The 57671-nt window shown below is 72.7% G+C and carries 53 protein-coding genes, 1 tRNA gene and 3 pseudogenes (2 of these 57 cut by a window edge); 44 read left to right on the top strand and 13 right to left on the bottom strand.

The window, feature by feature from the left end:
- From SCATT_RS08180 to SCATT_RS08250, 15 genes and pseudogenes are all read left to right on the top strand, one after another.
- Nucleotides 1–112: the end of a mechanosensitive ion channel family protein gene (locus SCATT_RS08180; RefSeq protein ID WP_014142524.1), read on the top strand. 1001 nt of this gene lie to the left of the window's left edge; 112 of the gene's 1113 nt are visible here — the last part of the coding sequence; its start codon lies beyond the left edge, outside the window; its stop codon occupies nt 110–112.
- Between the two features lie 193 nt (nt 113–305).
- Entirely contained in the window at nt 306–1466 is a 1161-nt protein-coding gene (locus tag SCATT_RS08185; RefSeq protein ID WP_014142525.1) for an ROK family transcriptional regulator, read from the top strand.
- A gap of 124 nt (nt 1467–1590) precedes the next feature.
- Nucleotides 1591–2940 (top strand): ABC transporter substrate-binding protein, encoded by a 1350-nt coding sequence (locus tag SCATT_RS08190; RefSeq protein WP_014142526.1) that lies wholly within the window; start codon nt 1591–1593, stop codon nt 2938–2940.
- A 2-nt stretch (nt 2941–2942) separates the two neighbouring features.
- The gene (locus tag SCATT_RS08195) at nt 2943–3914 is read left to right on the top strand and encodes a carbohydrate ABC transporter permease (RefSeq protein ID WP_014142527.1); all 972 of its coding nucleotides are present in this window, start codon (nt 2943–2945) and stop codon (nt 3912–3914) included.
- A 5-nt stretch (nt 3915–3919) separates the two neighbouring features.
- Complete coding sequence (locus tag SCATT_RS08200) at nt 3920–4816, top strand: carbohydrate ABC transporter permease (protein ID WP_014142528.1); 897 nt, start codon at nt 3920–3922, stop codon at nt 4814–4816.
- 23 nt (nt 4817–4839) lie between these two features.
- Complete coding sequence (locus SCATT_RS08205) at nt 4840–6102, top strand: 6-phospho-beta-glucosidase (RefSeq protein WP_041825046.1); 1263 nt, start codon at nt 4840–4842, stop codon at nt 6100–6102.
- The gene (locus tag SCATT_RS08210; protein ID WP_014627700.1) at nt 6093–7145 is read left to right on the top strand and encodes an N-acetylglucosamine kinase; all 1053 of its coding nucleotides are present in this window, start codon (nt 6093–6095) and stop codon (nt 7143–7145) included. Before SCATT_RS08205 ends, SCATT_RS08210 begins: the two co-directional genes overlap by 10 nt.
- 115 nt (nt 7146–7260) lie before the next feature.
- The gene (locus SCATT_RS08215) at nt 7261–8625 is read left to right on the top strand and encodes a hypothetical protein (protein ID WP_014142531.1); all 1365 of its coding nucleotides are present in this window, start codon (nt 7261–7263) and stop codon (nt 8623–8625) included.
- A 32-nt stretch (nt 8626–8657) separates the two neighbouring features.
- Nucleotides 8658–9689 carry a glutamate ABC transporter substrate-binding protein gene (locus tag SCATT_RS08220; RefSeq protein WP_014142532.1) on the top strand — a complete coding sequence of 344 codons (1032 nt, stop codon included), beginning with the start codon at nt 8658–8660 and terminating at the stop codon, nt 9687–9689.
- Between the two features lie 79 nt (nt 9690–9768).
- Complete coding sequence (locus tag SCATT_RS08225) at nt 9769–11076, top strand: hypothetical protein (RefSeq protein ID WP_014142533.1); 1308 nt, start codon at nt 9769–9771, stop codon at nt 11074–11076.
- The gene (locus tag SCATT_RS08230; protein ID WP_014142534.1) at nt 11073–13772 is read left to right on the top strand and encodes a serine/threonine-protein kinase; all 2700 of its coding nucleotides are present in this window, start codon (nt 11073–11075) and stop codon (nt 13770–13772) included. Before SCATT_RS08225 ends, SCATT_RS08230 begins: the two co-directional genes overlap by 4 nt.
- Before the next feature lie 4 nt (nt 13773–13776).
- Nucleotides 13777–15153, top strand: coding sequence for a PP2C family serine/threonine-protein phosphatase (locus SCATT_RS08235; protein WP_014142535.1), 1377 nt, complete (start codon nt 13777–13779; stop codon nt 15151–15153).
- 146 nt (nt 15154–15299) lie between these two features.
- Nucleotides 15300–15602, top strand: a pseudogene (locus tag SCATT_RS39390) (hypothetical protein); the annotation flags it as partial.
- Between the two features lie 234 nt (nt 15603–15836).
- The gene (locus SCATT_RS08245; protein WP_014142538.1) at nt 15837–16652 is read left to right on the top strand and encodes an FHA domain-containing protein; all 816 of its coding nucleotides are present in this window, start codon (nt 15837–15839) and stop codon (nt 16650–16652) included.
- Between the two features lie 103 nt (nt 16653–16755).
- Entirely contained in the window at nt 16756–17160 is a 405-nt protein-coding gene (locus tag SCATT_RS08250; protein ID WP_014142539.1) for a globin, read from the top strand.
- 62 nt (nt 17161–17222) lie between these two features.
- Here the strand turns inward: SCATT_RS08250 and SCATT_RS08255 are convergent, their stop codons facing one another.
- The 4 genes from SCATT_RS08255 to SCATT_RS08270 all read right to left on the bottom strand — a co-directional run bounded on the left by SCATT_RS08255 (nt 17223) and on the right by SCATT_RS08270 (nt 21126).
- On the bottom strand, nt 17223–17948 hold the full coding sequence (locus SCATT_RS08255; RefSeq protein ID WP_014142540.1) for a hypothetical protein: 726 nt from the start codon (nt 17946–17948) through the stop codon (nt 17223–17225).
- Nucleotides 17945–18376 (bottom strand): acyl-CoA thioesterase, encoded by a 432-nt coding sequence (locus SCATT_RS08260; protein ID WP_014142541.1) that lies wholly within the window; start codon nt 18374–18376, stop codon nt 17945–17947. Before SCATT_RS08260 ends, SCATT_RS08255 begins: the two co-directional genes overlap by 4 nt.
- A gap of 56 nt (nt 18377–18432) precedes the next feature.
- Entirely contained in the window at nt 18433–20097 is a 1665-nt protein-coding gene (gene ettA, locus SCATT_RS08265; RefSeq protein WP_014627702.1) for an energy-dependent translational throttle protein EttA, read from the bottom strand.
- A gap of 492 nt (nt 20098–20589) precedes the next feature.
- Nucleotides 20590–21126: a cupin domain-containing protein gene (locus tag SCATT_RS08270; RefSeq protein WP_014142543.1), complete on the bottom strand. Its 537-nt coding sequence runs from the start codon at nt 21124–21126 to the stop codon at nt 20590–20592.
- A gap of 170 nt (nt 21127–21296) precedes the next feature.
- On the opposite strand from SCATT_RS08270, the gene SCATT_RS08275 reads away from it, so the two are divergent.
- Nucleotides 21297–21983: a TetR/AcrR family transcriptional regulator gene (locus SCATT_RS08275; protein ID WP_014142544.1), complete on the top strand. Its 687-nt coding sequence runs from the start codon at nt 21297–21299 to the stop codon at nt 21981–21983.
- A gap of 466 nt (nt 21984–22449) precedes the next feature.
- On the opposite strand, the gene SCATT_RS08280 is transcribed toward SCATT_RS08275, so the two are convergent.
- The 4 genes from SCATT_RS08280 to SCATT_RS08295 form a co-directional block, all read right to left on the bottom strand.
- Nucleotides 22450–23877, bottom strand: a complete 1428-nt coding sequence (locus SCATT_RS08280) for an LAETG motif-containing sortase-dependent surface protein (protein WP_014627703.1) — start codon at nt 23875–23877, stop codon at nt 22450–22452.
- Nucleotides 23878–24271: 394 nt separating this feature from the next.
- The gene (locus tag SCATT_RS08285; protein ID WP_014142547.1) at nt 24272–24793 is read right to left on the bottom strand and encodes a single-stranded DNA-binding protein; all 522 of its coding nucleotides are present in this window, start codon (nt 24791–24793) and stop codon (nt 24272–24274) included.
- 276 nt (nt 24794–25069) lie between these two features.
- On the bottom strand, nt 25070–26950 hold the full coding sequence (locus SCATT_RS08290; RefSeq protein ID WP_231905054.1) for a GTPase: 1881 nt from the start codon (nt 26948–26950) through the stop codon (nt 25070–25072).
- Nucleotides 26951–26955: 5 nt separating this feature from the next.
- Complete coding sequence (locus SCATT_RS08295) at nt 26956–28641, bottom strand: dynamin family protein (protein WP_041825048.1); 1686 nt, start codon at nt 28639–28641, stop codon at nt 26956–26958.
- Nucleotides 28642–29034: 393 nt separating this feature from the next.
- Between SCATT_RS08295 and SCATT_RS08300 the strand changes: the two genes are divergently transcribed.
- Together SCATT_RS08300 and SCATT_RS39395 are read left to right on the top strand one after the other, a co-directional pair.
- Nucleotides 29035–29107, top strand: a tRNA-Arg gene (locus SCATT_RS08300).
- Between the two features lie 89 nt (nt 29108–29196).
- Complete coding sequence (locus SCATT_RS39395; RefSeq protein ID WP_042507558.1) at nt 29197–29874, top strand: hypothetical protein; 678 nt, start codon at nt 29197–29199, stop codon at nt 29872–29874.
- Nucleotides 29875–29977: 103 nt separating this feature from the next.
- Here the strand turns inward: SCATT_RS39395 and SCATT_RS40580 are convergent.
- Nucleotides 29978–30913 (bottom strand): annotated as a pseudogene (locus tag SCATT_RS40580) (recombinase family protein); the annotation flags it as partial.
- Here SCATT_RS40580 and SCATT_RS08320 point away from each other — a divergent pair.
- Together SCATT_RS08320 and SCATT_RS08325 are read left to right on the top strand one after the other, a co-directional pair.
- Nucleotides 30816–31229 carry a DUF6603 domain-containing protein gene (locus tag SCATT_RS08320; RefSeq protein WP_014142552.1) on the top strand — a complete coding sequence of 138 codons (414 nt, stop codon included), beginning with the start codon at nt 30816–30818 and terminating at the stop codon, nt 31227–31229. The pseudogene SCATT_RS40580 and the gene SCATT_RS08320 overlap by 98 nt on opposite strands.
- A gap of 51 nt (nt 31230–31280) precedes the next feature.
- Nucleotides 31281–31703, top strand: coding sequence for a hypothetical protein (locus SCATT_RS08325; protein WP_014142553.1), 423 nt, complete (start codon nt 31281–31283; stop codon nt 31701–31703).
- Nucleotides 31704–31868: 165 nt separating this feature from the next.
- Here the strand turns inward: SCATT_RS08325 and SCATT_RS08330 are convergent, their stop codons facing one another.
- Nucleotides 31869–32228, bottom strand: coding sequence for a hypothetical protein (locus tag SCATT_RS08330; RefSeq protein ID WP_041824553.1), 360 nt, complete (start codon nt 32226–32228; stop codon nt 31869–31871).
- A 317-nt stretch (nt 32229–32545) separates the two neighbouring features.
- Between SCATT_RS08330 and SCATT_RS08340 the strand changes: the two genes are divergently transcribed.
- The 10 genes from SCATT_RS08340 (at nt 32546) to SCATT_RS08385 (ending at nt 42294) form a co-directional block, all read left to right on the top strand.
- Complete coding sequence (locus SCATT_RS08340; RefSeq protein WP_014142554.1) at nt 32546–34024, top strand: hypothetical protein; 1479 nt, start codon at nt 32546–32548, stop codon at nt 34022–34024.
- 68 nt (nt 34025–34092) lie between these two features.
- Nucleotides 34093–34872, top strand: a complete 780-nt coding sequence (locus SCATT_RS08345; protein ID WP_014142555.1) for a hypothetical protein — start codon at nt 34093–34095, stop codon at nt 34870–34872.
- A 267-nt stretch (nt 34873–35139) separates the two neighbouring features.
- Nucleotides 35140–35319 carry a hypothetical protein gene (locus SCATT_RS08350; protein WP_014142557.1) on the top strand — a complete coding sequence of 60 codons (180 nt, stop codon included), beginning with the start codon at nt 35140–35142 and terminating at the stop codon, nt 35317–35319.
- Nucleotides 35320–35498: 179 nt separating this feature from the next.
- Nucleotides 35499–36701, top strand: a complete 1203-nt coding sequence (locus SCATT_RS08355; RefSeq protein WP_106433109.1) for an IS110 family RNA-guided transposase — start codon at nt 35499–35501, stop codon at nt 36699–36701.
- On the top strand, nt 36698–36940 hold the full coding sequence (locus SCATT_RS40280) for a hypothetical protein (RefSeq protein ID WP_014142559.1): 243 nt from the start codon (nt 36698–36700) through the stop codon (nt 36938–36940). The genes SCATT_RS08355 and SCATT_RS40280 overlap by 4 nt, the downstream gene beginning before the upstream one ends.
- Before the next feature lie 57 nt (nt 36941–36997).
- Nucleotides 36998–37801: a hypothetical protein gene (locus SCATT_RS08365; RefSeq protein WP_014142560.1), complete on the top strand. Its 804-nt coding sequence runs from the start codon at nt 36998–37000 to the stop codon at nt 37799–37801.
- A 929-nt stretch (nt 37802–38730) separates the two neighbouring features.
- Nucleotides 38731–40266, top strand: coding sequence for a hypothetical protein (locus SCATT_RS08370; RefSeq protein ID WP_014142562.1), 1536 nt, complete (start codon nt 38731–38733; stop codon nt 40264–40266).
- A gap of 236 nt (nt 40267–40502) precedes the next feature.
- Entirely contained in the window at nt 40503–41084 is a 582-nt protein-coding gene (locus SCATT_RS08375) for a DUF4328 domain-containing protein (protein ID WP_231905218.1), read from the top strand.
- A gap of 114 nt (nt 41085–41198) precedes the next feature.
- Complete coding sequence (locus SCATT_RS08380; RefSeq protein WP_014142564.1) at nt 41199–41711, top strand: RipA family octameric membrane protein; 513 nt, start codon at nt 41199–41201, stop codon at nt 41709–41711.
- 91 nt (nt 41712–41802) lie between these two features.
- The gene (locus SCATT_RS08385) at nt 41803–42294 is read left to right on the top strand and encodes a hypothetical protein (RefSeq protein WP_014142565.1); all 492 of its coding nucleotides are present in this window, start codon (nt 41803–41805) and stop codon (nt 42292–42294) included.
- 90 nt (nt 42295–42384) lie between these two features.
- On the opposite strand, the pseudogene SCATT_RS38935 reads toward SCATT_RS08385, so the two are convergent.
- A pseudogene (locus SCATT_RS38935) lies at nt 42385–42981 on the bottom strand (DUF4158 domain-containing protein); the annotation flags it as partial.
- An 814-nt stretch (nt 42982–43795) separates the two neighbouring features.
- Nucleotides 43796–44383: a TetR/AcrR family transcriptional regulator gene (locus SCATT_RS08400; RefSeq protein WP_014142568.1), complete on the bottom strand. Its 588-nt coding sequence runs from the start codon at nt 44381–44383 to the stop codon at nt 43796–43798.
- 148 nt (nt 44384–44531) lie between these two features.
- Between SCATT_RS08400 and SCATT_RS08405 the strand changes: the two genes are divergently transcribed.
- Entirely contained in the window at nt 44532–45581 is a 1050-nt protein-coding gene (locus tag SCATT_RS08405) for an aldo/keto reductase (protein ID WP_014142569.1), read from the top strand.
- Nucleotides 45582–45596: 15 nt separating this feature from the next.
- Here the strand turns inward: SCATT_RS08405 and SCATT_RS08410 are convergent, their stop codons facing one another.
- On the bottom strand, nt 45597–46040 hold the full coding sequence (locus SCATT_RS08410; protein WP_014142570.1) for a MarR family winged helix-turn-helix transcriptional regulator: 444 nt from the start codon (nt 46038–46040) through the stop codon (nt 45597–45599).
- 108 nt (nt 46041–46148) lie between these two features.
- On the opposite strand from SCATT_RS08410, the gene SCATT_RS08415 reads away from it, so the two are divergent.
- From SCATT_RS08415 to SCATT_RS08475, 13 genes are all read left to right on the top strand, one after another.
- Nucleotides 46149–46685, top strand: coding sequence for a phenolic acid decarboxylase (locus SCATT_RS08415; protein ID WP_014142571.1), 537 nt, complete (start codon nt 46149–46151; stop codon nt 46683–46685).
- 163 nt (nt 46686–46848) lie between these two features.
- Nucleotides 46849–47157: a hypothetical protein gene (locus SCATT_RS08420; protein ID WP_014142572.1), complete on the top strand. Its 309-nt coding sequence runs from the start codon at nt 46849–46851 to the stop codon at nt 47155–47157.
- Between the two features lie 5 nt (nt 47158–47162).
- Complete coding sequence (locus tag SCATT_RS08425; RefSeq protein WP_014142573.1) at nt 47163–48569, top strand: HNH/ENDO VII family nuclease; 1407 nt, start codon at nt 47163–47165, stop codon at nt 48567–48569.
- A 237-nt stretch (nt 48570–48806) separates the two neighbouring features.
- Complete coding sequence (locus tag SCATT_RS08430) at nt 48807–49373, top strand: suppressor of fused domain protein (RefSeq protein ID WP_014142574.1); 567 nt, start codon at nt 48807–48809, stop codon at nt 49371–49373.
- Nucleotides 49374–49714: 341 nt separating this feature from the next.
- Nucleotides 49715–50365, top strand: coding sequence for an ATP-binding protein (locus tag SCATT_RS08435; RefSeq protein WP_014142575.1), 651 nt, complete (start codon nt 49715–49717; stop codon nt 50363–50365).
- The gene (locus SCATT_RS08440; RefSeq protein WP_014142576.1) at nt 50362–52104 is read left to right on the top strand and encodes a GH3 family domain-containing protein; all 1743 of its coding nucleotides are present in this window, start codon (nt 50362–50364) and stop codon (nt 52102–52104) included. Before SCATT_RS08435 ends, SCATT_RS08440 begins: the two co-directional genes overlap by 4 nt.
- Nucleotides 52105–52141: 37 nt before the next feature.
- Complete coding sequence (locus SCATT_RS08445; RefSeq protein WP_014627710.1) at nt 52142–52999, top strand: class I SAM-dependent methyltransferase; 858 nt, start codon at nt 52142–52144, stop codon at nt 52997–52999.
- The gene (locus SCATT_RS08450; RefSeq protein ID WP_014142578.1) at nt 52996–53883 is read left to right on the top strand and encodes an NAD(P)/FAD-dependent oxidoreductase; all 888 of its coding nucleotides are present in this window, start codon (nt 52996–52998) and stop codon (nt 53881–53883) included. The genes SCATT_RS08445 and SCATT_RS08450 overlap by 4 nt, the downstream gene beginning before the upstream one ends.
- A gap of 9 nt (nt 53884–53892) precedes the next feature.
- On the top strand, nt 53893–54483 hold the full coding sequence (locus SCATT_RS08455; RefSeq protein ID WP_014142579.1) for a hypothetical protein: 591 nt from the start codon (nt 53893–53895) through the stop codon (nt 54481–54483).
- Nucleotides 54484–54486: 3 nt separating this feature from the next.
- Nucleotides 54487–55614, top strand: a complete 1128-nt coding sequence (locus SCATT_RS08460; protein WP_014142580.1) for a hypothetical protein — start codon at nt 54487–54489, stop codon at nt 55612–55614.
- Complete coding sequence (locus SCATT_RS08465) at nt 55611–56372, top strand: DUF6182 family protein (RefSeq protein WP_014142581.1); 762 nt, start codon at nt 55611–55613, stop codon at nt 56370–56372. The genes SCATT_RS08460 and SCATT_RS08465 overlap by 4 nt, the downstream gene beginning before the upstream one ends.
- Nucleotides 56369–57043 carry a LysR substrate-binding domain-containing protein gene (locus tag SCATT_RS08470; RefSeq protein WP_014142582.1) on the top strand — a complete coding sequence of 225 codons (675 nt, stop codon included), beginning with the start codon at nt 56369–56371 and terminating at the stop codon, nt 57041–57043. The genes SCATT_RS08465 and SCATT_RS08470 overlap by 4 nt, the downstream gene beginning before the upstream one ends.
- Nucleotides 57040–57671: the 5' portion of an alpha/beta fold hydrolase gene (locus SCATT_RS08475; protein WP_014142583.1), read on the top strand. Its footprint extends 166 nt past the window's final position; only the first 632 of its 798 coding nucleotides appear in the window; the start codon lies at nt 57040–57042; its stop codon lies beyond the right edge, outside the window. The genes SCATT_RS08470 and SCATT_RS08475 overlap by 4 nt, the downstream gene beginning before the upstream one ends.

Here is a 57671-nt window from a genome sequence, read left to right on the forward strand (position 1 = left end):
CCCGGAGTCGCCGCAGGCCAAGGCGACGGCACCGATAGCGCAGGAGGCCGCCGAGCAGCCGTCCGGCGGGGCCTCCCACACCCATGGCGCGCGGCTGGGCAAGGACGACTGACCCTGCCCCGCGCCAACGGCCCCCGGTGAACCGCCGGGGGCCGTTGCCGTCCGGCCTCTTGACGGGGAAATGGCCCGGCCCTAACTTTCCAGTCACCGATAGGAAACTTTCCTAATAGAGGGCGGGTCTCGGTCGCCCCGGGAGGGAGCGGGCGGTGGCCGGAACACCTGGTACGCCCCGTGTGCTGCGGGCCATGAACGACCGGGCCGCGCTCGATCTGCTGCTGGCGCACGGGCCGCTCTCCCGGACCCGGATCGGTGAGCTGACCGGGTTGTCCAAGCCGACCGCCTCGCAGCTGCTGGCCCGGCTGGAGGCGGCCGGCCTGGTGGTGGCCACCGGCACCACCGCGGGGCGCCCGGGGCCCAGCGCGCAGCTGTACCGGGTCAACCCGGACGCCGGTTACGTGGCCGCGCTCGACGTGGCCCCCGACCGGATCACCGCGGCCGTCGCCGACATCGGCGGCGCGGTGCGCGGCGAGCACGTCCTGGTCACCCGGGGACGCTCCGCCGCGCGCACCCCGGCCCGTACCGTCGCCCAGGTCACCTCGGTGATCGAGACCGCGGCCGAGCGGGCCGGGATCGACCGCTCCCGGCTCAACCGGGTGGTGATCGGCATCCCGGGCGCGCTCGACCCGGTCACCGGCGTGCTGCGGTACGCGGCCCATCTGCCCGGCTGGCACTCGCCGTCCCTGCTGGAGGAGTTGGGCTCCGCGCTCGGGGTGCCGCTGGCGGTGGAGAACGACGTCAACCTGGCGGCGGTGGCCGAGCAGAGCGCCGGCGCCGCGGCGGGGTGCGAGGACTTCGTGCTCTTCTGGGCCGACGAAGGCATCGGCGCCGCGATCGTGCTGGGCGGCCGGCTGCACCGCGGGGCCACCGGCGGCGCGGGCGAGGTGGGCTACATCCCGCTGCCCGGGGCGCCGGTGCTGCACAACGTCAGCCGGGCCAACACCGGCGGCTTCCAGGAGCTGGCGGGCGGCGAGGCGGTGCTGAAGCTGGCCCGGCAGGGCGGGCTGACCGCGCGCACCCCGCGCGAGGCGGTCGCCAAGGCGGTGGCCGGGAGCCCGCACGACCCGGACGCGGCGGCGGTCCTGAAGGAGCTGGCGGTGCGCTTCGCCACCGGGCTCGCCGCGATCGTCGGGGTGCTCGACCCGCAGCGGGTGGTCCTCTCCGGCGGCGTGATCACCGCCGGCGGCGAGGAGCTGCGCGCGCGCATCGCCGAGGAGCTGTACCAACTGGCCATCCCCCGGCCGCCGTTGCTGCTCGGCACGGTGGAGGGGTCACCGGTGCTGGCCGGCGCCGTGCAGCGCGCGCTGACCGCCGCCCGCGACGAGCTGTTCGACACCCTGGCCCCCTGACCCGGCCGCCCGTTCCGTACCCCCTCCGGCCCCGGCCGCGTACCGGGCCGCACCCCCGCACACCCTTTTCCGCCCGGAATGCCCTGCTTTCACCCACCCCATGTGCACCCCGAGGAGATCCAGCATGCTCCGCCCGACGAGAGCCCGACTCACCCGAGCGTGTGCCGCCGTGACGGCCGCCGCGTCCATCGCCCTGCTGGCCGGGGCCTGCACCGGCCAGGGCGGCACCCGGGCCGACGACGACCCGAACAAGCCGGTGACCATCAACTTCTGGCACGGCTGGAGCGCCCCGTCCGAGGTCAAGGCGGTGAACGCCGCCATCGCCGGGTTCGAGAAGGCCCACCCCGCCATCCATGTGCACGCGGTCGCCAACGTCAACGACGACAAGGTCAACCAGGCGCTGCGCACCTCGGGTCCGGACGCCCCGGACGTGATCTCCTCGTTCAGCACCGACAACGTCGGCGGCTTCTGCCACTCCGGGGCGCTCACCGACCTCACCCCGTTCCTGAAGAAGTCCGGCATCGACCCGCGGCGCACCTTCCCCAAGCCGATGCTGGACTACACCGCCTACCAGGGCGTCCGCTGCACCCTGCCGCTGCTCGGCGACGCCTACGGGCTCTACTACAACAAGGACGCCTTCAAGGCCGCCGGGATCCAGGAACCGCCGAAGACGTGGTCGCAGTTCAAGGCCGACGCGGTCAAGCTCACCAAGACGTCCGGCGATAAGTACTCCCAGCTCGGCTTCATGCCCGACTTCCACGGCTACGAGACCCGTCCCTCGCACTACGTCGCCCAGTGGAACCCGGTCTACTTCGACGCCCAGGGCAAGGCGCAGCTGGCCAAGGACCCCTCCTTCGGCAAGATGTTCACCTTCCAGAAGGACCTGGTGGACTCGCTCGGCGGCTACGCCAAGCTGGAGAAGTACCGCAACACCTTCGGCGACGAGTACGGCTCCAAGAACCCGTTCCACACCGGCCAGGTGGCCATGTCGCTGGACGGCGAGTGGCGGCTGGGCATGGCCGAGGCGGCCGGGGTGAAGTTCCCGATCGGGGTGGCGCCGCTGCCGGTGCCGGACGACCAGGCGAGCACCTACGGCAAGGGCTACATCACCGGCACGATCATCGGCGTCGCGGCGCACAGCGCCAAGCAGAACGCCGCCTGGGAGTTCGTGAAGTACCTGACCACCGACACCGACGCGGTGGTGAACTTCGCCAACGGCATCCACAACGTGCCCTCCACGCTGGCCGCCCTGGACTCCCCCAAGCTGGTGGCCGACCCCGGCTTCCGCACGTTCCTGGACATCGCCCGCAACCCGCGCAGCAGCACCACCCCGGCGTCCCCCAACGGCGGCCAGTACATCACCTCCATGGAGGACTTCGCCTACTCCTACGAGTCCGGCCGCACCACCGACCTGGCCGGCGGGCTGGCCAGGCTGGACGCCCAGATCGACCGCGACACCGCCCAGGCGAAGTAGCCGTGGCCGCCGCCCTCGCGGCCGGCCCCGGCCGCCCCGCCCCCGCGCTGAAGGCCAGGCGCCGCCGCCAGGCGCTGGTGACGCTGGCCTTCCTGGCGCCCTGGCTGATCGGCTTCGCCGTCTTCTTCGCCTACCCGCTGCTGTCCACCGTCTACTTCTCCTTCATGAAGTACGACGGCTTCCGCCCGCCGGTCTTCACCGGCGCCGCCAACTGGCGTTACGTCTTCGCCCACTACCCGCTGTTCTGGCCGGCGCTGCGCAACACGCTGTGGCTGGTGGCGGTGATGGTCAGCGCCCGGGTGGTCTTCGGGCTCGGCGTCGGGCTGCTGATCACGAAGATCAAGACCGGCGCCGGTTTCTTCCGCACCGCCTTCTACCTGCCCTACCTGGCCCCGCCGGTGGCCGCCACCATGGCCTTCGCCTTCCTGCTCAACCCCGGCACCGGCCCGGTGAACCACCTGCTGGGCGACCTCGGGCTGCCGCAGCCGGGCTGGTTCAACGATCCGTCGTGGTCCAAGCCGGCGCTGACCATGCTCGCCCTGTGGGGCATCGGCGACCTGATGGTGATCTTCATGGCCGCCCTGCTCGACGTGCCCAAGGAGCAGTACGAGGCGGCCGAGCTGGACGGCGCCGGGCCCTGGCAGCGCTTCCGGTACGTGACCTTGCCGGTGATCTCCCCCATCGTGCTGTTCGCGGTGGTCACCGGGGTCATCCAGACGATGCAGTACTACACGCAGCCGATCGTCGCCGGAAAGGTGGCCAGCGGCATCATCGGCAATTCCGGCCAGGCGTTCGAGCCGGGTTATCCGGACCATTCCACCCTGACCTTGCCGCAACTCGTCTACAACCTCGGCTTCCAGCGGTTCGACACCGGTTCCGCCTGCGTCATCGCGCTGGTGCTCTTCGCCATCGCCATGGCGTTCACCGCGCTGCTGATGCGCCGCCGGGGCGGCCTGTTCCAGGCCGGGGAGTGATCCACATGACCGACGTCCTCACCTCCCCCTCGTCCACCTGTGCGGCGCCCGCCGCGAAGACCCCGCCGGCGGTGCGCCGGAAAGCGGTGCTGCACTGGACAGCGGTGCACGCGCTCGGCGTGGCGGCGGCGCTCTTCTTCGTGCTGCCGTTCGTCTTCGTGCTGCTGACCTCGTTGATGAGCGACAACCAGGCGCTCACCCGCAGCCTGTGGCCGCACCCGTTCGTCTGGCACAACTACGTCAGCGTCTTTTCCACCCCGGGGTTCCTCACCTGGTGGCGCAACAGCCTGGTGTACGCGGTGTGCGGCACGCTGCTCACCGTGGTCTCCAGCATTCCGGTGGCGTACGCGCTGGCGAAATTCCGGTTCCGCGGCCGGCATCTGTCGCTGATGCTGGTGGTGGCCACCATGATGCTGCCGCCGCAGGTGGTCGTGGTGCCGATGTACCTGTTCTGGGCGAATCAGCTCCACCTGTCCGGGACGCTGTGGCCGCTGATCATCCCGATGGCGTTCGGCGACGCGTTCACCATCTTCCTGCTGCGGCAGTTCCTGGTCACCATTCCGGACGAATACACCGACGCCGCCCGGGTGGACGGCTGCGGGGAACTGCGCACGCTGCTGCGGGTCGTGCTGCCGATGGCGAAACCGGCGGTGGCGGCGGTGGCCCTGTTCCAGTTCTTCTACTGCTGGAACGACTATTTCGGTCCGCAGATCTACGCCAGTGAGAACCCGGCCGCCTGGACGCTCAGTTACGGCCTGGAATCCTTCAAGGGGGCCCACCAGACGAGCTGGAACCTGACCATGGCGGCCACGATGCTGGTCATGGCACCGGTGATCATTGTGTTCTTCTTCGCCCAGAAGGCGTTCGTCGAAGGCGTGACGCTGACAGGAGTCAAAGGCTGATGGTGAATTCCCTGAGCCGCCCGGTGAAGCTGGCGGTGGTCGGCGGGGCGTCGACCTACACCCCCGAACTGATCGACGGTTTCGCCCGGTTGCGGGAGGTGCTGCCGCTGGCCGAGCTGGTGCTGGTCGACCCGGCGGCCGAACGCCTGGAGGTGATCGGCGCGCTGGCCCGCCGCATCTTCGCCCGGCAGGGCCACCCGGCCACCGTGACCTGCACCTCCGACCTGGAGGCGGGCGCGGCCGACGCCGACGCGGTCCTGCTCCAACTGCGCGTCGGCGGCCAGGCGGCCCGGCAGCGGGACGAGACGTGGCCGCTGGAGTGCGGCTGCGTCGGCCAGGAGACCACCGGCGCGGGCGGCCTGGCCAAGGCGCTGCGCACCGTCCCGGTGGTGCTCGACATCGCCGAGCGGGTCCGCCGGGTGGCGCCGCGGGCGTGGATCGTGGACTTCACCAACCCGGTCGGCATCGTCACCCGCGCCCTGCTCCAGGCCGGCCACCGGGCGGTCGGGCTGTGCAACGTGGCCATCGGCTTCCAGCGCAAGTTCGCCGCGCTGCTCGACGTCGACCCGGGCCGCCTCCACCTGGAACACGTCGGCCTCAACCACCTCACCTGGGAGCGGGCGGTACGGCTGGACGACCCCGAAGGCACCGACCTGCTCCCCGCTCTGCTGGCCGAGCACGGCGCGGCCGTCGCCGAGGACGTCCGCCTCCCGCGTGACCTGCTCGACCGGCTCGGCACGGTCCCCTCGTACTACCTGCGCTACTACTACGCCCACGACGAGGTGGTGCGGGAGCTGCGCACCAAGCCGTCGCGGGCCGCCGAAGTGGCCGCCCTGGAGGCCGAGTTGCTGCGGCTGTACGCCGATCCGGCGCTGGACGAGAAGCCCGAGCAGCTCGCCGGGCGCGGCGGCGCCTTCTACTCCGAGGCGGCCGTGGCGCTCGTCTCCGCGCTGCTCGGCGACACCGGTGAAGTGCAGGTGGTCAACGCCCGCAACGACGGCACGCTGCCCTTCCTGCCCGACGACGCGGTGATCGAGGTGCCGGCCAGGGTGACCGCCTCCGGGGTGGCCCCGCTGCCGGTGGCCCCGCTGGAGCCGCTGTACGCCGGGCTGGTGGCGGCGGTCACCGGGTACGAGCACCTGGCGTTGGAGGCGGCGCTGCGCGGCGGCCGGGACCGGGTGTTCGCGGCGCTGCTGGCGCATCCGCTGGTGGGCCAGTACGAACACGCCGAGCAGCTCACCGACCGGCTGGTCGCGCACAACCGGGAGCACCTGGCGTGGGCCTGACCTCTGCGGCGTCCGTGCCCGGTGGCGTGCTCGCCATCGACGCGGGCAACAGCAAGACCGACGTGGCGGTGGTCGCCGCCGACGGGACCGTCCTGGGGACGGCCCGCGGCGGGGGCTTCCAGCCGCCCGTCGTCGGCACCGAGGAGGCCGTGGCGGGGCTGGTGCCGCTGGTCGCCGAGGCCGCCCGGCAGGCCGGCGCGGCCCCCGGCGCCGCCCCGCTGGCCTCGTACGTCTCCGCCTGCCTGGCCAACGCGGATTTCCCCGTGGAGGAGGAACGGCTCCAGGCCGCGCTGCACGCCCACGGCTGGGGGGAGCGCACGCACGTGGCCAACGACACCTTCGCGATCCTGCGCGCCGGGGTGGACGAGCCGCGCGGGGTGGCGGTGGTCTGCGGCGCCGGGATCAACTGCGCCGGGCTGCTGCCGGACGGGCGCACCGCGCGTTTCCCGGCGATAGGGCGGATCTCCGGCGACTGGGGCGGCGGCGGCTTCCTCGCCGAGGAGGCGCTGTGGCACGCGGCCCGGGCCGAGGACGGCCGGGGTGAGCCCAGCGCCCTGGCGACCGCGCTCCCGGCGCACTTCGGCCTCGGTTCGATGGCCGAGCTGATCGAGGCGCTGCACCTGGGCCCGGTGCCCGCGGACCGCAAGCACGAACTGGCCCCGGTGCTCTTCCGGGTGGCCGCCGCCGGGGACGCGGTGGCCACCCGGATCGTGGAGCGCCAGGCGGCCGAGGTCGCGGTGATGGCCGAGGTGACGCTGGACCGGCTCGGGCTGCTCGACGAGGAGGCGGTGGTCGTCCTCGGCGGCGGTGTGCTCGCCGCCCGCCACCCCCAGCTGATGGACGCCCTCCACCGCCGTCTGTCGGTCACCGCCCCCAAGGCCGTCACCCGTGTCGTCACCGCCCCGCCCGTCCTGGGCGCCGCCCTGCTCGGCCTGGACCAGCTGGCCGCCCCGCCCGCCGCCCACGCCCGCGTACGGGCCCACTACGCGGCGGACGCCCCGGCCCGGACGGAAGGGGGCCCGTCGAGGGCACCGGCGTCCTGACCGCGGGACCGCCGCCGCGCACCCCGGTCGCCGGGGCGCTAGGTGGTCGGGCGCCCGGGTGGCCATACTGCTGGCCGGGACGTGTGGTGGTCAGGGCGGGCGCGGAGGGGGCGGGGTGGCGGTCACGTCGGCTGGGGGCGCGGAGGGCGTGGCGGCGCGGCCTCCGGCGGTCGTCGAGGGGGTGCGGCGGCTGCGCGGCGCGGCGGCCACCGAGCCGGGCCGGCTGCGGCTGGCCGGGCTGGTGCTGACGGCGCTGCTGATCGCGTTCGGTTCGGTGACCGCCTGGCAGGTGACCGGACGCGCCGCGGCGGCCGACGACGTGGCCAGGTGCAGCCAGCCGCTGAGCGCCGCCGCCGCGGAGATCTACCGTTCGCTGGCCGACGCCAACACCACGGCGGCGGCCGGATTCCTGGTCACCGGGCAGGAACCGGCGGTGGTGCGCCGTCGTTACCAGGAAGACATCCGTACCGCCGGCCGTCTGATCGCCAACGCGGCCGAGAGCAGCGGCGGTTCGCCCGACGCCCGTGCCCAGGTGGAGCTGCTCGCCACCCAACTGCCCGGCTACACCGGCCTGGTGGAGACCGCCCGTGCCGACAACCGTCAGGGGCTGCCGCTCGGCGGGGCCTATCTGCGGTACGCGGACGCCCTGATGACCGGCACCCTGCTGCCCGCCGCCCGCAAGCTGTACGAGGCCGAGAACGCCCGGCTCGGCCAGGACTACGCGGCGGCGCGGGCGCTGCCGTGGGCCGCGTGGACGCTGGGCGCCGTCTCGCTCGCCGCCCTGGGCTGGTTCCAGCGGCGCACGTACCTGCGGACCAACCGGGTGTTCAACCCCGGTCTGCTGGCCGCCACCACGGCCGCCGCCGTCACGCTGCTGTGGCTGGCCGCCGGGCACACCGTGGCCCGCGACGGGCTGGCCGACGCCTGGCGGCACGGCGCCCGAACGGCACGCATCCTCGGCCAGGCCCGGATCGCCTCGCTGACCGCCCGCGGCGACGAGAACCTGGCGCTGGTCGCCCGGGGCACCGGCACCGGCTACGAGGACGCCTACCGGGCCGGCATCACCACGCTGGGCGGCACCGGTGACGGCCTGCTCGCCCGCGCCCTGGCCGCCGCCGACGGGGCGGAGGACCGGGCGCCGGTACGCGCCGCCGCCGAGGCCGCCGCCCGCTGGCGGACCCGGCACGCCCAGGCGCACGCCGCCGACGTCGACGGCGACTACGACACCGCGCTGGCGCTGGTGATCGGCGGCAAGGACGCCACCGGGCACCTCGTCCCGGAGACCACCGGCACCTGGTTCGACCAGGTCGACCGTGACCTCCGACTGGCCGTCGACCGCGGCAACGACCGGTTCCGGCAGGCCGCCGGGGACGCCCGCGGCGCGCTGGACGCCCTCCCGGCGGGCGCGGTCCTGCTGACGGTGCTGGGCGCGGCGGGCACGGTCACCGGCGTCGGGCGACGGCTGGCGGAGTACCGGTGACGGCCCGGGGAACGGACGAGGGGAGCACGCCGATGGACGGTCCGGACGCCACCACGACGACCGGCCGCCCCGTGGCGCCGGGACGCCGTACGGGCCGGCTGCGCGGCTGGGGCGGAGTCGGGTCGATGGCGGCGGCGTGCGCGCTGGCGCTGGCCGTCACCGTGTCGGTGCTGCTGTGCCCGGGGCGGGACGCCGGCCACCGCGCGGGCACCTCCGGCACCGGGGTCGCCCACGCCCGCCAGGCGGTGGCCACCAGGTCGTGCCGGGGCCCGGAGGCGAGCCTGCGCCCGTCCGCCGCGGCCGGCCCCGCCGTACGGCGCATCCAGGCCCGCGGCTACCTGGTCGTCGGCGTGGACCAGAGCAGCTACCTGTGGGGGTACCGCGATCCGGCCACCGGACGGATCACCGGCTTCGACATCGACCTGGTGCGGGCGATCGCCCGTGACCTGCTCGGCCCCGACCCGCGGATCGTCTACAAGACCGTCCCGACCGACGAGCGCATCCCCGCGATAAGGTCCCGCCAGGTGGACATGGTGGTACGCACCATGACCGTCAACTGCGACCGGATCCGCCAGGTCGCCTTCTCGACCGCCTACTTCGTGGCCGGACAGCAGCTGCTGGTGCCCAGGGCCGGCAGCGAGGTGACCGGTTTCGACACCAGCCTGAAGGGCAAGAACGTGTGCACGGCCTCCGGTTCCACCGGTCAGGCGCTGCTCGACGAGGGGGCGCACGGTGCGCGGGTGGTGCTCGTCCCCAACCAGCTCGACTGCCTGGTGCGGCTCCAACTCGGCCAGGTGGACGCGGTGCTGACCGACAACGCCCTCGCCGCGGGCCAGGCCGCGCAGGACCCCGCGGTCCACCTGATCGGCGCCCCGCTCACCCGGGAGCCGTACGCGGTGGCGATGAATCCGGCCGACACCGACCTGGTCCGCCGGGTCGACAAAGTGCTGGACGACTACCGCGGCGGCGGGGCGTCGGGCCCGTGGATGCGCGCCTACACCAAGTGGCTCGCCCGCGACCTGCCCGGCGTCACCGGACCGCCGGCGCCGCGGTACCGGGATTGACGACGGGCCCCCGGCCGCGCGGGGCCGGCCGGGGAACGAGGGACGAAGGACGAAGGGACCGAGCCGGGAAGGGAGTTCGATGGCCGTAGCGGGACCTGCGGGACCGGTGATGAGCCGGGAGGAGGTGGACCGCGCCCTGGCGCGCCTGGGCGCGGAGTACGAGGCGATCGCCGGTTCGCTGCTCGTCCTCCAGGACCACGCGGCCCGCGAGCGGCTGGCGGCGACCGTGCTGACCGGGGTCACCCGGCGGCGGTGGTCCGCCGTCGCCCCGGCGCTGCCCTGCCTGCGGGCGCAATTGGCGGTGTACGAGGAGGCGTTGCGCACCGCCCGCGCGCTGCGGGGCCGGCGCCGCTGGCCCGCCTCGGCCGATCTGGCGGAGCTGACCGGCCTGCTGCGCGGCACCGGCGTCACGGTGACCTGCGCCCCGGTGCCGGACGCCGCGGAGCAGCCGTGGCCCGCCACGCCCCCGACCGAGCGGACCAGCCTGGAGGACCTGGCCGAGCGGATGAACGGCTGGTACGAGCGCGTCTTGGAGGTGGTGCGGGGCGCCGAGGCGGTCTGGGCGGTGCTGCCGGCCCGGATCGACCTGCTGATCGCCGAGGCCGGCCGGGTCGGCGCGCTGGCCCGTTCGGTCGGGGTGACCCCGGGCGAGCACCCGGCCGGTGACGAACTGGAACGGCTCGACGCCGAACTGGCCGCGTTCCGCGCCGAGGTGCTCGCCGATCCGCTCGCCTTCTGGCTGCCCGCCCGGGGCCGCGGCGGCGCCCCGGGCCGTCCCGACGCCACCCGCTACGAGCGGGCCGAGCACCAACTGGAGGACATCCGGCGCGAGGTGGAGGCGGTGCTCCACGTCCGCGAGGACGCCGACCACCGGCTGCTGCGGGTACGCGACGTGCTCTCCCGCGCCGACCGCACGCTGACCGAGGCCCGGGCGGCGCGCGGCGAGGTGCTCGCCAAGATCGCCGCCTCCGAGGTGCCCGCGGTCCAAGGCCCCTCCACCGACCTGCACGAACAGCTCGCCACCGCCGAGGCGTACCGCCGGGCCGGCCACTGGCACCGCCTCTCCCCGCTGCTGGACCGCGTCGAGGAACGCGCCGACGAGGAACTCGCCCGCGCCCGCGACTCGTTGACCGCGGTCACCACACCGCTCGCGGTACGGGCCGAACTGCGCGGCCGGCTCGACGCCTACAAGGCGAAGGCGGCCCGGCACGCGGTGGCCGACGACCCGCTGCTCGCCGAACGGTACGACCAGGCCCGCCGCCTGCTGTGGAGCGCGCCGTGCGACCTGCGCGCCGCCGAGCACGCCGTGCTGCGCTACCAGCGCGCGGTGGCCGAGGCGCTGGCGCCGGACGCCCCGAACCCGGACGCGGGGGGTGACCGCCGGTGAACTGCGGCCGGCCGGGCTGCCCCGGCGCCCTGGAGGACGTCGGCGACGGCGCCGTCTACTGCGACACCTGCGGGCTGGCACCCCGCGCCGCGTCGTCCCCGGCCGACGCCGGTCCGCCGGGGACGACGAGGACGAGGGGGACGACGGGCGGGCCGCCGACCGCGCGGCTGGTGCCGGTCCGCGGCTCGGGCCGTACCGGGTCGGGGGCGAGCGGCGGTACGGGACGGGGCCGGCTGGGCGCGGGGGTGCTGTCGGTGCCGCCGGTCCCCCGGCCGGATCCGCGCGCCGCGGTGCCGGCCGATCCGCGGGTGCCGGAGGGGAAGCGTTACTGCGGACGCTGCGACGCCCCGGTGGGCCGTTCCCTGGGCGACCGGCCGGGACGCACCGAGGGCCGGTGCACCGCCTGCGGCACCCCCTACTCGTTCGCCCCCAAGCTGCGCCCCGGGGACGTGGTGCACGGCCAGTACGAGGTGGCCGGATGCCTGGCCCACGGCGGGCTGGGGTGGATATACCTGGCCGTGGACCGCGCGGTCAGCGACCGCTGGGTGGTCCTCAAGGGGCTGCTGGACACCGGTGACCCGGACGCGCTGGCCGCGGCGGTCGCCGAACGCCGCTTCCTCGCCGAGATCGAACACCCCAACATCGTGCGGATCTACAACTTCGTCGAGCACCGCGATCCGCGCTCGGGCACCCTCGACGGCTACATCGTGATGGAGTACGTCGGCGGCAAGTCGCTGCGGCAGATAGCCAACGAGCGGTACACGCCGGACGGCCGGCGCGATCCGCTCCCGGTCGGACAGGCCGTCGCCTACGGCATCGAGGCGCTGGAGGCGCTGGCCCATCTGCACAGCCGCGGGCTGCTGTACTGCGACTTCAAGGTGGACAACGCCATCCAGCAGGAGGACCGCCTCAAGCTCATCGACCTGGGCGCGGTGCGCCGGGTCGACGACCTGACGAGCCCCATCTTCGGCACCCCCGGGTGCCAGGCCCCCGAGGTGACCACCGCCGGCCCCTCGGTCGCCTCCGACCTGTACACGGTGGCCCGCACGCTGGCCGTGCTCACCTTCGACTTCCAGGGGTACACCACCGTCTTCGCGCACTCCCTGCCCGACCCCGCCCACATCGAGGTCTTCCGCCGCCACGAGTCGTTCCACCGTCTGCTGCTCCGGGCCACCGACCCGGACCCGGCACGCCGCTTCGGCTCCGCCGAGGAAATGGCCGACCAACTCACCGGCGTCCTGCGCGAAGTGGTCGCCCTCACCACCAACACCCCCCGCCCCGCCCTGTCCACCCTCTTCGGCCCCGAACCCCGCGTCCCCGACCCCGAGGTCGTCGCCCCCCGAGCGCCCTCCCCCACCCCCCGCCCACCCCGCGAAGGCCGCCTACGGCGAGTCCGGCTGCCGGGACGCGGACGACACCCGGAGCGCGCGTCACGGTGGCCGTCGGGACCGGACGTACCGGCCCCGCACGCGCCCGAAGGCGCACAGCTCCCGGAGCCCGCGCTGCGAGCGGAACGCGTACGGCAGCCAGGACGTGGCGAACCGAAGACGCCGGGCCCGGGCCGACCGAACACACACGCCCCAGCCGGGCCGTACGCGCCGGACCCCGACGGGCCTCCCACCCCGCGGGCGGAACACCGACAGCGACCGGGACTCGGCACACCAAATGCGCCGGGCCCGGGCCGACCGAACACACACGCCCCGGCCGGGCCCCACACGCAGCGGCCACACCTCCCTCACCCCACCGAGTCGTCCGTCCATGTGCGTCCGCTGGACGGCGCCGTCGCGGGGCTCGTTCTGCCGGTGCCGCACGTGGATCCGGGTGACCCCGCCGCCGCGTTCCTCGCCGGGCTGGCCGGCGCGCCGCCGGGGCAGGTGTTGGCGGCGCTGGCGGGGGCGCCGGCCTCGGGGTCGGTGGAGCGGTGGCTGCGGGAGTTGCGGGCCCGGCTGGAGCTGGGGCAGCGGGAAGCGGTGGCCGAGGTGCTGGCGGCGCTGGAGCGGCGGCACCCGGAGGACTGGCGGGTGGTCTGGTACCGCGGGGTGGCCGCGCTGACGGACGGCGACCACGCCGCCGCGGCGGTGGCCTTCGACGCCGTCTACGACGCGTTCCCCGGCGAGCCGGCGCCCAAGCTGGCGCTGGCGGTCTGCGCGGAGGCCCTGGGGCGGCCGGAGGAGGCGGCCGGGTACTACCGGCTGGTGTGGACCACGGACCACGCCTACGTCTCGGCCGCGTTCGGCCTGGCCCGGGTGCTGCTGGCGCGGGGCGAGCGGGCCGAGGCGGTGGCGGTGCTGGAGTCGGTGCCGGAGTCGTCGGCGTACTGCGCCGCCGCCCGGGTCGCCGCGGTGCGCGCCCGGCTGCGGGGCCGTTCGCCGGACGAGCCGTTGCTGCCCGAGTTGCTCGCCGCGGCCCGGCAGATCGAGCTGTTGACGGCGGCCGGCATCGACCCCGTCCGAAGAGAGACACTGGTCACGGAGGTGCTGGGCACCGCCCTCGACTGGGTACTGGCAGGACGGCAGGGCGCCGCGCCCGGTACCGTGCCGCAGACCGCCTTGCTGGGCGACGGGGTGACCGAACGCGAACTGCGTCTCGGTCTGGAGCGCTCCTACCGGGTGCTGGCCCGGCTCGCGCAGCGGGGCGAGGAAAGGATCGAACTGGTGGAACGTGCCAACCGCGTCCGCCCCCGGACCTGGGTGTGACCACATGCCGCAACTGACCGTATGCCCGTCCTGTGCCGAACGGCTGGACCCCGAGGACAAGTTCTGCGGCAACTGCGGCACCGACCTGGCGGCGCCGTCGTCCGCCGGTCCCGCCGCATCCGCCGAACGCCGCCGCCCGTGGCAGCCCCCCGTGGACGCCACCGCGCCGGCCGTGCCGGCCCCGCCCGCGCCCCGCGCCCCGGAGCCGCCCGCGCCGCAGGCCCCCGAGCCCGGCACCGATACGTCCGCGTCCGACGAGGACGCCGCGCCCACCGCCGTGGAGCACCTGCCCGAGCCCGCGGACTACGGGCTCGCCCCGCCCGTCCCCGCCCCCGCCGCGGGCGGCCCGGCGGCACCCGGCGGCGACGCCCGTCCCGCGCCGACCCCGCGCCCCGGCGTGGCCGACCCGCGTGAGGAACTGCTGGCCGGAGCCACCGCCGTACCGTGCGCGGTCTGCGGCGCGACCGGATCCGACGCCGACGGCAACTGCCGCGGCTGCGGCCGGGCCCGGCCACGCGGACGCGACCACGTCGAGCGCGAGACCGCCGGTACCGCCGCGGTCACCGACCGGGGCCTGCGCCACCACCGCAACGAGGACGCCTTCGCCCTCTCCGGCACCCGGCTCCCCGACGGCACCCCCGCGACGATCGCCGTGGTCTGCGACGGCGTCTCCTCCGCCTCCCGCCCCGACGAGGCGTCCGCCGCCGCGGCGTCCGCCGCCGACGAGCGGCTGGCCGAACGGCTCGCCGCCGGCACCGAGCCGCGTACCGCCATGCGCGAGGCGCTGCTGACCGCCGCCGAGGCCGTCAACTCCCTTGCCGCGCAGGGGGGTCAGGACACGGACACCCCGCCCGACCCGTACGCCAACGCGCCCGCCTGCACCTGCGTGAGCGCGGTGGTCACCGGCGGCCTGCTCACCGTCGGCTGGGTCGGCGACAGCCGCGCCTACTGGGTCCCCGACGACCGCGCGGCGCAGCGTCCGGCCCGGCTCACCGAGGACGACTCCTGGGCGGCCCGGATGGTGGAGGCCGGGCTGATGTCGCAGGAGGAGGCGTACTCGGACGCCCGGGCGCACGCCATCACCGGCTGGCTCGGCGCGGACGCCGAGGAGGTGGACCCGCACACCGCGTGCTTCGAGCCGGACGCGCCGGGCGTGGTGGTGGTCTGCACCGACGGGTTGTGGAACTACGCCGAGTCGGCCGAGCAGCTGGCCGCCGTGGTCCCCGCCGACGCCCGGCTGCGTCCGCTGGCCTGCGCCCGCGCGCTGGTGCGGGTCGCGCTGGCGGGCGGCGGCCACGACAACGTCACGGTGGCGGTGCTGCCGTTCCCCGGGCCGGGCACGGCACCGCGGGGCGGCCGGGCGGACGCGGACGAGGGGTGAGGATGACGGCGTCGGGAGGGGCGTCGCCGCGGCGCTTCGCGGTGGAGGTCTACCAGAACGAGTACCTGCCCCAGGGCGGTGACCAGGTCGACGCGATCGTCACGGTCACCGCGCACGGCGGCCCCCCGGCGCCGGACGACGGGCCGGTCGCGCTGCGGGTGTGGACGCCGCGCCACGCGGAGGTCGTCTTCGTCAAGCAGGTGGCGCCCGGGCTGCGGGATCTGACCGGTGAGCGGCGTGCGGCGGGCGAGCGGTGCGGGGAGTACCCCACCGGCGCCTGGGACGAGGGGTCGCGCGACTACCACCTGTGCGTCCGGGTCCGCCCGGCCGGCGTCGGCGAGGAGATGCTCGCGGCGCGGGTGTCGCTGGTGGCGCGGGGACCGGCGGCGCCGGTGCTCGGGCAGGGGCTGGTACGTGCTGTGTGGACGGCGGAACCGCCCGCTCCGACCCTGCCGGGCCTGCGCATACCCGTCGGCCCCGAGGATCCGTGGGCCGCCGGCCCGGAGGTGGACGCGGACGAGGTGGCGACCGGTACTGTGCGGCTGGAGCCACCGGCCGCCGGCCCCGCCGGGACGGCGCCGGAGCCCGGTGCGGACGACCCGGCACGGCCGGGCCGCCCCATACGCACCGTACGCGTCGAGAAGTAGCGGCCGGGCCGCCGCCGCGGGAGGGGATGGAGCACGATGCCGACCTGTCCGAACGGTCACCGGTCGGAGGGCGGGGACCGGTGCGCGGTGTGCGGGGCACCGCTGTCACCCGCGACGGGGCCTGGGCCGACGACGGCCGCGGAGGCGTGTCCGCGGTGCGGTACGCCGCGCGAGGGGCGGGCCGCGTTCTGCGAGGAGTGCCGCCACGACTTCCCGGGCGGCGACCCGCTGCCGGTCGGGTACGGGCGGACCACCTCACGGGGTGACCGCCCAGCGGAAACGTTCCCTCCGGACGCGACGGTCGGCGGCGGCCCGACCCCGCGGGCGCGGGCCGCCGACGACGACGGGGACTTCCTGCTGCCACCGCCCGCGCCGCCCGCCACCGCCTCCACCGGGCCGTACGGCTGGCCCGAGCCCCACGAGGAGTCGCCGGAGCCCGGCCCCGAGGCGTGGACGGCGGTGGTCGGCGCCGACCAGGCGTACTACACCGCGATGATGGCCCGCAGCGGCCCGGAGGCGTCGGGGCTGTCCTTCCCCTCCGCCTCGCCGGAACAGTACGTTCCGCTCACCGGCGAGGAGTTCACCATAGGGCGCCGCAGACACAGCGGCGGCGGCCACGTGCCCGACATCGACCTGTCCCGGGCGCCGGAGGACCCCGGGGTCTCGCACCGCCACGCGCTGCTGGTCCGCCGCCCCGACGGCGGCTGGTCGGTGGTCGACCAGGACTCCACCAACGGCACCACGGTCAACCTCGGCGCGGAGCCGATCACGCCGTTCCAGCCGGTGGAACTGGCCGACGGCGACCAGGTGCACGTCGGCGCCTGGACGACGATCACGCTGCGGCGGGGGTGACCCCGGCGGCGGGCGGCCGGGGCGGACGTAGGACCGGAGTCGTCCGCCGGGTGATCTGCGACCATGGAGTGCGAACCCGAGCGAGATTGCGAGGCATCCCACCGTGACCGAGATCCCGCACGGCACGTTGCGGCAGCAGACGTTCTTCGACGCGGTGGGCGGCGAACCGACCTTCCGCCGCCTGGTGCGCCGGTTCTACGAAGGCGTCGCCGAAGACCCGCTGCTGCGGCCGATGTACCCGGAGCAGGACCTCGGTCCGGCCGAGGACCGGCTCACGCTCTTCCTCATGCAGTACTGGGGCGGCCCGCGCACCTACAGCGAGACGCGCGGCCACCCCCGGCTGCGGATGCGCCACGTCCCGTTCCGCGTCGACCGCGCGGCGCACGACGCCTGGCTCGGCCACATGCGTACGGCCCTGGACGAGCTGGCGCTCGACCCGGAGTACGAGCGGGAGCTGTGGGACTACCTGGTCTACGCCGCCAACTCGCTGATCAACACGGCGGAGTGAGGCCGCCGGCCACGGCCGCCTCCATGAGGTCCACCACGATGAGGCCCATCACGTGAAGTGTGTCACACGGGGCTGACAGCGAGCCCCGGCCGCCGTCCGCCGCGCACCGCCACCGAACCGTAGGGCGTACCCAGCCGCAGCCACGGACCCGAGGCGAGCAGCGCCACCGTCCGTGCCTCGTCCGCGGGTTCCGGCGGCAACGGCGCCGCGCCGCCGCCCGGCCCCGCGGTGCCGGCGGTCGCCCGCAGCGGACGCAGGAAGCCCAGCGCGTGCGCGGCGTGCACCGCGCGCAGCGGCAGCCCGGTGCCCGGCAGCTCCCGGGACCAGATCTCCTCGGCCAGCGCGTCGAGCTCGGCACGGGTACGGTCCTGCGGCGCCAACGCCTCGGTGCGGGACCGGAATTCGGCCACCACGCCGGCCGCCGCCGCCCGCACCGCCGTCACCCGCAGTTCGGCGGTGCGCCGCCAGCCACCGCGCGGCGGCAGCAGCCCGGCCCACGCCGGACCGGTCACCTGCGGCGGCACGGTGACCGGGGCCGCCGTGCCGCCCGCGTCGAGCGCGTCCAGCAACTGCCCGGCCGAGACGGTGGCGTCCACCTCGACCGGTTCGGCGAGCCGGCAGGTGCGTACCGACAGCACCTCGCCGAACGGGGGCCGGCCGAAGACGGCGAGCGCCTGGCCGGCGCCCTGGACGCGGACCACGGCGGCCTTGTCCCAGTGGATGAGCCGGGCGAGGTAGGCGGTGAGCGCCGCCGCCTCCGCGCTGTCGGCCGGGTGCACGGCCGTCATGCGGCGACGGCCTCCCCCGCGGGCTCGTCGCGGTAGCCCTCCAGGAACTCGCGCTCCTCGGGGCTGAGCCGCCGCGGCCTGCCCTCGGCGAGGTTGTACGGCACGATGACGGTGACCGCGCGGGCGTAGAGCTGGTCCTCGTCCTTGACCTCGTACTGAAGCGTGGCGGAGGCCGCGCCGATCTTGGTCACCCAGGTCTCGACGGTTACCGGCTCGTGCCGGTGCACCAGCGGACGCAGGTAGTCGATCTCGTGGCGGGCCACCACCGTGCCGCTGGACAGCGACTGGCCGCCCGCCTCCGGCGCCCGCCGGAACATGAAGTCCACCCGTGCCTCCTCCAGGTAGCGGAGGAAGACGGTGTTGTTCACGTGGCCGAACGCATCCATGTCCGACCAGCGCAGCGGGCACCGGTAGATGTGACGTGCCATTGTCGTCGAGCCCCGTCCTCGTCGCGTTCTCGTCGCGTTCTTGCCGTCGCCCGGGGTCAGCCCCGGGTCAGCTTCTTGTAGGTGGTGCGGTGCGGACGCGCCGCCTCCGGGCCGAGGCGCTCGATCTTGTTCTTCTCGTACGCCTCGAAGTTGCCCTCGAACCAGAACCACTTCGAGTCGCCCTCGTAGGCGAGGATGTGGGTGGCGACCCGGTCGAGGAACCAGCGGTCGTGGGAGACGACCACGGCGCAGCCGGGGAAGTCCAGCAGCGCGTTCTCCAGCGAGGAGAGCGTCTCGACGTCGAGGTCGTTGGTGGGCTCGTCGAGGAGCAGCAGGTTGCCACCCTGCTTGAGGGTGAGCGCGAGGTTGAGCCGGTTGCGCTCACCGCCGGAGAGCACCCCGGCCGGCTTCTGCTGGTCCGGGCCCTTGAACCCGAACGCGCTGACGTAGGCCCGGGACGGCATCTCGACCTGGCCGACGTTGATGTAGTCCAGGCCGTCGGAGACGACCTCCCACAGCGTCTTCTTGGCGTCGATGTTGGCGCGGGACTGGTCGACGTAGGAGATCTTGACCGTCTCGCCGACCTTGATGCTGCCCGAGTCCGGGGTCTCCAGGCCCTGGATCATCTTGAACAGCGTGGTCTTGCCGGCGCCGTTGGGGCCGATCACGCCGACGATGCCGTTGCGCGGCAGGGTGAAGGACAGGTCGTCGACGAGGACCTTCTCACCGAACGCCTTGGAGAGGTTCGCCACCTCGACGACCACGTTGCCAAGACGCGGACCCGGCGGGATCTGGATCTCCTCGAAGTCCAGCTTGCGGGTCTTCTCCGCCTCGGCCGCCATCTCCTCGTAGCGGGCCAGACGCGCCTTGGACTTGGCCTGCCGCCCCTTGGCGTTGGAGCGGACCCACTCCAGCTCGTCCTTGAGGCGCTTCTGGCGCTTGGCGTCCTTCTGCCCCTCGACCTTGAGCCGGGCGGCCTTGGTCTCCAGGTACTTGGAGTAGTTGCCCTCGTAGCCGTGGGCCCGGCCGCGGTCGAGCTCCAGGATCCACTGGGCCACGTTGTCCAGGAAGTAGCGGTCGTGGGTGATGGCGACCACGGTGCCCTGGTACTGGGCCAGGTGCTGCTCCAGCCACTGCACGGACTCGGCGTCCAGGTGGTTGGTGGGCTCGTCGAGCAGCAGCAGGTCGGGGGCCTCCAGCAGCAGCTTGCACAGCGCGACGCGGCGCTTCTCGCCACCGGAGAGGTTGGTCACCGCCCAGTCGCCGGGCGGGCAGCCCAGCGCGTCCATCGCCTGCTCCAGCTGGGCGTCGAGGTCCCAGGCGTTGGCGTGGTCCAGCTCCTCCTGGAGCTTGCCCATCTCCTCCAGCAGCTCGTCGGAGTAGTCGGTCGCCATCTGCTCGGCGATCTCGTTGAACCGGTCGAGCTTGCCCTTGACCGCCGCCACGCCCTCCTGGACGTTCTCCAGCACGGTCTTGGACTCGTCCAGCGGCGGCTCCTGGAGCAGGATGCCGACGGTGTACCCGGGAGTCAGGAACGCATCGCCGTTCGACGGCTGCTCAAGACCGGCCATGATCTTCAGCACCGTCGACTTACCGGCGCCGTTCGGTCCCACGACACCGATCTTCGCGCCCGGCAGGAAGCTCAACGACACGTCATCGAGGATGACCTTGTCGCCGTGCGCCTTGCGCGTCTTGCGCATCGTGTAGATGTACTCAGCCAAGAGAAACCGTCCGGCAGATCGATCCGAGGGTGGGCATACGCATCCCATCTTGCCGTACGAAGCCGAAGCGGAGGAAACGCGGTGGTGACCGGGACCGCCGCAGGGCTCCCCCGGGGGTGGCGCCCCGGGGACCGTGCGGGTTCCCCGGAGCCTTGGGGGCGGGGCGGAGGTTTTCGGGGGGCGTCCGGACGGGCCCGGGGCGAGGTGGTGGCGATCCCGGGGTGGTGGCGGCCCGGGGCCGGGGACGGACGTGTGCGGCGGGGTGGTTCGGGTGCGGGACCCCCGGGCCGCTCCCGTGGCGGGGCCCCGGGGCCGGGTGCCCGCGCATGCGGCGGCGTGCCGGGGCCGACGTCGGGGTTGATGGACGCGGGCGGGGTCCGGGTGGCCCCGGCGGTGCCGAGCGCCCCTGGCCAGCCCTACGCGCCGGGCCGTGCACCGGGGCCGGGACGGCGGACGCCCCAGGGGTGGCCGACGGCGGCGGGCCGAGCGGGGTCAGCCCTCACGGGACGGCGCTCGGCCGAGATCCATCGTGCCCCCCGTGTACCGCATCCCGTACTTCTCCCCGATCCCGTTCACCTTCGCCAGATCCATCGCCCCCTCCGGCGTCCGTACGTCCGACCCCGCCGCGAACAGGTCCTCCATGAAGCGGTCCCACCCGCCCGGCGTGGAGACCTGCAACGCCCGTGCCGGCGGCTGGGACGCGTTCCTCATCGCGTGCGGCACACCGTGCGGGAGCAACGCGCACATGCCCTGGGTCAGCCGGTACGTCTCCCCCTCGAAGTCGACCTCCATCTCCCCGTCCAGCACGTACACGAACTCGTCCATCACCTCGTGCACATGCATCGGGATGTCCACGTCCAGCCGGTTCTCCAGAACCGCCAGACGCCCCTCGCTGTCCCCGGTGGCCACCTTGACCCCGAAACCGGGCGGCAACGGCACCCGGGTCGGCCGGTTCTCACCCGCCCCCAGCACGACGAACCGGTCGGCGGCGGCGTCGGACGGCTGCTGGAGGCTCACATCGGCGGACATGGCAGGGCCCCTCCTCGTCGGTCACCCATGACGGAACGCATGGACGCGGAACGCTCGGAATCCGCAGTGCTCACCTCATCACCATAACCTCGAACCGGAGATTTTTCTCCGCTTATTTTTCGATACCCCGAGACGCTCACCCCCTCACGCCGTCTGTCTACGATCGCCCCATGTCCCCCGAGCCACCCCTGCGCGCCGACGCCCGGCGCAACCGCGAGAAGATCCTCGCCGCCGCATGCGAACTCTTCCGCGAACACGGCACCGCGGTGGCCCTGGACGACATCGCCCGCCGTGCCGGCGTCGGCATCGGCACCCTCTACCGCCGCTTCCCCGACCGCGACGCCCTGATCCGGCAAGTCGTGCTCGACGGCTTCGAGATCTGCCGCGCGGCCGTAGAGACCGCCCGCCGCGAACTGGCCGCCCCCGCCGCCGACCCTCTCCAAGCCCTGGAACGGCTCTTCCACCGCGTACTCGGAGAACGCGACCGCCTCGTCCTGCCCCTCATCGGCGGACCACTCGTCCGCGATCCCCAGGTCAGGGAACTCCAGCACGCGGTCCGCGACGCCGTCGAAGACATCCTGGCCGCCGGGCGGGCCGCCTGTGCCCTGCGCGACGACGTCACGTCCGAAGACCTCATCGCTGCAGCCGCGATGGCCTGCCGCCCCATGCCTCACCTCCCCGGCGAACTCGGCCACGCCCTCGCCGCCCGCCACCTGGCCGTCTACCTCCACGGCCTGCGCCCCGAAGGCGCCCGTCCCCTCCCCGCAGCACCCGCGAGCCACAAGGCCTTCGGCCAACGCCTCGCCATGGACAGCGCCCCCGCATCGCAACCCGACGCCCCCGAACCGACCCCCTGACCCACGCCCCGCCGCTCACCACCCCCGCCGGTCCCGCTCCGCCCCCTGCACGACGTCACCATCGCCCGCCCGGCCCCCGGCCGACGCCGCCCCGATCCCCCGGCGGCAACCACTCAACTCCCTTGTTCCGACGTCCGGAACGGACAACTGGTGCCCCGGACGCCCCATCGGCACCGCCTCCCAACCGGAGGTCACACCCGCCTCGGGATCGGACACACCACCGGCGGCACCGCCTGAGCCGCCACCTCCCCCAGCACCGCTCGTGCCGCCGGAACCGTGGACCCCCGCGGCCCCCACGCGCCGCCCGCACCCACCTCCGGCCCCGGCGGGCGAACCACACCGAGCCCCCGGCCCGGCCATCGCACCCGCGCCCGGCGGATCTCCTGGACCGCCCCCGGCCCTGGGCGGAAAACGACGCGGGCCCCGGCGCGGTATGTCGCGCCGGGGCCCGGTCAGTGCTGGAGCGTTACTGACCCGCGCCGGCCGACTTCCGCTTGCGGAAGAAGAACACCGTGCCGCCGCCGACGACCACGAGGGCCACCGCGACACCGGCTATGACCGGGGTGGCGCTGCTGCTACCGGTCTCGGCCAGGTTGGAGCCCCCGGTGGTGGAACCGCCGGTGGCCGAACCGCCCGCCGAGGCCGAGCTGGGCGCCGGAGACGGGCTGGCGCTGCTGCCGCCCGTGCTACCGCCGTTGCTGCCCGCCGTCTTGCAGTTCAGGATGCCGTTGAAGGTCTTCTCGAACCCCTTGGGGCCGGAGATCTTGATCGCGTAGTGCTGGCCCTCCTTCACCGGAACCGTGACGGTTTCGGACTTGCCCGGCGCGACGGTGTACTGCTTGCCGGCCAGGGTGAAGGTGAAGGCTTCGTCACCCTTGTTCGTGGTGACGACGTCCACGCCGTTCTTGGCGCAGTCGACCATCGCCGAGACCGCGGGTATCGGGCCCTGCTTGGCCCAGGTGGCGGTCGCCTGCGCGGAGACGCTGCTGTCGCTGGAGCCGGCCAGGATCTGGGTCTGGCTGTGCGAGTCCGAGGTGGCGTCGGCGCTGGCGTCGGTGAACACCCGGCCCACCGGGAGCGAGGTGGTGGCGTGGACGTTCAGCGTGGCCGAACCGTCCGGGGTGCCGGCCGGGACGTCGAAGTAGAGCTTGGAGCCGTCCACCGCCGAGGTCACCGGCTTGCCGTTGGCGTCGACCACCTTCACACCGGACTGACCGGGCTGGGTGACCTGGGCCGACTTCGCGTTGGTGTGTACGGTGACCGGGCCGATGCGGCTGCCGGACTTGCCGGACACCGCGGGCAGGGTCAGCGACAGGGACGCCCCCGGCTCGCTGCTGGTGTCGGCGTGCTGGTAGAGGTAGTCGGCCAGCTTCTCGGCGTTCTCGTTGTCCGCCGTGACCTTGGCGTGGTCCGAGTAGCGCCAGATGGCGACCTGCGTACCGGCCGCGGCCTGGCCGGCAGTCAGGCTGGAAACGCCGATCTCCTTGGCCAGCGCATCGCTGTCGACGCTCGGGAACGAGTGGGTCAGGATCCACTTGATCTTGCCCGCGTCGGGGTTGCTGCCCAGCGAGGAAGCGCTCCAGGCCACCTCGTGGTAACGGGCCCTCTCCTGCGTCGGGTTGTGGATGTCGATGCAGTAGGTCTTGATGTTGCCGCCGTTGTCGACGCTCATCTCGAACAGGCCGGCGCGCACGTGCTCGGGACCACGCGGCCCCTCGATGGTGGCGTTGTCGGCGATCGTCAGGCCACCCAGTACGGCGGTAGCACCGCCGGCCGCCGGGGTCTCGTCAGCCACAGCTGACCCGGTGCCGACCACCGCGCCCGCCGCGACCAGGCCCGACGCCAGGACTACGGCGGCAAGGCGGGAAGTGGCCCGCCTTCCTCCTCTGAACATGGATTTCCCCTCCGGGCGAGACAGGTCTGAGGTGCGTCTCGCCAGCAAAGATCCGATCCCCCGTGCTACGTCCACGGATCCTAGGAACCGACCGTGTGACGACCATCCGGTTTCCCGGCCGCTAACGCTTTCGAATCTGAATCGTTATCAAAGTCGAGTGTAATCAGGGAATTATCGATAAATCCCTGAGCCGACTCCCATGAACCACGGTCTCAGACCGCTCCCCTCCTCCGGTCACGTCCGTCCCCGCTCGGCCGGAAGGCGCCTCCCGCCCCCGGCTCCACCGGCCCCGGCCGCCCTGCCCCGGCCGCCCGGGCCCGCCTGTGCGAACCGCCTCGGCCCGCCGCGCGTCCGACCGTGCGAGCCGCCTCCCACGGCTCGCCGGCCACCCGCCCTACGAGACGAGTTCCGGTGCGCGAACGGCCTCGGAAGCAACCTCGTCCCGTTCTTGGTCGGCCGCAGCCTGTGCCTTCTTCGCGCGGCCCGGCGGTTTCGGAGGCGTTGTCCGCTGCGGCGGGGCGAGTTCCGCCGGCGGATCGGCCAGTTCCATACGGAGCCGTGCGGTGCGCCGGAAGGCGGAGGTGCCCCGGTTCATGTCGTGGCCGATCGCCGCGGCGTCGATCGCCACGACCGTGTACGTCTGCCCCTTGTCCTCGCGCTCGACGATGCGCAACTTCCCGTGCACCACCACGGGTTCACCCACTCCGACGGAGGCCGCGACGTTCTCGGCGAGCGCGCGCCAGGCCCATACCGTGTAGAAGTTGGTGTGTCCGTCGGCCCAGCGGTCGGTCGCGCGGTCGTAGCGGCGCTCCGTGGCGGCCAGTCGGAACCGGGTGTACGGCACCCCGGTCACCGATTGCTTCATCTCCGGCGCCGTGGCCACGTTTCCCGCGACGGTCACGAATGTCTCGCTCATGGTTGGCTCCTCCCCGGCGCCGTACTCCGGCGCCCGTCTTCGACAGAGGCTTGCTGCTTTCCGGGTCGCCCGGCGCCTTGATGCCAGGGCTTCCCCGCCTGAATGAACCCGCCTGCCGGACGAGGCCCGCATACGCGACGGCCTGCCTTCAAGGCGATGGATTCCGGCGATGTGGTCAGCATGCACGAGCCATCGGCAACGTGGTGAAGACGCCCAAAATCTGTGGAACGAGGGCTAGTTGTGGATAACTCGGCCACCCCTCAGAGGGACTTCCCTTTACCGCCCCGCGGCTACGCCGTACTGTTCTCGTACCTCCCGATATCGCAGCAGCTCGGCCGCGATGGGTTCGAGGACGCGGGCCCGGCCGCAGTCGGCGGCGGCGTCCCGCAGGCGGCGTTCGGTGCTCTGCCCGTACCGACGCGCCGGTCCCCGACTCCCCGCGCGGCAGGCCCAGGCCAGCACCGGGCCACCAAGCACTCCCACACCGGCAAGCACCGCCGGCAACCAGACCGGCAGACCAACCCATCCACCTACTACAACACCCACCCCGGCCAGGCCGGCCACGGTCAGCACCGCCAGCAACCACTGTGCCGCCCGGGCCACCGACCACCACCTCGGCCGTTCCATCTCCGTGGCCTCCGCCTTGGCCGCGGCGACGTCCAAAGCCTCGGGCAGCCCACGGGCCCCGCGCCGGGCCGCCTCCCGTACCGCCCGGGCCCACGGCGTAGGCAGTCCCTCGGCGGCGGCGTCGGCGACCGTGCGCACGGCTTCGTCCACCACCGGGCGGGCCGCGGCGGGAGCGGTGGCTCGGCGTGCTGTCGTCGACGGCGGGGGCACGGCACGGCGGCGCAGCAACCGGACGCGTCGGCGACCGTGCGGGGCCAGGCGTGACCGCCACGTCCCGCAGGCCCGGGCGGCCTCTGCCGACCAGGCGCGTTGTGCGGTCTGGCCGGCCGCGGCGGCGCCGATCGCGTCGGCGAGCCGGGCCACGAACTCCTCGCGGGCCGCGTCGGTGAGTCCTGCCGTGCCGGTGCCGATGTACGTGGGCCGGAGGCGTTCGGTCTCGCGGTCCAGGTCGGCGGCGAGCCGGCGGCCTGCCGCGGACCGTTCGGCGACCACTTGGGCGATGACGTCCGTCAGTTCGTCCAGGCCCTCGCCGGTCAGGGCCGAGACCGCGAGCACGGCGGCGCCCGCCTCGCCGTGCTCACCGACCGCGAGGCCGTCCTCGTCGAGCAGGCGCCGCAGATCGTCCAGGACCTGCTCGGCGGCCTCGGTGGGCAGCCGGTCGACCTGGTTGAGGACGACGAGCATGACGTCGGCGTGCTTGGCCAGCGGGCGCAGGTAGCGCTCGTGCAGTACAGCGTCGGCGTACTTCTCCGGGTCCAGTACCCAGACGACGACGTCGACGAGGTCCAGTAGCCGGTCCACCTGTTCTCGGTGCCCACGGGCGGCCGAGTCGTGATCAGGGAGGTCGATGAGGATGAGTCCGTCGAGTTCGACGGCGGCGCCCGGTTCCGGCCGGAGGTCGCGTTGGGTGTCGGGGGTGTGCTGCGCGGCCGTCCGGAGCGGCCGGGGATGGTTCGCGGGAGCCGACCGGCCTGCGGCGGTCTCGGCCGTCCCCCGCCGTGCGGTCCTGGTGTGCCGTACGAAGCGGGCGTGCGGGGGGATGGCGAGCCGGTCCATCAGGGCGGTCGCACCGTGCGCGTCCCAGGCACAGGCCACCGGGGAAGAGGTGGTGGGGCGGCGTACCCCGACCTTGGAGAGCTCGGTGCCGGTCAAGGCGTTGAACAGCGACGACTTGCCGCTGCCGGTGGCTCCGGCCAGGGCGACCACCGTGTGGTCGAGGGAGAGCCTGCGGCGCTCTGCGACGCGTTCGACCAGGGTGCCGGCGTGGGCCAGCACGTCGCCGTCGACCCGGGTGCGGGAGAGGCCGACGAGTTCGGCGAGGGCGTCGACGCGTTGCCGGAGCCCGTCGGTGCGCTGCGGGGCGAGTCGGGCGCCGCCCGCCGGACCGCCTCCGGAGCCCGGGCCGACGCCGTACCACGCGGTGTGGTCACCTGGCTGCCGCGGATCGCGGTCGACATCGTACGGATCCGGGTGTGAATGCCGGTCGTGGGGGCCTACGGAGCGGGGCGGTTGTCCGGACGTGGTGGTCACCGCGGTCACCTCACCTTCTCCAGCAGCGAGTAGCCGGCGATGAGCGATGCCTGCTGCTGCGATGCCACGTCGAGTGTGTCGAGAGGAATGAGCCGGCGGTCGCGTTCGCCGGAGAGGAGGTCGTCCACCAGGGTGTCGAGTTCGTCGCGGGCCCGGTCCCGCATGCGGAGTGCGGCGTGTGCGCCGAGCATGTCGGCGAGGTGCTCGCCGGCGCCGCTGCCTCGTCGGCCACCGAGTGCGGCGGTGCTGAGCAGGGCGGCGACCTCTTCGGGGTCGGCGGGCGGGCGTTCGCCGTCGCGGGCGAAGCGCACCTCTTCGTAGGCGAGGTCGGTGACGACGGTGCGCCAGCGCTGGACCGTGGAAGTGATCCGGGCGGTGACCCCGTCAGCGCCGCCCGGGCCGGGGCCGCCCGGCCTCGGCACCCAGTCCATGGCGGGCAACCGGGGGCGGCCGGCCAGGAGCGCGCTGCCGGCCGGGTCGCGGCGCCAGCGGTCCGCCGCCTGTTCGTCCGCGTCCTCGATCACTGTGCGCAGCAGGGCGGCGAGGCCGTCGGTGAGGGAGGTGTGCAGCGCGTCCGGTCCGCAGGCCGGGTAGCCGCGCCAGCGGGCGAGAGCCTGGCCGGCGAGGGTGTCACCGTCGCGTACCGCGGTGGCGACCCGCTCGGCGGCGGCACCGTAGGCGTCGGTGACGTACCCGGTGAGGCGCACCACGGCCGCGTGCTGGGCGGCCACCGCGCCGGCCAGCGCGGGCACGCGGGTACGCAGCGAGTTGAGCACCCCGTCGAGCGTGCGGCGGGCGGCGACGTGCCGGGCCGCCGGGTCCTGCGTGCAGTGGTGCAGCCAGTCGCGCAGCTCCGCCACGGCGGTCTGCGGCAGGAGTCCGCCGCCGTCCGCCGATTCCGGCAGCTCGGGGACGGTGAACCGGGGCACGTCCCCGAGCCCCGCCTTCGTCAGCAGCATGGCGTAGTGGCGGGAGACCTCGTCGGCGACCGGGTGCGGTACGCGGTCGAGCACGGTGCCGAGCGTGACGTCGTACTCCTTGGCCGAGCGCAGCAGGTGCCAGGGGAGAGCGTCGGCGTACCGGGCGGCCGTGGTGACCAGGATCCAGATGTCGGCGGCGCAGATCAGTTGGGCGGCGAGGTCGCGGTTGGCCGTGACGAGGGAGTCGATGTCGGGGGCGTCCAGCAGGGCCAGGCCGGGGGGCAGGAGTTCGGAGACGGTCAGTCGCAGCCGGGGTTCGGCGGTGCGGCCGTCCGGGCCGCCGACCTCGGCGTCGCGGCCTCGCCCGTGGCGGTGGTCCGGATCACGGCGACGCCGCGGCGGCAGGTCACCCTCGCGGGTGAGCCGGGGCAGTACACGGCGGTCGGCGAACCATTCGTGGTCCTGCGGATGGCACACCAGGACGGGCGTACGGGTGGTCGGCCGCAGCACCCCGGCCTCGCTGACCCGGCGCCCGACGAGCGAGTTGACCAAGGTCGACTTGCCGGCCCCGGTGGAGCCGCCGACCACCGCGAGCAGCGGCGCGCCCGGGGAGCGCAACCGGGGCATGAGGTAGTCGTCCAACTGCGCGAGCATCTCCTGCCGGGTCCGACGGGCCCGTGGCGCGCCCGGCAACGGCAGCGGAAAACGTGCGGCATCGACGCGGTCGCGCAACACCGACAGCGCGTCGAGCAACTCGGGCCGTACGTCCAGGATCACCACATGCGAAGAATGCCCAACTTAGGGCGTTTTTTGAAGCGCATCCGGCACCCGTTCGACACCTTCTACCCACCCGGCTGATCCCGTTTGGTCCTATTTGTTAACAATGAGGCAAGAGAGGGGTGCGTGACGACGGCATAACGACTGCACAACACCCGCCGCTCAAGGCGCCAAAAGCGATGCGCGATTCGCACCTACCTGCGATTATCAGACCGCTTCACCGAACCTCCACATCGTGTCACGGAGGTGAAGCAACCGGTATGAGGTCCGCAGAGCTCTATCCTTGACCCCGGCAAGGTCACGGAACCACCGCGCCCGCCAGTACCACGGCCCGCTCGGTCGGAACCGCAGGCACCGGGTCCGGAGAGCCCCCGCGGCCCCAGCCCGGCCCCCGTAGCTCAGCGGATAGAGCAGGTGCCTTCTAAGCACTTGGCCGCAGGTTCGAGTCCTGCCGGGGGCACCCAGAACATGGGAAGCCGCTGGTCCGGCGGCTTCACGTACCGTGTCGGCACGGTACGCTTCCGTTGCCGCCCGGGCTTCCTCCGAGCCGTGGGCCAAGTGCTTCGTGCGGCCCGCGAGGGTCTCGGCGGTATCGGCGTTGATCGTTACTCGCAGCAGCGCCTCTCCCCGTTCGCGGTTGTAGCGGACTTCGAGCTGGAAGGCGTCGTACAGCTCGCGCTGGGCTTCGGCGGTCAGCGAGCCGAGTCCCCTGCCGAGTTCGGGCAGGAAGTCGAGAAGCGCGGCGTCGGTGTCGGCGGCAGGCCACTGGGTGGCTTCCTGGCCGGCGAGTTGCTTCTGGAGTCTGGTCTTGTCGCGTTCCAGGGTGGCGAAGCGTTCCCGGATGGCCTTCCGGTAGGCCGCGGTGGTCTCTGGGTTCTCGTCGCCGGTGTCGGCCAGCTCGTCCATGAGGCGTGTCTGCTTTGCCGTCAGTTGGGCGATCTGCTTGCGCAGCGCCTGGGTCTGTCCGGCGGTGACGGGCTCGGGGTCCGGCGTGCTCTTCGCCAGTTGGGCGGCGAGGAGTTCTCGTCTTCGTGGTCCGAAGATGCGGGTGGCGAAGAAGTCGTGGACGGCGCCGATGAGGGCTTTCTCGCCGATCCAGACACTCTTGGGGTGGGTGGGGTACCAGGGTGCGTGGCGGTGGTGGCGAGGTTGGGGCTGGCAGGCGTAGAAGGACAGCCCTTTGCGGCTTTTGCCCGAACATGCGTCGTCCGCACAGGGCGCAGATGACGTAGGAGCGCAGGAGGTAGGTCCGCTTGGTCTGTGGGTGACGGTTGGGCTGCGCCCCGGGCCGGGATCCCTGGCGGAGCTTGGCGATGGGTGACGCGGCGGCGAACATCTCGCGGGTGACCAGGGGTTCGTGCGTGGGCTGCGGGGACCAGACCCAGTCGCTCATCGGGTTGGCGCGGTTGCCCTTCTTGCGGGCCCTGCGGTTCCAGACCTGGTACCCGGTGTATTTGGGGTTTTCCAGGATGCCGCGGACGGCGGATTCGGTCCACTGGCCGACGGCGGCATCCCGTCTGGTCGGCTCGGGTGGCGGGTAGCGGTGGGGGTCGAGGCTGAGGCGTTCGGTGATGGCCCGGTAGCTGAGCTTGGCCAGGGCTCGCAGGCAGAAGATCTCGGTGACGACCGGGCCCCGGACGGGGTCGGCGACCAGGCGGTGCTTGGTGCGTCCCTCGGCCCGGCGGGCGGGGACCGGGTGGGGGACCTTGTCGGCCACGTAGCCGTAGGGCGGCTTGCCGATGTTCCAGCCCTGCTTGGTGTGCTCGACGAAGCCGTCCCAGGACAGCTCCAGCATCTGCAGGACGTACCACTCGGAGACCGCCTGTTTGACCCGACGGGTCAGCGTCGGGGTGGCGCGTTTGGCCTTCGGGTTGGTCAGGATGGGCTCGTCGGCGGCGCACAGGGCGACCCCGGAGCTCTCCAGTTCATACTCGATCTTGGTGCCGAAGTACGTGCGCCGCGCGACGCGTTCGATGGACTCGCAGATGACGGCGGCGAACCGGCGGTCGGGAGCCTTGGCTTCCCGCAGCAGGTCGGCGATTCCGCCGTCGCGGGGAATGGGGACGTTGAAGCGCTCGTGTGCCGTTCCGTGGCCACGTTGGTCGAGGTCTTTGCGTCCGGATTCGACGTCGTAGAAGTGCGCAACGATCACCCATCCGGGCGGAAGAGTGCGGATCTCCATCGAGATCGGGGTGAGCCTGCGTCTGTGGGGCCCGCCGGTCGGCGGCGAGGCCACCGTGCACCTGTGGTTCATCGAGTTCACCATCGGCTTCGGCCCCGACCGCCGCAGCGGGGCCCCCGCCCTGGACTGGGGCGGCTTCCAGGGCATGCTCCCGCCCCCGAAGAACCGTGTCCGCACCATCGCTGGCGCCGGCTACACCGGCGAGGGCGCCCCGCCCACCCGCACAGCGGCCAAGCCGTGGCTGGTCGACAACGGCGGGTTCACCTTCACCGCCGACTCCCAGGTGCCGGTCAGCCAGCTGTTCCTCGACCAAGGCACCAGCACGCCGGTGGCCACCGACGAGGGCGTCGACATCCTGCCCATGCGCAAGACCGGCCAGGTCAGCGAGATGCGTGTGTAGGTCATCTACGGCGACGATCACGAAGAACCGCTGCGCGAGTGGAGCCACACCGTGATCCGCGGCAGCGTCCCCAACGGCATGTGGGGCACCGATGCCAACGCACCCGGCGACGGGCTCCTGCCCGACCGCATCCTCGGGGTGCGCCTGACCTCCCCACCGATCGCGTACGGCACCGACACCGGATTCATCGACGAGAAGGCCATCTCCTTCGACCCGCTTCCCCTCGACGGGGGAAACCCCCTGGATCCCGCAGAGGAGCCCACAGGACCGCTCCCGCAGCGGCCCGGCGGCGTCATCGGCAAGATCAGCGACGGCATCGACGCGGAAAGTGCCCGCCCCGCCCGCACGGAACTCGCACGAGCCCTCGATTCCCTCGGCGTCATCTCCGCTCAGATCGACCAAGACCTGAGCACCTACGCCGACGCCGCGGGCACCGCGTTCACCGCCGAGCCGATGCTCGTCCCCGTCGGCTGACCCCTGCCCAGCGAACCGCGATACCACGCGGCCCGCCCCCGTTCCGGACCCCCGCTCCGCGCACCACCGCGCTGTGCCACCTCGTTGCCGTGCCGCCAGCACGCCCCAGACCCAGCACCGCACCAGGTTCTACGACCACCGCGTCCCATCGCTGTACGCAGGCCGCTACCAGATCCACAACCAGCAGATCCTCAGGAACGTCGACGGATCCGACCGCGTCCTCAGCAGCGAGGAGCCGCAGCCGTTCGATGTCGTCCAGCCCCGGTTCGCCATCGCCCCGGCCTCGATCAACGCCCGCTTCCCGTCCCCGGCGCCGTCGGCACCTACAGGCAGATCCTGCCGCACATCAACCTCGACGTACCCGGTCTGCCGTGGAACCGCCCCCTGGCCTACGGTCGACCAGACGGCATCCCGTGGATGGCGCTGCTCGTCTTCCGCGCCGGCGAACTGCCCGAAGACCAGCACGCCGAGGGCCAGGTGGTCACCGGCACCGTCCGCGCTCTCCAGGCAGCTGGGCCCCGGCACACCCCCAGTCCTGCCCGAGGAGAACATCCGCCCGGACGAATACGACGAGCACTGCGCCACCGTCCTCGTCCCCGCCGAACTGTTCGACCGCGTCAAGCCGCTCCCGGAAGAGATGGCCTACCTCGCGCACGCGCGGGAAGGCGGCCGTCCTGACGCCACCCGAGCCAACAGCACACCACCGCCGATGGACGAACAGCTCAACGGCGTGGTCATCGCCAACCGCTTCCCCTCCGCGGTCGGTGGGCAGCATGTCGTGCACCTGGTCTCCCTGGAGGGCTTCGACCAGTATCTGGCCCCCTACACCCCAGCCCCCGCCGATGGGGGTACGACTGGTCTCCCTGACCTGCTGGGCCTTCACCACGGAGCCGGACTCCGGGATCGGGTTCGGCGACCTGTGCCAGAACCTCGCCACCCTCGACGAGGACACCACGCGCCCGGCCGACCAGCTCCGGCTGCGCCTGCCCGTCGTCACCCCGACCGACCCCACCCCGGCCCAGCAGGCCATCCTGGACAGGATCGCCACCGGCGCGGTGGCCGTGCCACAGCGCCTGGAGACCGGGGAGGCCACCGTCGCCTTCCACCGCGGAGCGCTGAGCGCCAACCCCGCCCACCGGCTGCCCGCACCGGCCGCGCCCCGACTGGACTCCGCCGGCGAAGCCCTCATCTACACCGAGGCCCACGGGGTCTTCGACACCTCCTACGCCGCCGCGTTCACCGCCGGACGCCTGGCAGCGCTGGCGGACGCCGACTTTCGCACCGCGCTGATGGAATTCCGCGCCGGCGCCCGCGCCGCGGTACGCCGCCTGGCCGCCCACCCCCGCCTGGCCGGCCGCGCGGCCACGACCACCGCCCGGCAGCTGACCGCCCCGCTGGCGCTGGAAGCCTTCGACCGGATGCTCCTGGAGGACAACGGCGCCCAAGTGGCGCGCGCCCTCGACCAAGCCGCCTCGCGGCTGCGCGCCGGCCGACGCCGCACCGTCCCCGCCCGGACCCGCACCGCCGCTCCCGCCCAACCACGCGCCCTGCTGCGCCAGCCCGGGGTGGCCGACCTGCTCACCCAGGCCGCGGGAGAGACCTTCGAGAAAGTCACCGCCTGGCTGAACCGGCTGCGCCGCCTGGAGCTGATCGGTACCGAGCACCTGGTCCCCGACCCGCGCATGCTGCCCGCCGAGAGCATCCGCTTCGCCTACGTCGACCCCGGCTGGATCCGCGCCGCGGTCGACGGAGCACTGAGCATCGGGGTGGGCCACACCCTGGACGCGGACCTCAACTCCCTGGCCACCGGCGGCGAAGCACCTCCCGCCTGCGCAGTGCTGCTGCGCTCGTCCCTGGTCCATGACTGGCCGAACACGATCTCCACCGCCCGCACCCGCGACGGCGCCGTCACCGAACCCGTAAGCCAGGACATATACAGCACCGACACCCTCCTGATGCTCTACCCCCAGCTGATCGACAGCCTGGAACTGGCCGAGCCGCCACGCGACCTGTGCTTCGGCATCGGCGACGTCGGCACCATCGAGCTGCGCCACATCAGCGGCGACGTCATCGGCGCCCCGATGGGCGACTTCCCGCGCGCGGACGACCTGGACCAGACCGATCAGTTCGGCCGGTTCCGCCGCTTCCTGCGCCCCGGCGACGCGGACGTCCTCAACCTGCTCGGCGAAGGCGACGCCCTGGTCCCCGCCCTGTCCGCGGAACTCCACGAGGAACTCCCCGACGGCGCCCCGGAGATCCCCACAGCCCACTTCGCCCTGCAGATGATCAACGCCCCCCAAGTGAAGACCTTCCGGCTCTGACCCACCGGCCCCGTCCCCTCAACACTCCGCTCACGCCGTTCCGCCCCGAGGAAAGGACTCCGCCGACCATGTCCGCGGACACCACCCTGATCGTGCCCGTCGAGGTGGCCGCCCTGGCCGTCAACCGGGCCACCCGCGACACCGCCGCCCCGCACGTCTTCCACCGCTGGATCACCAACTTCAAGGGCATCAAGCAGAGCGTGCCACCGGAGCCGGACCCGTTCACCAGCGCCGAGGAATGGACCGGCCGCGAAGACCGCCTCGGGGTCTATCTGCAGTGGCAGCTGCCGATCGCGCTCACCCGCGGGCGCCACGACGACACCGAAGGCGTCGGCGACTTCCCCCTGGTCCCCAACCGCTGGCTGGTCGTCCGCCACCAGCACAGCACCCAGGCCCTGAAAGCCTGGGTCGTCCAGAGCGACTACCTCGACCCGATGGACGGCACCGTCTCCTTCCAGGACCCCGACAGCACCGAACCACGCGCCACCCTCATCGGCAAGGCCCACGAACTGACCGGCCCCTGGCGCGAACCCGGCAACCGCCACGCCCCGTTCCTGACCGCGATCGGCCCGGGCCTGCTGACCTTCTCGGTCTTCCAGCCCTACAACACCAACGTCTTCTCCCTCCACGACCGCCTCCAGGACGTGCCCGGCACCGAACGGCTCAGCTATCTGGTCGCCGGCTGGTACGCCCAACCCGAGACCGACATCCTCGCGGCACCCGACATCACCCAATCCCTCACCAAGCTCCTGGAGCGCCTGGACTGGACCATGCCACCCGGCTCCGGCAGCGGCATCCCCGCACCTCCGTGTACAGCGGCACCGTGCTGCACCTGGACTGGAACCTGACCGGCCCGGTCCCCGACTCCACCTGCCCCACCCCCGCCGAGGTCACCGCCATCGTGGCCACTGTTCGTCTCGGCGAAGCCGACCAGAGCGACGACGGCCTGTCGGCTACGTCCTCAACGACGACTACGTCCACTTCGACACCGTCGTCCCGCCCTCCCCCGGCGGTGAGGACTACCTGCGGCCATCGGTGACGACCCCGCCCTGCGCCTCAACTTCGGCGACCAGTCCACCGCCGCGGCCACCCTTCTGCTGGACCCGCGCGCGGCCGTGCACGCCACCACCGGTCTGCTCGCCACCAAACGCGTCCACGTCCCCACGGAATTCACCGACCAGGCCATCACCCGGATGACCGCGTACTTCCGCACCGGCCCGCTCCTGGCCGCCGCCCCCCCCATTACCTTCTTGGTGGCCCCGCAATGGGGCGCCCGGCCTCCGGAGTTGGCATGACTGTCTCCCCCTGTCGAACGCATGGCCTGGGGGGTGGTGTCACCGGCTCCGGAGGCATCGACAGACCGCTGATTAGGGGCATGACCACCGGCTTCTTCGCAGGCTGGGAGGCTCTTCGTAATGTGGATGTGGCGATCGGTGCCGTGGGGCGGCCGGGCGAGGACGACCGAAGGAAGCACGTGATCGACGTCAGCGACATCGGCGCCTTCCTCGGCCTGGACGTCGGCAAGGGCGAACACCACGCCACCGCCGTCACACCGGCCGGGAAGAAGGCCTTCGACAAGCGCCTGCCCAACAGCGAGCCGAAGCTCCGCGAGGTCTTCGCCAGGCTCAAGACCAAGCACGGCACCGTGCTCGTGATCGTTGACCAGCCCGCCTCGATCGGTGCTCTGCCGCTCGCAGTGGCCCGCGACATGGGCTGCGAAGTCGCCTATCTGCCGGGCCTGACCTTGCGACGGATCGCTGACCTCTATCCGGGCGAGGCCAAGACCGATGCCCGCGACGCGTTCGTCATCGCCGACGCGGCCCGCTCGATGCCGCACACTCTGCGGACGATCGATCCCGCCGACGAGACGGTCGCCGAGCTGGAGATGATCGTGGGCTTCGACGACGACCTCGCCGGCGAAGCCACCAGGGTCTCCAACCGCTTGCGGGGACTGCTGACCCAGATCCACCCGCACCTGGAACGAGTGATCGGCCCGCGCGTCCAGCACCCGGCGGTCCTGGCCCTGCTGGAACGCTTCGGGTCCCCGGCCCAGATCCGCACCGCCGGCCGCCGCCGGCTGGTGAACCTGCTCCGGCCAAAGGCACCCAGGATGGCCGAACGGCTGGTCGAGGACATCTTCACCGCCCTGGACGAACAGACCGTGGTCGTTCCCGGCACGGACGCGGCCGCGCTGACCGTCCCCAGCCTGGCCGGCTCGCTGACCGCTGTCCTTGACCAGCGGGAACTCCTCGCAGCACGGATCGAAGAACTGCTGGAGGCCCACCCTCTTTCCAAGGTCCTGACGTCCATGCCGGGGATCGGCGTCAGGACCGGAGCCAGGATCCTCATCGACGTCGGCGACGCCAGCAGCTTCCCCTCCGCCGCCCACCTCGCCGCCTACGCGGGCCTCGCCCCGGCAACCAGAAGTTCCGGGTCCCCGATCCGCGGCGAACAACCCTCCCGGAGAGGAAACAAGCAGCTCAAACGGGCCTTCTTCCTCTCCGCGTTCGCAGCCCTGGCCGACCCGGTCTCCCGGGCCTACTACGACAAGAAGATCGCTCAGGGAAAGCACCACACCCAAGCACTCCTCTGCCTCGCCAGACGACGAGCCGACGTGCTCTTCGCCATGCTCCGCGACGGCACCTTCTACGACCCCCGACCCGCCCCTACGGGTTGACGAAACCCATAGGGGCACCCCCGCACGACCCCGAGGGCCACGCGCAGGAAACCGCCCTCATCCCCACCCCCGCCACCACCACCGGCACTTGGACCTGGACCGAACAGCGCGCCGACACCACCACCCGCCTGCCCATCCTCACCCCCGACCCCCACGACCTGCCCACCGCGACCCCCGAGATCCGCTCCGGCTTCCTCACCCTCGAAGGCGCCACCGCCTACACCCGCGCCACCGACTGACCACCACCGCCACCGACCGGCAGACCACCGACCGGCACCAATCCGAAAGGCACCGTCATGGCTGTTGTCACCAACTGCGACGCCGCGGCGACCGAGAACCCGGAACCACTCCTCTCCTACACCCTCACCACCGACCCGGACCCCCTCAAAGCCTCCCCGGAGCACGCGGAGGAACCGGTCACTGGCCAACTCCTCATCGCAGGATCACGCGCCGCCCGCCCGCCGATGGACGTGGAATGGATCAAGGTCAAGGTCCCAGCCGGCGAGATGGCGCCCGACCTGGCCAAAGCGGAGAACCCACGCACCACCCTCGACGGCTGGACCGGCCGCCTGAACGCCGCCACCAAGGAGTTCGAGTTCACCCCCACCGGCGCTTACGGCACCATCGGCCCCGACACCGGCTTCACCATCCAGCTCTCCCGCCTTCCGATCAACCACAAGGTCGGAACCGCCCCGATCACCATCCCCGAACGCTCCCGCACCGGCGACGACCCGTTCGCCAACCGGTCCACGACGTTCAACGGCGGCGAAGTCACCCTCACCTGGGAACGCTCCGACATCGGCGAATTCGAACTCCTCTACGGTCAGACCAGTGAGAGGGTCACCGACACCACCCGAACCATCACCGGCATCACCGCAGACACCGCCTTCTACCTCCGCGGCACCGCCGGCGACCCCTCCAACCCCGTGATCCGCACGCTCACCGCACACGTCACTGTCAACAAACCCCACCTCACCACGGGAAACCTCGAAGTCCAGGGAGCCGCCAACCTCATCGGCAGACCCACCGAACTGCTGACGGTCTGGCCGAACGACCCGAAGACTTCAGAATCATCCCTGTCGACCAAGGCAGTCGATTGAGTTTGTCGATCCTCCATGAACAAGTCGAAGACAACTCCGGCGGCCCGCTTTTTGAACTGGCTTGGGTCCCGCTCGGGCTGGAAGCACCGGCACCCACCAAGTGGCCGTGACCTTGAATACCGCCCCGACGGAAGAACCGACCCTGAACTACCGAAAAGTGCTGTTCCAAGGACACTCGTGTACGGGCGAGCCGTTTGCAGCAGCGGGTGGCTGGCGACAGACCCGGACCGCCTCGCGATTTCGGGCACGAGGCCACCAACTCCGCCCTCATGATCCAAGAACTGGCCGAATTCCGGCTCGAGCACGGTATGAAATGCGGTGGTTCGGGCTCGGCGGTGTTCACGTCAACGCCGTAGCCCCAGGCGGCAGCTTCTAGGCCGATTCGGCCGGCACCCGCAATGACGAGATGCCCGTCGTCGCGGCCCAGGCAGGAGAGATCGTCACGCAGTTGCTCGGCTTTGGCCAGGCCGCGCAGGTGACCAACGCCGACCAGGCCGGTGCCGGGAATGTCGAGGCGGCGTGGTTCGGCGCCGATGGTTACGACGCGGCCAGGGCTACACCCCGCGCCTCGCCGCCGCTTCCGCCGTGCACCGCGGGCTCTCCGCAGCATCCTGGGCACCCCGGCCATCCGCGCCCAGCGCAACGCCCGCCGCGAACACGAGAGCCGGGGCAATGCCGTCCCGGCTCCAACCCGGCCGTGATCAATCTCGACGGTACTTCCTGCACCGCAATTACTCAGCCCATGTTACGAAGATTGACAGCTCGGGAGCGCGCTCCACGTTCTTGCCTCTCTTCCTCGCACAAACGGTCATTTTTGAGAATCACCCAGCGTCACAGAAGTCGGGGCTGACAGTCCGTGGGGCGAGGTGGTAGTACGGGACGCGGTCCGTGCCAAGCGGCGGTGCCGGCGAGACGGGGGGTGGGCCGAGGTGTCCTCGCGCTTCCGGGCGTTGGCCCGGCTGATCACGGCGGTCGCGATCGTCACGAGCTATGTCGCGCTGCACCTGGCGGTCACCGCAGGCATGGACTTGCGGGCATGTGGCAGGTTCCGCGACGCTCCGGCACGGGCTGCCGCGTTCACCGCCGCGCTGAACCGGTATGCCGCCGGGGACACGTCCGCGCGCGCCGAGAGCCGTGCTGGCGACACGTGGTTCAAGGAGAACGCCCCGTCGGGAGCGAGCCGCTCCGCGGTCTCCTCCGCCGTCGGTGACGTCGAGAAGGGCCGGGTTTCCCTCGCCCGCGAGCGGGTCGCCGGGCTGGCGGCGGATGTCGAACGGGACCGGGCGCAGCTCAACCGGAAACTGGGCTCGTCGCGCGCGACCGCGCTGTACTGGGCGGTGCCCGCCGCGCTGCTGCTCGGGGTGGCGCTGTGGCTGCGGCGGCGGCGCCGGTCGGGCGCCGCGGAGATCGTCAGGGTGGTCAGCTGGTTCGCCCCGCGTCAGCCGTGGTGGTGGCGTCCGGTGTTCCTGCTGGCCAGTGGCGGCGGATACGTACTGTTCGCGGCGGGGATCACCGCCGTGGGCACGGCGCAGCGGCGGGGCTACACCGTGCCACCGATGACCATGGCGGGGTGGCTGGTCGGCGGCCTGGCCGCCATGGGTGCCGGGGTCCTGAGCCTGCGCTACACCCGCCCGCGCTCGGCGCGCGGCGCGGCCCAGGCCCTGCTGGCTGACGGCCGCCAACCCGTGCTCTATCTGCGCAGCTTCACTGACGACGAGACCGCAGCCCAGGTCGACGACTCGTCGGCGTTCGTCAGGATCCACTCGCGGGAGGAGCAACTCACGGGGGCGTTGGGTGCCGTCGGCCCCGTGATCACGGTGGGCAAACCCGGGGAGCCTCTGCCGCGGCTGGGAGCAGCACGGTTCTACCTGCCCCTCGACGACTGGCAGCCGACGGTGCTGCGGCTGATGGAACTGTCCCAGCTCATCGTGCTGCGGTTGGGGTTGGGCGATGGGCTGTGGTGGGAGGTCCAGCAGGCTCGCGCCACCCAGCCCGCGTCCAAGCTTGTCCTGCTGACGCCGGGCGGACTGTCGCGGCAGGCCGAACGGCTGGAACTGGCCGAACGGTTGGACGAACACCTGCCGACTCCGTCCCGGCTGGCCGAGGTGGCGGGGGGAGACCCCTGGACCGGCGCCGTCATCACCTTCGCCCCCGAGTGGACGCCCCGTGTGCACCCGGTGGGGCCCGTGCCCCGTGCCAAGCTCCCGCGGGGCGCGCTCGTGCGCCGCGGTGCCCGCGCCGTGAAGGCCGGCTTCGTGTCGATGACCATCGTCACGCCCACGCACCACCTGGCTCGCGTCATCATGGACGCCCTGGCGGCCGTGGGGGTGCGCAGACGGACGATGGCCTGGCGGGCCACCTTCGCCACGCAGACGTCGTTATGGAAAGGGTTCGCGTTGGTCACGGTCCTGGCCCTGCTGCTCTGGCTCGCGGGCCGGGCGCTGCAACTCTTCGGCCTCGGTTAGTGCCGTTTCGTTACGACCGTCCCGCATAACATCCGGTGAAACCGGGGACACAACAGGGCAGCGGCCCATAGCCTGCTGACCCCACGTCCTGCGCGGCGGTCGACGATCTTCGGGGGAGGATCATGGACGGTTCCCAGCAAGGCATGCCGACGAACGCGAATCCGGTCGCTGCGGAGCGGCCCAGGACGGTGGCCGGCGCGGCCACGACCGCGACGATACTGATCTCCTTGGCGCTCGTGCATGAGGCGCTGCTCACGGTGGCCAACTGGCGCCTGTACTTCCTCGCCCACGACTACCTGGCCGGGAAGGCGACCGCCGCGGACCTGGAGGCCGCCGACAACGATGCCCTCGCGACGCTGGGGTCATTATGGCCGTCCATGCTGATATGGATCGCGGCCGGCATCGCGGTGCTCGTCTGGCTGTGGCGGGCCCGGATCAACTCCGAGTTGATGAGCGATGCCGCCGCGCACCGCCGGTCCCGGGGCTGGGTGGTGGGCGCCTGGGCCACCCCGGTGGCCAACCTGTGGATCCCGTACCAGGTCGTGTCGGACGTCTGGCGGGCCAGTGCCCCCCGGCGGTCCGTCCCCGTGACCCTGATCAACGCCTGGTGGGCGCTGTTCGTGGTCGCCAACGTCGTCGTCAGGCCGATCCAATGGCGCATGTCCTCGAAGTTCGACAGCGTGCAGGACGTGCTGTCCGACGCGAACGTGACCACCCTGCTCACGGCGCTCTACGTGGCGGCCGGCCTGCTCCTCGTCCTCATCATCAGGCGCATCACCGCGTGGCAGACCCACAAGCATGCGCAGAACGCGGTGTGAGGGAACGGTGCGAGCACCACTGTGAACACGGCGGAGACGGCCACGAGGCGCCCACCGGCCGCAGGCCCTGGCCTGCACGAGCGCACGGTGACGAACTACGGGGGAAACGCCAACATGGGCGGCATCAGTGACTCGTTGTGGAACGAGGACATCGACGCGGAGAACTTCCGCGACCCGGCCGCGACGTATCACGCCGCGGTCTTCGAGCAGTACAAGCTGTGCGTGGAGATGGCCGACCGGGTCAGCGCCCGGCGCAACCTCGCCAACACCTTCTTCCTGACCCTTCACAGCACTCTCCTCGTCTTCCTCAGCACCTGGCTGTCCCAGGAGCACCACCGCGGCACTCCGGTCGCACTCACGCTCGCGGCCCTGCTGGTCCTGCTGGGCATGTGTGCCACCTGGTGGATCACCGTCCGTTCGTACCAGCAGTTGAACAAGGGCAAGTTCGAGGTGATCGGAGCGTTCGAGGAGCGCTTGCCGGCCCGTGCCTTCGTGGCCGCCGAATGGCGCGCCCTCGGCGAGGGGCGGGACTGGCGCATCTATCTCCCGCTCAACCGTGTCGAACGCTGGATTCCCCTCCTCTTCGCTGTGGCCTACCTTCTGGTCTTCGCCGCCGTCGCGCTGTGACGGCGGCGGCACCCGCTAACGCCGACTCTTCCTGCCACCGGAGCGGGTTAGGGTGAAGGGCACATCGCCTCGGCGGGAAGCGGGTTGTCACATGGTCACCATCGCCGTCACCGGTCACATGGACCTGGCCGACGAGGCAGTCGGCCGGATCCGCACAGACCTCCGTGAGCTACTGGTCGGCCTGCGTGACGACGCGCTGGTGGGGCGCTCGTGCCTGGCCCGCGGTGCCGACACGCTCTTCGCCGAGGAGATCCTCTCGCTCGGAGGCCGACTGTCGGCGATCATCCCGTCCCGGGACTACCGGGAAGCGATGGTCCGCCCCGCAGACCTCGCCGAGTTCGACGCTCTGCGCGACGCCGCCGCTGAAGTGGTGGTCCTGCCGTACGAACACGCGGGCCACGCCGCCTACGAAGCGGCCAACCGCCGACTTCTCCAGGGGGCGGACCGCCTCGTCGCCGTTTGGGACGGCAGCGCCCCCACAGGTCGTGGCGGCGGTACGGCGGACACCGTGGCCGCGGCCCGCCTGGCCGGCTTGGCCGTCGACATCGTGTGGCCTCCTGGTGCGTTCAGGTCCGGCACCTGACACCTGTGTCCGGTGCCGGACCGCCAGCGCAGTACGGCACGGGGCTGGTCAGCGCTGGCTGACGCCCCACCAACAGCGCCGCCAAGGCCGGCGCAAGCGACGGATCGGCCCGGTACGCGGCCCGCGCCACCGCCTGATACAACCGCTGCTCCGCCGCCGTACGCGCCTCCGACACCTGCCGCGCCAGCACCGACACCCCTGGCAACAGCACCGGGTTCCTGCGCAGCCAGGTCACCGCGTGGTTGAACAACGCCACCGAGCCCCTCGGCATGCGTCCACGCTCGCCCGTACAGGAACCTACGGAACTCCCGGCCCCACTTGTGGTCGGTGTAGTCCCGAGTACCGGAACCGCTCCTGGATCTCGTTCGCGTGCTCGTACACCGTCGACCGGCGCTCGCCGTACCGCTTCACACATGAGGCATCCGCGATCCGCAGCTGCCCGGCCAGGTACTCCACGACCTCCCACGGCACGGCAAGCGGACCCTCACCCAGGAACCGGCCGACGTAGCGCACCGTGCAGATCTGCATCGCCATCCCCAACCGGTGCCCGTCCGTACGATGCAGCGCGATCAGATCACGGTCGTCATCGTCGAGGAAGAAGAACCGCTCCAGCTCCGGACGCGTCGGCACCTCACGGAACGCCCCGTACGCCTCGGCCTGCTCATCAGTTAAGAACTCCACCGGCACGAGGCGGACCGTAACCAGCAGCGACGCCCGGCCCCATGAGTTTCTCCGAACCTCAGCAGCACCATCGATCGATGTGCTAACCGAGCAAGATCAATCTCGCCGGGACTACCTGTACCCCGACTGCTCACACCCGAATGCCAGGGCGGAGCAAGCCACGGCCGCACAGAGGATACCGAAATCGAGGGCAACGGGCCGCCTCCCGGGACGCCACCTCGATCTCCGCCTCCGGCCCGTCCGCAGCCTGTTCGCCCCGCAATCACTCACCTGAACGTTCTTGGCTGTCGCGCTCGATGCGGCCGGTGACGGTGCGGAGGGGATGGCACAGCTTTGCCCTTGGTGAGGTCCGGGCGAACGTCATGATGCCCCCTTGAACACGAGTGCTTGGGAGTCCAGGGCTTCTTGCACGTCAGCGCAGGATCTTCCATGCGCCGAGCGGGATGCCCGGCGCCGCGTTCGCGCACGAGCGGCAAGCAGTCGTCCCAAGAATTTTTCGGTGATTTTCCTGTTCCTCAGTCAACCGCGAAGACGCTGGTCAGGGCAGGATCTGCCGTCGTTAGGCGAGGCCGTGGCAGGTATGCGACCAGGGTGCGGCCGAGGGGTGGCTCGCGGGGGGGGGCGTGGGGGTGGCAGGGGGCTAACCCTGCCGCGTTCTCGTGACACGAGCGTCCCCATACGGGTGACCCCCGGGTACTCGGGGTGGCGAGTACACATCGGACACCGGAAGCCGTCCACGGCACCACCCCGCAGACCGCGGGGTGGTCCGGCGCGCGGCAGGGAATCGGGCCGCCCCGCGGCGGAGACCGACGGGGCCGGGTCACACGGCGGGGCGTCGGTCGGGGCGGGTGAGGGCGTCCATGAGCAGGTCGAGCAGGCGCTCGGCCTGGTCGCGTTGGTGGGGGGCTCCGGCGACGAGGGTGACGCCCGCGAGGGACATGAGGATGTCGGGTGCGGGCACGTCGTCGCGGATGACGCCTTGGGCGATTCCGGCGAGGCGGAACTCCTCGATGGCGCCGGTCAGTTGGTCGCGGGTCCGCGAGCTGAGCCGCTGGTCGTCGCGGAGGAGGGTCTTGAGGGTGTCGGCCATGCCGTGTTTGGTGGCGAGGTGGTCCAGGACCTGGGACATCCAGGCGCGCAAGGCGCGGTCGGCGGGCAGTTCGCGCAGGAGGTCCGGGGCGCGGGCGGCGAGCCGGGACGTTTCGTAGCGGTAGGTGGCGTCGACGAGTTGTTCGCGGGTCGGGAAGCGCCGGTACAGGGTGGCGATCCCCACGCCCGCGTCCTTGGCGATCTGCTTCAGGGTGGCGGCGGCGCCGTCGCGGGCGAAGGCGTGGGCGGCGGCGGCGAGGAGTCTGTCCTCGTTGGCCCGTGCGTCGGCGCGGATCGGCCGGCCGGACGGATCAGGCATGGGGGGGTTCCTCTCGTCTTGCTAAGTGGAGTCGGGTCCGCTTACTGTGGCGGCCAAGCGGAGCCGAATCCGTTTAGGTGGGACGGTAGCAGGCGGGGCGCCCGCTGTTCCCTCGCACCGCCACCCTCACGAAAGGGCCGCCCACGCCATGCGCTACCGCACGCTGGGAAGTACCGGGATCCAGGTCAGCTCGTTGTGCCTGGGCGCGATGATGTTCGGGGCGTGGGGGAACCCCGACCACGACGACGCGACCGCCGTCATCCGCACGGCGCTCGACGCGGGCGTCAACATCATCGACACGGCCGACGTGTATTCGGGCGGCGAGTCCGAGGTCATCGTCGGGAAGGCGGTCGCCGGACGCCGCGACGACATCGTCCTGGCCACCAAGGTGTCGAGCCCCATGGGCCCCGGCCTCAACCAGCGTGGCGCCTCACGGCGTTGGATCGTCCGGGCCTGCGAGGAGAGCCTGCGCCGCCTGGGCACCGACCACATCGACCTCTACCAGGTGCACCGGCCCGACCCCGCGACCGACCTGGACGAGACGCTGGGCGCGCTCTCCGATCTCGTCCACGCGGGAAAGATCCGCTACGCGGGGTCCTCGACGTTCGCCCCCTCGGCCATCGTGCGGGCGCAGTGGACCGCCGAGCGGCGGCAGCGCGAGCGCTTCGTCTGCGAACAGCCGCCGTACTCCCTCCTGGCCCGGGGCGTCGAGGGCGATGTGCTGCCCACCTGCGAGACGTACCGGATGGGGGTGCTCGCCTGGAGTCCGCTGGCCGGGGGCTGGCTGTCCGGGCGCTGGCACCGCCACGCGGCCGACCCGTCCAGCCACCGCACCCGGACGATGCCCTTCCGCACCACGCTGGCCCACTACGACATGGACGTGCCCGCCAACCAGGCCAAGCTCGACGCGGCCACCCGACTCGCCGGTATCGCCGAGGAAGCGGGCCTGACGCTGATCCAGCTGGCGCTGACGTTCGTCACCACCCACCCCGCCGTCACCGCGGCGATCATCGGCCCCCGTACCGCTGACCACCTGCACGACCAGCTCAGCGCCGCGGACGTCGTCCTGGAGCCCGACGTGCTCGACCGGATCGACCGCGTCGTGGCGCCGGGCACCGACCTCAACCCGGAGGACACGGGGTACAACGCGGCCGTCCTGGCCGACCCCCGGCGCCGTCGCCGCGCCGTCCTTCGCTGACCCCCGTCCTGGCGGTCAGCCCTCGGGGGTCTGCGCCTCCAGGGTGGTGAGCAGTTCGGCGAGCACCGGCAGGGCCCGCTCCAGCGCCTCGCGCTTGGCCGGGGCGAGGCCGTCCAGGGCGCGGCGCAGGGCGGCGGTGCTGGTGCGGTCGTAACGGTCGAGCATGTCGAGGGCCCGGGGCGAGGCCGCGAGGTGGACGGTACGCAGGTCGGCGGCGGACGGGGTGCGCTCCACCAGGCCGGCCGCGGTCATCGTCCGGACGAGGTTGCTGACGGTGGACGGAGCGACCCGCAGCCGTGCCGCGACCTGGCGCGGGGTCGCGGTGCCCGTCTCGGCGAGTGCGCGCAGCAGCTCGATCTGGGCCTCGGGGAGGTCGGGGAGGCCTTCGGCGCGGCGGGTGCGCAGCACGGCCCGGCGCAGGGGGCCGAGGAGTCGGCCGAATTCGGTCGCGGTGTCCATGACCCCATTGTGCCCGCCGTCATGTTTTGCCACAAACTAGTTTTGTGACAAAATGAAGTGGTCGCGAGGAAACACCCCTCGGCATACGCACCACAAGGGACGAGCACCATGAACGACGCACCCCACGCGACCACCGTCGCCGACCCCGTACCCCCGCAGGACCTGTCCGGCATCGTCGGCCACCGCTTCATCTACACCTACGCCAACGGCTGGCAGTACGAGATGTACGTGAAGAACGACCACACCATCGACTACCGGATCCACTCCGGCATGGTCGGCGGTCGCTGGGTCAAGGACCAGCGGGTCGACCTGGTCCAGCTCGACGACGACAGCTACAAGGTCTCCTGGACCGAGCCCACCGGGACCTCCGTCGCCGTCGACGTCATGCCCGGCAAGCGCCGCCTGCACGGCGTGATCTTCTTCCCGCACTGGGTCGAGGAGCACGGCGAACGCACCGTCTGCTTCCAGAACGAGCACCTCGACGAGATGCGCGCCTACCGCGACAAGGGCCCGACCTACCCGATCTACGTGGTCCCGGAGTTCGCCAGGATCACCTTGTTCGAGTACGTCGGCGCCGACGACGAGTCCGTCATCTCCGTCGCCCCCGGCGACCTTCCCGCCGGCTGGTCCAGCCGCACCAACTGACCCGCCCGGGCGGCCGACCCCGCTCGTGGCGTACCCGATCGCCAGGGGCCGCGGACCCCGGCGACCACGGCGCCGGCCGCCCAGCACCTGCGATGCGGCAGGGACATGCCAGCACCTAAACTCCTCCTTCGAGTTTGATCAACTGCTGGTACGGGGGCAACGCATGGCGGATCTGAAGAACGAGTACGCGTCGATGGGGTCGGCGGCCCGGAGCATACGGGCGGCGGTGGCCCATCTTCCGGGCGCCGTGGCCGACTTCCGCACCGGCATGGGCAAACTGGACGCCTTCGGGCATCTGCCGGAGGCGGGCAAGGCCAAGCACACGGTCGAGCAGTCGATGCGGCAGCTCGCACAGTTCGCGGACGGCCTGCACACCGAGTGGGGCGACGAGGCCACCGCGCTGACCACCATCGCGGACGTGCTGCGCAAGGTGGACGACATGCTCGCGGGCAAGGCGCAGGGCAAGGGGTAACCGCGGTGGTCGACCTCAACCCCTTGCACTGGATCAACAAGATCAACAACGCCATCGGGCACTCCACGGCCGATGTGCTGGAGTTCATCGGCATCACCAACCCCGCGGTCGACCCGGACGGCATCCGCGAGGTCGCCCGCCACTGGAAGACGCTCGGCGACGCGCTGGACGACGCGCACTGGCACGTGGGCCAGGCCCTGGGCGGCCTGCACTGGGAGGGCAAGGCGGCCGACGCCTTCCACACCCGCGCCGCCAACGTGCGGGATCAGTGCCAGAAGACGGCGAAGGCGTGCCATGACGGCCACGACCAGCTGAACAGGTTCGCCGACCAGGCCCACGAGATGATCTCCGAAATCGGCAAACTCTGCGCGGAGATCCTGGAGTTCGAACTCGCCGCGTTGCCGCTGTCCCTGCTGACCGGGCCGCTCGCCGAGGTCGCCTCCAACCTCGCCGCGGGCGAACGCGCCGCCAAGATCATGGCGTTGATCGCCCGCATCGCGGAGGCGGCCCGCACGATCGACCGGGCCGCCGAGGCGATCCTGGAATCCCTCGGCACCCTCGGCCGGGCGATGAAGGCCCTCGCCCCGATCGCCAAGATGGCCGCAGGGGGCGCCCTGACGACCCTCGGGTACGACGCCCTCGCCGACCCCGACCGCCTCCGCCACGCCGACACCCTGGAGCAGGACCTCGAGATCGGCGCCCTGCTCGGCATCATCGGCGGCGGATTCGGCAAGGGCATCCAGGGCATGCTGAAGGGCCTCGGCCCCCGCATGGTGCCCTCGCTCGCCGGAGCCGGACTGCTCGGGGAACTCGGCGGGGAGGGCGGCGCGCTCTCCCGGCTCGGGGCGCTCATGCGGGAAGGCCGGGCCGGGGAGGGCGCCCTGCCGGAAGCCGCGGAACGGCCGACGGCCCCGGCCAACCCGGAACTCCAGAAGCTCAAGCGCGACCGCCGGCCCAACTACCGCAAAAGCATGCGCTTTTCGGTCTTCCGCGACGCGGACCGGGCGGCGAACGGCGAGGACTTCATATGCCCGAACTCCGGCAAGACCATTCCGTGTCTGCGGGACACCGACGGCAACGCCCTCAAATTCGACGAACGGGGACGCCCCGTCGCGCCGGACGACCCCGGCGGCTTCACCATCCCCAAGCCGAACCCGCACAGCAAGACGGGACTTCCGGCCAACTATCACTTCGGCCATGTGCAGGGCAGTGAATACTGGCGGCTGGTGAGGATCGTGGAGGACCACCCCGGGAAGTGGACGTGGAAGCAGATTCTGGACGAATACAATAAACCGAGCCATTACCAGGTCGAGGATCCCTCGACCAACGTGGGCCACGGCTCCGAGGATCACTCGCCGGGGTACGGACACTACGGGTCTATGCTGGGCGGCACCGAGGGCGGCGATGGGTAGGCCGGGGCGGCGGCCGGTCCGGCCGCGGGCAGCCGGCACCGGTGCCGGCGCGGACTCCGGGCCCGTTCACGGCTCCGGCCGCGGGCCCGTTCACGGTTCCGGTCCCGGCCACGGTTCCGGGCCCGTTCACGGTTCCGTTCCGGTTCAGGTTCCGGCCCCCGTTCCGGTTCCGGTATGCGACGGTGACACCCAGGACGACGTTTCCCGCGACGCGGAAACCGGCTGAAGGAGCGGCACGTGACCGACAACGAGAAATACGCTGGCTACCTCGACCACATCCAGCACCACCTGGGGCAGATCCGGCAGGCCGAGGCGCCCACCGCCGAGGGCGGCAACCGGGGGTTCGGGATCTTCTTCTGCCAAATCGCCGAAGGGGACGCCATTTCGGTCGTCACCAACGGCCTGCGTTTTCAGAAGATTACGACCGTCATGCCCCAGGAACTGGTCTGCACGCTCAACGAGGAACAACGCGACCAGGCGCATCTGATCACCGTGCTCACCGCGAAGCTGGTTATCACGATGGGCGAAGGGCTCATGTTCGACCAGGTGATCCCGTCGCCTGAACCGCTTGTCGAAGGCACCGACATGCGGGGCGTCATGACCATGGCCCACCCTTACTGCGACGAGGACTTCGAGCTGCTCCTCGACGACCAGGGCAGGGCCGAGTTGCAGATCATCACCCTCGTCCCGGTGACCGGTGCGGAAGTCGCCTTCGTGCGGGAGCACGGGACGGACGCGCTGCTCGAACGCTGGGAGGAGCAGGAGGTCGACGCCCTGGACGTGTACCGCGCGTCCGCGGTCTGAGCCCGGCCCCGCCACCCGCCCCCAGCCCGCCGCACGGCCCGGTCACCGCTTCGGTGACCGGGCCGTCGCCGTTCACGCCGCCCGCACCCCGCCCCGGCCCCGGCGCAGTTGAACGGATTTCTCGCGCCGCCCCGCGGGGGAAAGGCGTGCGGTGGCGCACCGGTGGGAGAGGCATTCACCAGGGACGACCGGGCGGGAAGGAACGCGGAGTTCGGGGGCCGGTACGCATGGTGACGTGACAAAGTCGTCGGAGCCCGGCGGGCGGGGCCGGGGGAAAAGGGGCGGGTCCGTATTCTCGTGCTGTGCCGTCCGGCGGCGGGTGGGGGAAAGGGGAACGCCTGATGAGTGACTGCCGGTTCTTCGTTCTGCTGGGGCCCGACGGGGCCGGGAAGTCGTCGGTGATGACGGAGTTGGCGGAACGGCGGCCGGAATGGCGGTTGTTGTCGACCGACGGGGAGTTCACGCCACCGGAGCACGCGCTGATCGCCCAGTTACGGCGCAATGTGGTCAAGGATGTGCTGCCCGGGCTCGGCAGTACGTATTCGGTGGATTTCCTGGCGAGCATGCTGCAGACCGCGGTGGTCCATCTCAAGGACCGGGTGCTGGCCGAGTGTGCCACCGGGGCGCCGGTGCTGGTGGATTCCTATTACTACAAGATACTCGCGAAGTGCCGGCTGGCGGGGCTGCGGGAGAACCCGATGTACGGCTGGTGGCGCACGTTTCCGCAGCCGCGCGGGGTGGTCTTCCTGGACGTGGCGCCGTGGACCGCCTGGCGGCGCAGCGCCGGGGGACGGCTGCTGAACCGCCTGGAGTACGCGGGGAACGGCCCGGGCTGGGCGGGGTTCGAGAGTTATCAGAAGAACCTGCGGACATTGATGCTGGAAGAGGTGGGGCAGGTGCCGGTGACAGTGATCGAGGAACAGCCCAGCCCTGGACGGGCCGCCGAAGCGGTGGCCGGAGTTCTCGACCGGACCGAGGAGTTCGCCCGGTGACCACGGAACCCCGCACCGAACCGGCCGCCGCGAAAACATCCCCCGACGAGATCGATCACGCCACCCGTACCGCCCGTTACCGCGACCGGGTCTTCGCCGAGCACGACCGGCTCGCCGCCGAACTCGTGGACCTGCCCGGGCAGCAGAAGAGGGTGCTCGCGGATCTGCTGGAATTCAACTCCGGTACCGAATTCGGAAAACGCCACGGATTCGCCGCGATACGCACCGTCGACGACTTCCGCCGGGCCGTTCCGGTACAGGACTACGCGGCGCACGCGCCGTACATCGAGCGGACGGCGGCCGGAGAGGCCAACGTGCTGTCGGCGGACCGGCCGGTGGTCTACTTCACCAGCAGCGGGAGCACCGGGGCGCACAAGAAGATCCCGGTGACCGCGCGGTTCATGCGCACCACGTTCTTCCCGTTCTACTACGCCGCGTGGGCGCCGTTGCTGCGGCATTTCCCGGAAGTGGCGGCGCGGCCGGACGCGGTGCTCAACCTCAAGCACGATCCGCCGGCGAGGCCGCCGGTCATGGCGGACGGGCGTCCGCACGTGGGCGCCAGCCAGGTGGACTTCGGGGCGAAGTTCGGCGAGCCGCTCGCGGCCGAGCTGGGCACCCGGGCGCCGTGGGCGACGCTGCCGGTGGAGACCGACCCCGCGGACCACCTGGAGCGGTTGTACCTGCGGCTGCGGCTGGCGGTGCAGGGCGACGTCCGGATGCTGATCGGCATCAACCCGGCGGTGATCGCGGCCGTTCCGTACCAGCTCGGGCTGTGGTGGCCGCGGATCGTGCGGGAGGTGCGGGACGGCACCGTGGGCGGGGTGCGCACCGGGTCGCCGGATCCGGCGCGGGCGGCCGAACTGGAGCGGCTGGCCGGGTACTTCGGCACCGTGCGCCCGGCCCACGTGTGGCCCCGGGTGCGCGCGCTGTTCTGCTGGACGACCGGGGTCGCCTCCTTGTACATGCCGGCGCTGCGCCGGGAGTACGGGGTGGACGTGGCCACGCTGCCGGCGCCGGTGGCGGCCTCGGAGGGCCCGGTGGCGGTGGCGCTGGACCGGCACCCCGAGGCGGGCACCCCGGTGGCCTCGGCGGCGCTGTACGAGTTCGTGCCCGCCGACGACGACCTGGCGCCGGACAGCGAGACGCTGCTGGTGCACGAGCTGGAGCCGGGTCACGACTACCACGTGGTCTTCAGCCACGTCGGCGGGTTGTACCGGTACGCGGTCGGCGACGTGGTGCACGTACCGGACCGGGTGGACGGTGTGCCCAGGCTGCGCTACGCGGGCCGCGGCACCCGTTCCGACGTGGCCGGGGAACGGCTGCGGGAGGCCCAGGTGGTGCGGGCGCTGCGGGACGCGCTGGCGGCCGGGGGGCTCTCGCTGCGCAACGTGGCCTGCCGGGTGGAGCGCTCGGCGGGCAGCGCCCACCACTACACGTTCGCCATCGCCCCGGGCACCGGGTGGCACACCACCGAGGCGCAGCGGTTCCTGGGCCGGCTGGACGCCGCGCTGGCCGCGCGGTCCGACGGCTACCGGCGGGCCAGGGCCGGGCGCCGGCTCACCGCGCCCACGCTGCGGCTGCTGGAGCCGGAGGCGTTCCACCGCGACTGGCACGCGGCGGTGGCCGGCGGGGTCCGCCCCGCGCAGGCCAAGGACCGCCTCTTCCGGCAGGACGACGCGCTGTGGGAACGGCTCACCGGCCCGCGTCCGGCCGACGCCGACGACGGCCACCACCACTGACCCCACCCCGCCCCGACCCACCGTCTGGAGCCGCCCGATGACCGAGACGCTCAACCCCGTCGAACGCACCGCCCTGCTCACCGCCGCGTTGCGGGCCGCCGAGACCCGGCGCGCGGACCGGCTGTACGAAGACCCGTTCGCCGAGCGGCTGGTGGGGGACGTCGGCCCCGGGCTGCTGGCCGAGGTGCGCGCCGCGACGTTCCCGCCGGACCGGCCGCGGACGCTGCCCAGTACGCCGGACTACAACGCGATCCGCACCCGCTTCTTCGACGACTTCCTCCAGCGGGCCGCCCGGGACACCGCGATGGGCCAGATCGTGCTGGCCCCGGCCGGGATGGACTCGCGGGCCTACCGGCTGGCGTGGCCGGAGCACATCCGGTACTTCGAGGTGGACCGCCCGGCGGTGCTGGAGTTCAAGGCGGATCGGCTGGGCGGCGCGGTGCCGCGTACCGACCACCGCACCGTGGCCGTCGACCTGACCTCCGACGACTGGGAGGACCAGCTCGTCGCGGCCGGGTACGACCCGAAGGCGCCCTCCACCTGGCTACTGGAGGGGCTGCTGTACTACATCCCGGAGGCCGACGCGCACCGGATGCTCCGGCGGGTCGCGGGCGTCATGGCGCCGGGCAGCCGGATCGCCGCCGACATCGTCAGGGCGGCGGCGCTGACCCTGCCGCACATGCGCGGGTTGCTGGACGTCTTCGCCGGCTGGGGGTGCCCGTGGCTCTTCGGCAGCGACGAGCCGGAGGCGCTCTTCGCGCGGTACGGCTTCGAGGTGGCGGCGGTGCAGCCGGGTGAGCCGGGGGCGGACTTCGGCCGGTGGCCGGATCCGGTGCCCGACCGCGCCGTGCGGGACGTGCGCCGGGTCTTCTTCGTCCACGGGCGGCGGGCTTGACCGCACCGGCCGCCGCCGTCGTCGTCGTGGGGGGCGGATTCGGCGGCCTGGCCACCGCCTGGGCCCTGGCCGAACGGGGCTTGCGGGTACGGGTGCTGGACCGTTCCGCCCCGCCGCCGGAGGGTCCGGCGCACCGGGCGGCCTGGACGTGGCGGCGCCCCACCGTGCCGCAGAACACCCAGTCCCACGTGCTGACCTCGCTGGGGGTACGGCTGCTGCGGGAACGGCTGCCCCGGGTGTACGAGGCGGTGCTGGCGGCGGGCGCCCGGCCGCTCGACCTGACGGCGGCGGTGCCGGCCACCGCGCGCGGCTTCGTACGGCAGCCGTCCGACGACGACCTGGTGGCGCTCGCGGTACGCCGTCCGGTGCTGGAACTCGCGTTGTACCGGGCGGTGCGCGCGCTGCCCGGGGTGGAGGTGAGCCACGGCGCGACGGTGCGCGCTCTGGAGCTGGACCCGGCCGGGCGGCGGGTGCGCGCGGTGGTCACCGGCGCCGGGGAGCGGATCGAGGCGCCGGTGGTGGTGGACGCCTCCGGGCGGCGGGCGCTGTCGGCCGGCTGGCTGGCCGCCGCCGGGGTGCCGGTCGCCCCGGACGCCACCTGCCCCAACGCGTTCCGCGCGATCAGCCGGCTGTACCGGCTGGCCGACCCCGCCCGGCTGCCCGCGCCGCTCAACCGGGGCAACGCGGCGGGCGGCATCTTCGACCACTTCGCGGCGGTGGTCCACCTCGCCGACAACGGGCTGTTCGCGCTCAACTTCGCGGTGCTGCCGGACGATCCGGCCACCGACGCGCTGCTGACCCCGGCCGGCTTCGCGGCCGCCGCGCGGATCACCCCGCAGGTGGCCGCGTGGGTGGACGAGCGGGTGGCGGCGCCGGTGAGCTAGGTGCGGGCGATGACGGTGCCGGCGAACGCGCTGCGCGGCACGGTCACCGCGCCGCCCGAGGTGGCCGGGGTCTTCCCGGTGGGGGACGCGGCGTGCGTCACCGATCCGATGTACGGGCGCGGCCTGTCGCTGGCGCTGGCGCACGCCTTCCGCCTCGCCGAACTGCTGGACGGCACGCCGGAGGTGGGCGGGGCGCGGGCGGCGGGGGCGGCCCGGATCGCCGAGGAGCTGCTGCGGCCGTGGTACGAGCAGACGGTGGCGGACACCTCGGCGCGTACCGCGCTGTGGCGGGCGCGGGCGGCGGGCACCGAACCGGCGGTGCCGCCGGTGGCGCCGGTGCCGGGGCGTCCGCAGCTCGCCGCGGTGGCGGCGGCGGCCACCGTGGACGCGGTGGTGTGGCGCGGGCTGACCCGGATGCTGATGACGCTGGACACGCCGGCCGCGGTCTTCGACGACCCCGGGTTCCGCGAGCGGGTGGCCGCGGCGGCCGGCGCGGCCCGCCCGGCCGGTCCCCCGCCGCCGTCCCGGGCCGAACTGGTGGCCGCCCTCTCCCGTACCGCAACCGCCGTCGCCGCCGCCACGGGAACGGAAGGGGGCTGACCCGTGTCCGACCGCCCGAAGGTGCTGCTGGCCCCGGTCACCGTCACCCCGGCCAAGCCGCTGACCCCCAGCCATCTCAAGGGGCTGCTGTGGACGGACGCGATGTTCCGCGCCACCGCGCCGCTGGCCGACGTGACGTACCGGTACAGCCACACCACGTACCACCCCACCGAGCAGACGCTGGGGTTCTGGGAGTACCTGGACCGCAGTTACGGCGACGCCGACTACTCGGGGCTGTCGGAGGAGGAGATCGGCGAGCTGTACGTCGGGTACCGCGCCGAGGAGCGGCGCGCGGCGGCCGAGGACCTGTCGGCGTACGCGCAGGCCGTGGAGTACACCGGCTGGGTGCATCCGGCCAGCGCCCGGGTGCTGGAGCTGTGGACCGGGCACTACGCGCGGCTCGGGCTGCACGACCCGGGGCTGACGGAGCATCAGCCGCCCGGGCTCGGCACGGCGGAGATGATCGCCCGGCTGACCGCCTCGGGCCTGGGGCTGGACCAGCGCCCCTACGGCGGCCCGGTCTACCTGGACGCGACCCGTTTCGGGCTGCCGCTGCGCCGGATCGTGGGGGCCGACGGGCGCCCCAACTACCTCGCCTGCGCGCTGCGCGAACTGCTGCCGTTCACCGAGGACTTCGACGAGATCGTCCTCCTCTACGACCGCGAGCTCGACCCCGACTACCAGTTGCTGCAACGGGTGCTGGCCCGCTCCGGGCGGCGGCCGGCGGTGCACCGGGTGCCGATCGGCCGGGTGCCCATCGACGGACGGATCGCCTCGGCACGCCACGGCGGCTGGCGCGGCCACACCGTCGGCGCGCTGCTGGAGGAAGTGTCCGGCGGGACGGATCCGGCGGCGCTGCGGCTGGGGCTGCGGCTGTACTTCATCGCCACGCTGGGCCCCGGCCAGCAGCAGTCGTTCCGGTACGACCTGCTGCGCGGCTGCGTCGTAAGGGCGGCACGGCTGCTGGACCGCGCCGCCGCCGCGCCGGCCGCCCAGGACCCCTGGGAGCGGACCCTCGACCGCCACCGCCGCGGCCATCTGTACGTCGACCCCTACCGGCTGACCACCTCGCTGCTCGGCAAGGGCCGTCCGGCCCCCGACCCCGGCCTGCTGGCCACGGTGTTCCTATGAGCCCTCACTCTCCCGCGCCGCCGACCGGCCCGCCCGGCGCCGACGCGCTGCTGTCCGCCGCCGCGGAACGGGTCCGCGCGGCACGCCCGGAGTTCGCCGGGCGGGACCTGTCCACGCCCGCGGCGCTGCGGGCGGTACGCGCCGAGATCGCCGCGCTGGACGCGGCCGACCCGGCGGGGGCGCCGCTGGCCGTGTGCGTCGTCGGCGACCTGGACCTGCCGAGCTGGGCGCGGGAGAGCTGCCGGTTCGCGCTCGCCGTGGACCCGGCGGCGGGCGCGGCCTGGCGGCGGGCGTTCACCCGTACCGTCTTCCTGGCCGGGCGCCCGGCGAACCTGCGCGACCGGTTCGCCTTCGACCACGTGGCCGACGACGCCACGGCGGCGTGGGCCGGGCCGGCCCCGGAGCCGGCCACCGCCGGGCTGCGCAGGCTGCTGAAGACGTTCGACGGGGCCCGGGCGGCGCGGCCGTGGCCGCCGGCCGTGGTGGAGGTCCCCGGGGCCGGACCGCGTCCGCCGGTCCACCGCGAGGTGTACGCGGCCACCGCCCAGGTCACCGTGGCCCGGCTGCTGGTGCACCTCAACCACCTGCTGGCCGAGGCGGTGCTGGACGGGCTGATCGCCCCCGGCGACCGGCTGACGCTGCGGTCGGTGCCCCGGCTGGCCGGGGTGACCGTGCCGTTCGCGGCCCTGCGCATCGACACCGACGCCCAGCGTCCCGACGGACTCCAGGCGCTCGCCGGACTGACCGAGGAGAGATGACGTTGCCCGACCAGCGTTCCACCACGACCGCCGGGGCGCGGCCCGGTGCCCCGTCCGGCGCCGGCCGCCCGGTGCGCTTCGGCGTCCACGGCTCGTCCCACCTGGCGGCCGGCATCGTCGCCGCCGCCGGACACCGGCCGGAGGAGGTCGTCTACGTGCCGTACGACGTGCGCGACCCCTTCGCCCAACTGCGGTCCGGCGAGGCCGACATCATGATCGTGAAGTTCGTGCTGCGCGAACCCGACATCGCCCTCAGCGCCCCGGTCGCCCACGACGACCGGGCCGTGCTGGTGGGCGCCGGCCATACGCTGGCCGGGCGGTCCGAGGTGTCGGTGGAGGAGGTCGCCGACTACGAGGCGTTCAGCCGCCCCGGCGACTTCCCGCCCTACATCTGGGACGAGGTGGTGCCGCCGGTGACCCCGGGCGGTCGCCGGATCCGCCGGGCGCACCCGCTGACCACCGTCGAGGCGATGGTCGAGCTGGTCTCCGGGGACCGGGTGGTGCACCTGTCGGTGCGGTCGCTGGACACCGTGGTGCCGCCGCACATCCGGGTGGTCCCGGTGCGCGACCTGCCGCCGGCGCCGGTGTCGCTGGCCTGGCTCGCCGGTACGCCGCTGCCGCCGGCCGCGGCGCGGCTGGTCGCGGACGCGGAACGGGCGGCGGCCCGGTGAGCGCCGCCTCGGCCGGCCGGCCGCCGGTCGTGCTGCTGCACGCGCTCTGCCTCGACTCGCGGATGTGGCGGGCGCAGGCCGCCGCGCTGCGGGACCGCGGCCATCTGGTGCTGACCCCGGGCCAACGCGGCTTCGGCGGCACGCCGTTGGGCACCGACCCGCCCTCGCTCGACCTGGTCGCCGACGACGTGGCCCGGCTGCTGGACGCGCACGGCGTCGAACGGGCGGTGCTGGCCGGCTGCTCGATGGGCGGCTACGTGGCGATGGCGTTCCTGCGCCGCCACCGGGACCGGGTACGGGCGCTGGCGCTGCTGTCCACCCGGGGCACCGCCGACCCCGAGGAGACCGCGGCCGGCCGGCGGCGCTTCGCCGAACTGGTGGTGGACGACACCGCGCGCGGCCCACTGGTGGCCGCCACCACGCCGTCGCTGCTCGGTCCGACCACCCGGGCCGCCCGCCCCGAGGTGCTGGCCGAGGTGATGGCGGCGGCCCGCGCGGCGTCCCCGGCGGCGGTGGCCTGGGCGCAGCGGGCGATCGCGGCGCGCCCGGACGCCATGGCGGAGCTGCGCGCGTTCCCCCGGCCCGCGGTGGTGGTGGCCGGCGAGGAGGACGGGCTGGTCGGCGCCGA

The organism is Streptantibioticus cattleyicolor NRRL 8057 = DSM 46488 (assembly GCF_000240165.1).
Taxonomy (GTDB): Bacteria; Actinomycetota; Actinomycetes; order Streptomycetales; family Streptomycetaceae; genus Streptantibioticus; species Streptantibioticus cattleyicolor.

Coding starts and splice junctions, on each gene's coding strand:
- SCATT_RS08185 (WP_014142525.1), top strand. CDS start 306: ATGAACGACCGGGCCGCGCTCGATCTGCTGCTGGCGCACGGGCCGCTC.
- SCATT_RS08190 (WP_014142526.1), top strand. CDS start 1,591: ATGCTCCGCCCGACGAGAGCCCGACTCACCCGAGCGTGTGCCGCCGTG.
- SCATT_RS08200 (WP_014142528.1), top strand. CDS start 3,920: ATGACCGACGTCCTCACCTCCCCCTCGTCCACCTGTGCGGCGCCCGCC.
- SCATT_RS08220 (WP_014142532.1), top strand. CDS start 8,658: ATGGACGGTCCGGACGCCACCACGACGACCGGCCGCCCCGTGGCGCCG.
- SCATT_RS08225 (WP_014142533.1), top strand. CDS start 9,769: ATGGCCGTAGCGGGACCTGCGGGACCGGTGATGAGCCGGGAGGAGGTG.
- SCATT_RS08235 (WP_014142535.1), top strand. CDS start 13,777: ATGCCGCAACTGACCGTATGCCCGTCCTGTGCCGAACGGCTGGACCCC.
- SCATT_RS08245 (WP_014142538.1), top strand. CDS start 15,837: ATGCCGACCTGTCCGAACGGTCACCGGTCGGAGGGCGGGGACCGGTGC.
- SCATT_RS08255 (WP_014142540.1), bottom strand. CDS start 17,948: ATGACGGCCGTGCACCCGGCCGACAGCGCGGAGGCGGCGGCGCTCACC.
- SCATT_RS08260 (WP_014142541.1), bottom strand. CDS start 18,376: ATGGCACGTCACATCTACCGGTGCCCGCTGCGCTGGTCGGACATGGAT.
- SCATT_RS08270 (WP_014142543.1), bottom strand. CDS start 21,126: ATGTCCGCCGATGTGAGCCTCCAGCAGCCGTCCGACGCCGCCGCCGAC.
- SCATT_RS08275 (WP_014142544.1), top strand. CDS start 21,297: ATGTCCCCCGAGCCACCCCTGCGCGCCGACGCCCGGCGCAACCGCGAG.
- SCATT_RS08280 (WP_014627703.1), bottom strand. CDS start 23,877: ATGTTCAGAGGAGGAAGGCGGGCCACTTCCCGCCTTGCCGCCGTAGTC.
- SCATT_RS08285 (WP_014142547.1), bottom strand. CDS start 24,793: ATGAGCGAGACATTCGTGACCGTCGCGGGAAACGTGGCCACGGCGCCG.
- SCATT_RS08340 (WP_014142554.1), top strand. CDS start 32,546: ATGGGGGTACGACTGGTCTCCCTGACCTGCTGGGCCTTCACCACGGAG.
- SCATT_RS08345 (WP_014142555.1), top strand. CDS start 34,093: ATGTCCGCGGACACCACCCTGATCGTGCCCGTCGAGGTGGCCGCCCTG.
- SCATT_RS08365 (WP_014142560.1), top strand. CDS start 36,998: ATGGCTGTTGTCACCAACTGCGACGCCGCGGCGACCGAGAACCCGGAA.
- SCATT_RS08380 (WP_014142564.1), top strand. CDS start 41,199: ATGGGCGGCATCAGTGACTCGTTGTGGAACGAGGACATCGACGCGGAG.
- SCATT_RS08385 (WP_014142565.1), top strand. CDS start 41,803: ATGGTCACCATCGCCGTCACCGGTCACATGGACCTGGCCGACGAGGCA.
- SCATT_RS08400 (WP_014142568.1), bottom strand. CDS start 44,383: ATGCCTGATCCGTCCGGCCGGCCGATCCGCGCCGACGCACGGGCCAAC.
- SCATT_RS08405 (WP_014142569.1), top strand. CDS start 44,532: ATGCGCTACCGCACGCTGGGAAGTACCGGGATCCAGGTCAGCTCGTTG.
- SCATT_RS08410 (WP_014142570.1), bottom strand. CDS start 46,040: ATGGACACCGCGACCGAATTCGGCCGACTCCTCGGCCCCCTGCGCCGG.
- SCATT_RS08415 (WP_014142571.1), top strand. CDS start 46,149: ATGAACGACGCACCCCACGCGACCACCGTCGCCGACCCCGTACCCCCG.
- SCATT_RS08420 (WP_014142572.1), top strand. CDS start 46,849: ATGGCGGATCTGAAGAACGAGTACGCGTCGATGGGGTCGGCGGCCCGG.
- SCATT_RS08435 (WP_014142575.1), top strand. CDS start 49,715: ATGAGTGACTGCCGGTTCTTCGTTCTGCTGGGGCCCGACGGGGCCGGG.
- SCATT_RS08445 (WP_014627710.1), top strand. CDS start 52,142: ATGACCGAGACGCTCAACCCCGTCGAACGCACCGCCCTGCTCACCGCC.
- SCATT_RS08455 (WP_014142579.1), top strand. CDS start 53,893: ATGACGGTGCCGGCGAACGCGCTGCGCGGCACGGTCACCGCGCCGCCC.
- SCATT_RS08465 (WP_014142581.1), top strand. CDS start 55,611: ATGAGCCCTCACTCTCCCGCGCCGCCGACCGGCCCGCCCGGCGCCGAC.
- SCATT_RS08470 (WP_014142582.1), top strand. CDS start 56,369: ATGACGTTGCCCGACCAGCGTTCCACCACGACCGCCGGGGCGCGGCCC.